This is a genomic window from Sulfitobacter sp. W002 (assembly GCF_025142135.1).
GTDB classification, from domain to species: domain Bacteria; phylum Pseudomonadota; class Alphaproteobacteria; order Rhodobacterales; family Rhodobacteraceae; genus Sulfitobacter; species Sulfitobacter profundi.
Map to the genome: position 1 here is coordinate 995968 of NZ_CP081126.1, position 54841 is coordinate 1050808.

Sequence of the window (54841 nt, forward strand, 5' to 3'; positions counted from 1 at the left end):
CCTGCCAACGCCTTTCAAACGTTAGATAAAAACGGCCGCCCGATTGTCGCCTTTACCTTGGCGTTGATTGCCGATGCCCGCAACGAAGACGAACTGGCCTTTGTGCTGGGCCATGAGGCCGCGCATCACATCGCGGGCCATATTGGCCGCCAGCAGCAAAACGCCATGGCGGGCGCGGTGATCTTTGCCGGGATCGCCACGCTCAGCGGTGGGGACGCGACCGCTGTGCGCACGGCGCAGGAACTGGGTGCGGAGGTCGGCGCGCGGCGGTACTCCAAGGACTTCGAGCTTGAGGCTGACGCCCTTGGCACGATCATCACCGCGCGGGCGGGCTATAATCCGTTGCGGGGGGCGGAATTCTTTACCCGCATTCCCGATCCGGGTGATCGTTTCCTTGGCACGCATCCGCCCAACAGTTCGCGGATCGATATCGTGCGGCGCACCATGGCGGGGCTGTGACGGTTTGCGCAAATTGGGGCAGGTACTGAACGACCGCGGGTCGAAATACGCGGTGTCAGGCTGCCCCGCGCGCAACCGCGCCGAGGTCGACGCCGCGCTGAAAGACCTCAAGCGCGAGAAATCCTACGCCAAGGCCACGCATAACACATGGGCGGTGCTGCTATCAGACGGCGGCCCGCTGAAAGGGGACGATGGCGAATCCGGTGCTGGGATGGTGATCCTACGCATGCTGGAGCGGGAAGGGCTGGAAGATCACCTCATCGTCGTCACCCGTTGGTACGGCGGCAAACATCTGGGCGGAGATCGTTTTCGCCATGTCCAAACCTGCGTGCGGACCTATCTCGACGCGGTGGCGGCCTAAAGGCTCAGCGCAATCGCGGCAAAGAAACAGGCCGTGGCGATCAACACAAAGACATGCCAGATCGCATTTTGATAGCGCATGCCGGGGTGGGCATAGATCAATGTGCCCGCCGAATAGGTTAGCCCGCCCGCAGCTACCAGCGCCAAGGCGGCACCGGGCAAATTGTGCCACATCGGGTAGATCAACAGGACCGAGAGCCAGCCCATCCCGAGGTAGAGCGCCAGTGACCCTCGCGCATCGGTGCGCCAGAACCAGAGCTTCGCCACCGCGCCGATCACCGCGAGCGCCCAGACTACGCCCAAAATGCCGTAGGCAAACCCGGAGCCGATCACCATGACCAGCGGCGTATAGGTGCCCGCGATCTTGAAGTAGATCGCCGCGTGATCGACGCGGCCCAGAAAAGCGCGGCTGCGGTCAAAGGGCAGCAGGTGGTAGACGGCGGAGGCGGTGAAGGAGGCAAGGATACACGCCGCATAGATCACCGTGGCGGTCAGCGTGCCCTCCTGACCTGCGGCATGCATCATCAGAAAGATGCTGGCCGGGATAGCGAATCCGAGGCTGAGCAGATGCACTGTGCCATCAGCCAAGGTCTCAGAAGTGGAGGTCGGATAAGCCATGCCAAAAAGGTAGCAGCGTCGTTCTGCCATGCCATAGGTGACGCCGCGTCAATCGGGTGGCCCGACGGATCAGCGCGGTTTGTTGCCGTCGATCCAGCGCGACATCAGGGTTTTGTCGCGAAAACACTCCTGCGGCACATCGCGGCGCTTCAGGCGCGCGATCCGTTCGGCAAAGGCGACCTGTTTGGCTGACGGGTAGGCGGCGAAGGGCCCCTCTAACGCTTGTGGTTTATGCGCGTCGATCCATTCTGACACCGCCGTGCGGTCACCCTCGATCCCTTCGGGCAACGTGCTGCCCGTCCTCTTGGCAAGGGACCGGGCGTATTGCATCTGCTTTTCGGTCGCGGGCATGCGGCGGTCGGCCTGTCTGGGCTGTGCACTATCGCTGCCGCGCGGCGGGCGACCCTGTTGGTCAGGATCGAAGATGCCGGGAAACTGAGGTTGAAAAGACATGCGGTCATTCCTCTGCTACTGCGTTCTACATATAGAACAGAAAGGGAACATGTTCAAGTCTCTCCGTATTCTCGCCCTTCCTTGATGGTATATCTAGTAGTGGGGTGGTTTGGTTCCACAATATCGGCGAAATGTAGGGTTAGCGAAGGGACACTGCGGCCTCGGCGATAAGCTCTGCGGTTCTGCGCATTCGGGCGGGCAAGGGCCGTCCGCGACGCGAAGCGAGCCAAAGATCATGCCAGCGTCGTTTGGACAAAGCCAGCAGCCGAAGCTGGTCCTTCGCGGCAAAAGTCTCCACCCCGCTGCGGGGCAAAAGCGTGTAGCCCAGCCCCCGCGCCACCGCCGCCGGTATCTGGCCGATTTGGTTCACATAGCCACGCAGGCGGATCCGGTCGGCCCCCGGATAGCTGCCCGGAAAATTCAACTGCAACAGATCGTCGGCATAGGCAAAGCCATCGGGATGCGCGATGAAGCCGTGCAGTTCGAGATCGGCGAAACTATCTATTGGTTCCAACATATTAACCGGCAGGATAAGACAAAGTTCCTCGCGCCCCAGATGTTGGGCTTCCAGTCTGGCATGGGCGGGATCATCGGCCAGCACGCCCAGATCGAACCGCCCATCCAGCAACCCGGCGTGGATCGTGGCTTGGGGGGCGACTTCGAGATGCAGGGTGAGGTCCGGCGCTTGGGCCATCCACTCCAGCAGCAGGGGCTGGAGCAGCATGGCGAAACTGCCGGAGCAGGCGATATGCACAACGCCGCGGTCGGGCAGGTCGATGGCGATCCGTTCGCGCAGGCGCTGCTCTTCGCGGCGGCGGGCAAGGCCGGTCTCGAAGAGCGCTTCGCCCGCCGGGGTCAGGGTGAAACTTTTCCCGTCGCGCGCGATCAACGGCTGGCCCAGTTGATCTTCAAGCTTGCGCAGATGCTGCGACACGCCGGGCTGGGTCATGTTGAGCCGCTCTGCCGTGCGGGTGAAATGACCCGTTTCGCAAAGGGTGGTGAAGGTCTCAAGCCATGTGGCGTTTAGCATGGAATGCGATTCGTTATGATTTCGATGAGTTTTGATAATTTCACATGCGGGGTGTGTCTGTCTATCTCAAGTTCAACGCAAACAGGAGAAACCCCATGACCACCCCCCGTACCTTTTCCCACATCGGCCTATCCGTGCCGGACCTCGACGCTGCGGTGAAATTCTATTCCGAAGTGTTGGGCTTTTACGTCGTGATGCAGCCCACCGAAGCGGTAGAAGAAGACACAGCCATCGGCGTCATGTGCACCGATGTTTTCGGCCCCGGCTGGGGGTCGCTGCGCATTGCCCATCTTGCCACAGCAGATGGCATCGGCATCGAAATCTTTGAATTCCCCGGCAATTACGCCCCCGAGGAGAAGCTAGAGCACAAGCGCCACGGCACGTTCCATTTCGCCATCCAAGACCCGGATGTCGAAGGCTTGTTAGAGCGGATCGTCGCGGCGGGCGGCAAGCAGCGGATGCCGGTGCGGGAGTATTTCCCGGGCGAAAAACCCTACCGCATGGTCTATGTCGAAGACCCCTTTGGCATCGTCTTCGAGCTTTACAGCCACAGCTATGAGCTGACCTATTCGGCAGGTGCCTACGCCTGATCGGCCACCGGGGGGCGTCAGGTGATCTGACGTCCCCAAAGGTCGTATTCGCCGGCCTCTTCGACTTCAACGGTTACGATATCGCCGACTTTGAGGTTCTGGAAATTCTCGTCGATGAAAAGGTTGCCGTCGATCTCAGGCGCATCGGCCTTGGTGCGGCAGGTGGCAGCGTCTGCGTCGATCTCGTCAACGATCACGTCGATACGCTTGCCAACCTTGGCGGCGAGCTTGGCCTCGGAAATGGCCTGCGCCTTTTCCATGAAGCGGTCCCAGCGGTCTTGTTTGACCTCCGGCGCGACATGGTCGGGCAGGGCGTTCGACCGCGCGCCTTCGACGTTTTCATATTGAAAGCAACCAACCCGGTCGAGTTGCGCCTCGTCCAGCCAATCGAGCAAGGTTTGGAACTCTGCTTCAGTCTCACCCGGATAGCCGACGATGAATGTCGAACGCAGGGTGATGTCGGGGCAGGTATCGCGCCATGCGGCGATCTCATCCAGCGTCTTGGAGGCCGCCGCAGGCCGGGCCATGCGCTTCAGCACATCCGGGTGGGCGTGCTGGAAGGGAATATCGAGGTAGGGCAGCACCAGACCTTCGGCCATGAGCGGGATCAGTTTGCGCACATGGGGGTAGGGGTAGACGTAGTGTAGCCGCACCCATGCGCCCAAGCTGCCGAGGTCGCGCGCCAGATCGGTGATATGTGCACGGTGCCCACGGTCTTCGGCGTGTTTGATGTCAACGCCGTAGGCCGAGGTGTCTTGGCTGATGACCAGAAGCTCCTTCACGCCATTGTCGACCAGCCGCTCGGCCTCGCGCATCACCGCATGGGCGGGGCGGCTTTGCAGGCGGCCGCGCATGTCGGGGATGATGCAGAACTTGCACTTGTGGTTACAGCCCTCGGAAATCTTGAGATAGCTGTAGTGGCGCGGGGTGAGCGAGACTTGTTGCGCGGGTAGCAGATCAATGAAGGGATCGGGGCTGGGCGGCACCGCGCCATGCACCGCGTCGAGCACCTGTTCGTATTGATGCGGGCCGGTGACGGCGAGGATCTTGGGGTGGTGTTCGCGGATGTAGTCCGGCTCGGCCCCCAGACAGCCGGTGACGATCACCTTGCCGTTTTCGGTCAGCGCTTCGCCAATGGCGTCGAGGCTCTCGGCCTTGGCGCTGTCCAAGAACCCGCAGGTGTTCACGATCACCGCATCGGCGCCTGCATAATCGGGCGAAACGCCATAGCCTTCGGCGCGAAGCCGCGTCAGGATGCGTTCAGAATCCACCAGCGCCTTGGGGCAGCCAAGGCTGACCATGCCGATTGTGGGCTGGCCGGGGCGGGCGGGGTTGCTGATCTTCGCCTGTGGGGCGAGGTCGGGGCGCAGATTGGGTGGGTTTGTGCTCATGGCTTGCGCTATAAGGCAAGCGGATGAGCGGGGAAAGAGCCGCCGGGCAGGAGGAGAGAGCCATGAGATGGATTATACGGGTCATCGGCGCGCTGTTGCTGATCGTCGTGATCATGCTGGGGGCGCTGTTCCTGCTGCCCGGCGAACGGATCGCGCGGATCGCCAGTGACCAACTCAGCCGGATGACCGGGCGGGAGGTGTCGATCACCGGCGATGTGGGCGTGACGCTCTGGCCGGTGCTGGGGGTGACTGCGGGCGGGCTTGAGGTCGGCAATGCCGATTGGACCGACAAGGGCGCGCTGCTGACGGCGGCCAATGCGGCGATTGGGGTGGATGCGGGCGCGCTGCTGCGCGGTGAGATACGCATCACCAATATCGCGGCGCAAAGTCCGGTGATCCGGCTGGAACAACGCCGCGACGGGCGGGCGAGTTGGCAGTTCACCGACAGCAGCAGCGGTGCGCGGATTGAGACGCAGAGCGAACCGACCGCCAGCCGCCGCCCCCTGAGCATTCAGAAGCTGACGGTGACCGATGCCACGCTGATCTATGACGCCGAAGGGGCCGATGTGCTGCGCTATGAAGGTGTCGATCTGGCGCTCGATTGGCCCGAGCGTGACGGGGCCGCGGATATCACCGCCAGCATGGCCCCGGCGGGGGAAGCGGTTCGGCTTGCCGCGCGGATCGAAGGCTTTGCGGATTTTCTGGAGGGCGGCGTGCAGCCCTTGCGCGCCGATGTCACGACGCGGGGCGGCGAAATCTCTTTTGACGGGCGCGGATCGCTCAACGGTGCGCTGGCGGGGGATCTGCGGATCGACAGCGCGGATACGGCGCGGTTTTTGGCGTCCTTCGGCGCGGGCGGTGTCACGCTGCCGCAGAGCTTGGGCCAGTCGGTCGACCTGCGCAGTGGGCTGACACTGACGGCGGATCGGCGCTTGGCGCTGCGCAATATTGCGGTGGATTTGGGCGGCAACAGCCTGACCGGGCAAGCCGATCTTGCGCTGAACGGCACGCCGCGCATCACCGCCAATCTGCGCACCGGGGCGCTGGACTTATCCGCACTGTCGGAAGGCGGGGCCGACACGAATGGCACCAGCAGCCAAACGCAGGGTGACGCGTTGGAGGGCTGGTCCCGACAAGAAATCAACGCGGACTGGCTTGCCGCTTTTGACGGCGACATCGCGCTGAGCGCGGAAAGCATCGATCTGGGGCAACTCGACCTCGGCCCCACACGGGCCGTGCTGCGCAACGACCGCGCGCGGATGGTGTTCGACCTACAGGACATGAGCGCCTATGGCGGGACGGTCGCCGGTGAGTTTGTGATGAACAACCGCAGTGGCCTGTCGGTGGGCGGCAATCTGACGGCGCAGGGCGTGCAGATGCGCGACTTGCTGGAGGATACCGCCGGGGTGACGCGGTTTAGTGGGGACGGCAATGCGGCGCTGTCTTTTCTCGGCTCCGGGCAATCGGTTGATGCGATCATGCGCTCGCTCAGCGGCGCGGGCACCCTGACCATGGGGCGGGGCACGATTGCCGGGATCGATCTGGATGCGCTCTTGGGGTCGGTAGACGCTGAGGGCGGCAGCACGGTTTTCGATTCCATGGAAGCGACATTCGACATCGCCCAAGGGGTTCTGCGCAATGATGACCTGCTAATGTTGCTGCCAAACTTTAACGCGACTGGGGCAGGGCTGGTTAATCTGGGCCGCCGCACGCTTGATTATACGGTCACGCCCAAGGCGCTGCGCATCAATGCGTCGCGCGGCGGGCTGGCGGTGCCGGTGCGGATCACCGGGCCATGGGCCGATCCGCAGATCAAGCCCGACCTGCGGGCCGCGATCGATCTGAACTTTGCCGAAGAAAAGCAGCAGGCCGAAGATAAAGTGCGCGAAAAGATACAGGAAGAGTTGAACATCTCACCGGATGACAGCCGCTCGACCGAAGATATCGTCAAGGATGAGTTGGAGAACGCCGTCAGGCGCGAATTGTTCAAACTCTTTGACTAGCCCAAGGCCGCCCCGCTCTGTGCCACCTGCGAAACTCATGGTGGCGCAGACGGGCAGGCTGCGGTAAGGCTGGCGCGACATTCTAGGAGAGGCGCAATGGCCAACGATCTTTTCAACAGCTTCATGACCGGCCCCGACGAACAGGGCCGTTTCGGCGATTTCGGCGGGCGCTTTGTCTCAGAAACGCTGATGCCGCTCATTCTTGAACTGGAAGAGCAATATGAGAAGGCCAAGACCGACGATAGTTTCTGGGCCGAGATGCATGATCTGTGGACCCACTACGTTGGTCGCCCCAGCCCGCTTTATCACGCCGAACGGCTGACCGAGCATCTGGGCGGCGCCAAGGTCTATATGAAGCGCGACGAGCTGAACCACACCGGCGCGCATAAGATCAACAACGTGCTGGGCCAGATTATTCTGGCGCGCCGTATGGGCAAGAAGCGTATCATCGCCGAGACCGGCGCGGGCCAGCACGGCGTGGCCACGGCGACGGTCTGTGCCAAGTTCGGGCTGAAATGCGTGGTCTACATGGGTGCGCATGATGTTGAGCGTCAGGCGCCCAACGTCTTCCGTATGCGCTTGCTCGGGGCCGAAGTGGTGCCGGTGACTTCGGGCCGTGGCACGCTGAAGGATGCGATGAACGACGCGCTGCGCGACTGGGTAACCAATGTGCGCGACACCTTCTATTGCATCGGCACCGTGGCCGGGCCGCACCCCTATCCGGCGATGGTCCGCGATTTCCAAAGCATCATCGGCAAGGAAGTCCGCGAGCAGATGGACGCCGCAGAGGGCCGTTTGCCCGACACGGTGATCGCCGCCATCGGGGGCGGATCTAACGCCATGGGCCTCTTCTACCCCTTCCTTGACGACAAGTCGGTGAACATCATCGGCGTTGAGGCTGGCGGCAAAGGCGTGAACGAGAAAATGGAGCATTGCGCCTCCCTTACCGGGGGCCGCCCCGGCGTGCTGCATGGCAACCGCACCTATCTGTTGCAAGACGACGATGGGCAGATTCTCGAAGGCTTCTCAATCTCAGCGGGGCTCGACTATCCGGGCATCGGGCCAGAGCATTCGTGGCTGCACGACATTGGCCGCGCCAAATACGTCTCGATCACCGACCGTGAGGCGCTGGAGGCGTTCCAGCTGTGCTGTTCGCTCGAAGGCATCATCCCGGCGCTGGAGCCCAGCCACGCGCTGGCGCATGTGATGAAGATCGCGCCGGAACTGCCGAAAGACCACCTGCTGGTGATGAACATGTGTGGCCGTGGCGACAAAGATATCTTCACCGTCGCCCGGGCATTGGACTTCGACATGGGTGAATTCGCCTAAATCCGCTTCCGAATCTGAGTAGAATTTGACGGGCCTGCGTGAAAACGCGGGCCCGTTTTTTGTGGGCCGAAGCCAATCGCCCAATTTTCGCATAAACTTTGCGCAGGGGGCGAAGTTCTTTGCCGAAAAAGAGCGAAAAAACTTTCACATTGAGGAAAGACCCGCTAGCCTTCGCCTACAGCCCGCGCGCCTGCTCGCGAAACTTGGTTTCGCCCATGCAGGCTTGACGCTAAGGCATCTGTTCCTCGTTTTTCGCTCTGTCACGGCTCCGTAAACCAAAGTTTATGGTGCTCTTACAGGGGTTTAGATCGGATGATTTAAACCCGAGGCAGATAGCCAATCCCCCCTCGAATGCCCTTTTCCCTGTCATCCCAACGACGCCGCGTCACTGATGATCGGCTCGCAACCCACCCCGGGACTGAAAAGGAACACGATATGAAAAACGCATTCGCAACCGCCGCACTGATCCTTGCCACAGCAGGCACAGCCGCCTTCGCACAGGGCATGGAAGGCCAGCAGGTCGGTTATACCGCAGATAACGCAGACGCCGCCTATTCCACACGTAACGTCACATCCGACGCGCTGAACCTTGACGATCTGCGCGCCGAGACACCTGCCGAGGCAACAGCGACCGTCTTCGTCACCACCCAAGACGCACAAAAAGATGGCCGTTTCGTCCGCTAATCGCGGCCGACGGCTCCTCCCCCCCAACTTTCCTCCCCGAAAGGCTAAGACTATGAAAAAGACACTCGCAACAACCGCCCTGATCCTCGCCACAGCAAGCACCGCTGCTTTCGCTCAAGGCATGGAAGGCCAGCGCATCGGCTACAATGACAAGACCGACAATGGCGTTTCCTACTCCAGCCGCAGCGAAGCTGTGGATGAGGCCAAACTGGAAAACTTCAAAGACGGTATCCTGCGCGCCGAAGACCTGTCCGACGTGACCATCACCGTCTTCCCGACCGCGCAGAGCGACGCTTCGGTCAACCGTTTCCCGCGCTGATCACGGCGCGACCCCAACTTTCCCCCGAAAGGACACGACATGAAAAAGACACTCGCAACAACCGCCCTGATCCTTGCAACAGCAGGTTCCGCTGCTTTCGCCCAAGGCATGGAAGGCCAGCAAATCGGCTATAACGACAAAGCGGATGCAGGCGTTTCCTACTCCAGCCGCAACGACGCGGTCGACAATGTGAAACTGGACATCTTCAACAGCGGCACCTTCCGCGCCGAAGACACATCCGACGTCACCGTCACCGTTTTCCCCGCCGCGCAAGACGCCGCGAAAGTGAACAGCTTCCCGCGCTAAATCCGGGCTGATGCGAGCTAAGGCATCGCGCTAAAACGATCTTCCGGCCAGCGAAGCCTCCCTTGAATTGGCCTCAAGACAATGCACTCGCCCTTCGGGGCGGGTGCCAAATCACTAAGGGTTGATCACGGCGCATGGCCGCCATCCCTTGCACTTCGGTGTGCCGCGGTTAAATACGGCGGATACCAAGGCAAGGCTTCACCATGAATAATAAGAAAAAGATCGCACTGTGGGTTATCGCCGCTCTACAGTTTAACGCCACTGTCTATTTCGTGCTCGTTTTTGCACTGGAGGGTCGGGGCGTAACGCTTTTTGGCACCCCTCTGGCTGACATCGGGCCGAACAAAGGGATCCAGGTTTTGGGTCTGATCCTTGGGGTCGTTCTGGGCTGGATGGCCCTGCGAATGAGCCTCCAGCGCGCCGAACGGGCAGAGACGGCGCTGCGTCATTGTACGGTGGAATTCGCTGATGTGCTCGAAGAACACTTTCGCGAATGGCACCTCACCCCGGCAGAGCGGGACGTGGCTATTTTCCTGACTAAGGGCCTGAATACACGAGACATTGCTGAGATGCGCGGCACTTCCGAAGGCACCGTGAAAGCGCAGACCAACGCGATTTATCGCAAGGCCGGCGTGACCGGACGGACCCAGCTTCTAAGCACCTTTATCGAAGACTTGATGGACGATGCGCTGATGCCGCGTCCGAAGTCGAAACTGCAGCTTTGCCACGCGGCCTAAGGGCGGCGTGGCGCATTAGCGCGTCAGTTCCAGAATATCGAAATCGCTCTCAATGGCCGGTGACGGAAACAACAGCCGCGCCCGCGTGGGGCTGACCCGCTGAAAGACCGCCACGTCGCTTTGCACCTTGCCGCCAGAGGTGAAATCTTCGGGCAGGTCGGCATAATCGGGGGGTGTTTCGCCCCGGACATAGCCCACCCCAGCATAGATCGCACGGCCCGCGCGCAGGGTGATCTCCCCCCGCGTCAGTTGCGATCCGGTAAGCTTTTCAAAGGTGAACCCGCGATCACTGGCGGTGAAGCGGCATTTGAACAGGGAATAGGCCACCAGCGGGCTGATCCCGCCAAGCTTGATCGTGCGGCAGGACCAATCGCCCTGCAAATCGGCGGAAAAGGCGACCTGCGGTTGCCCGGAGAGTGCGCGTGTCAGGGCGGCCACGTCTCCCGCTTCGCCCCCCGCCAAGCCCTGCATCATGGCATCGCCAAAGGCAGCGTCAAAGTTGTCCAGCCGGGCGCTATCGGCGGGGCGGAGCGTGGTTTCCGCCCATGCTGAGACAGGCAACAGCAGCAGAAGGGGCATGAGGCGCAGGCGCATGATTATCCCTCGCTTTCGTCGATGGCATGGTCGCGCAGCACGTCCAGCGGCACAATATCGAGCGCGCGCAGATGTGTGGCGGCCAAGTGCACCCGCGGCGCGCAGCCCTCATCCGCGGCCTGCAAGAAACGCGCGGCACAAACGCACCAAGGATCGCCCGGCTTGAGCCCGGCAAAGCCGAATTCGGGGCGCGGGGTGCTTAGATCATTGCCGACATATTTCGAATAGGCCAGGAACTCTGCCGTCATCACCGCGCAGACCGTATGACTGCCCTGATCCTGCGCGCAGGTGTTGCAATGCCCGTCGCGAAAGAAGCCCGTCACCGGGTCGGTCCCGCAGATCACGAGGGGCTGGTTCAGGACGTTGATGCTGCTGCCGGGTGTCATATCTTCCCTTTCTGCCTCAGGTCCCGCCTGAGACCGATGCCGCGATCTGGCGGAATATCTCGATGTTTTGGTCCGAAACCCCGGCTTCGCGGAATTTACGGTCGGCGGCATTGGTGGCGATGACCACATCACGCGCCGTGTCTACATAGATGTACTGCCCATAGATGCCGCGCGCCATATATTCCCCTTCTGCCGCGCCCACGGGGATCCACCATTGGTAGCCATATCCGATCTGGTCCGCCGCAGTCGGGGCGGTGGGGCTGGTCGATTCCGTTACCCAATCTTCTGGCACGACCTGCTTGCCGTTCCATTCACCGCCCTGGGCATACATTTGGCCGAAGCGGGCGTAGTCGCGGGTGGTCATGTTCAGGCCCCCCAACACGAAGGCGGTGCCTGAACCATCAACGATGTAATAGGGCGCGTGTTCCAAACCCAATGGCGCGATGACCTTTTCGCTCAGCAACTCTGGCACGCTGCGCCCGGTGGCCCCGCGCACCACCATGCCGATCACATGGGTGTCGATCGATACATATTGCCACTGGCTGCCCGGCGCGGTGAAGGTCTCGGACAATTCGGCGGTGAAATCGTCGAGCTTGCCGCCAAGCGCCACCACCCGGCCCATCCGGTTGATATCCGAATCGTAGTCCAGATAATCTTCGTCAAAGGTGACGCCGCTGGCCATATGCAGCACGTTGCGCAGGCTAGCCCCGTCATAGGCGCTGCCCTTCAGGCTGGGGGCATATTTGGTCACCGGATCGTCGAGGGATGCGATCTGGCCCTCCTCCAGAAGGATGCCAACTAGCGCCGAAAGATAGCTTTTCGCCACCGACCAGCTGATGCGGCGGTCCTCGGGGCCGGTGCCTTTGAAGTAGTTCTCATAGACGATGGCACCGTCTTTCAGCAACACCAGCGCGGTCACGTCACGGGCCGCGATCCAGTCGTCCGCCGCCTTTGGCAGTTCGGTTTCGGGGCCATAGGGAAGCTCGGTCGTCAGCCCGTCCCCGCGCGAAACGGGGGCGGAGAGGAAAGCGCCGTCCATATGGCTGAAGTTGTGCACGATCTTCTCTTCGGAGAAGAGAGAGTTCACCGCCAAGAGCCGTTCGATCTCTTCCCGCTTCCAAAGACCGATGACGATGGCCGCTAGCAAAAGCGCCAGCAAGACCCTGCCTAGCCATTTTCCGAATGTACGCATGATATCCCCCCCTGTTGGCCCGCAGTGAACCACGGCGCGGGGGCGGGGGCCAGCCCGACATTGCGTCAGCAGGGGCGTGAGGCCGAAAGCGTCAGCGGAAGCGGTCCATCAGCTTTTGTAGCGGCGATTGGGCCTCTGCTTCCGGCTCGGGCTTGCGGGGGGCGGGCTTTGGCTGGGCTTCGGCGGGTTTCTTCGGGCCCTTGCTGCCGGTGCCCGAGCGGGGCGGGGCCACGCGCAGCGCCACGGCATTCATAAACCGCCCGGTGTCGCCCCGCGCCAGATCGGCGGCCCCGTCCGAGACGCCGCGCAGCACATCGTCCAGCCAGCCTTCGTCCGCCTTGGGGAAGTCGCGCAGCACATAGCCCGCGACCGCGTCCTTGTGGCCGGGGTGGCCGATGCCCATGCGCACGCGGTCATATTCCGCCCCGATATGCGCGTGGATTGAGCGCAGACCGTTGTGGCCCGCATGGCCGCCACCGGTCTTGCATTTCACGCGGCCCGGGGCGAGGTCGAGTTCATCATGAAAGACGATCACATCCACTGGGGCGATCTTGTAAAACTTCATCGCCGCCTGCACCGATTGGCCAGAGTTGTTCATGAAGGTTTCAGGTTTGAGCAGCACCGCCCGGTCAGAGCCGAAACGCCCCTCGCTGACGCTGCCTTGAAACTTGCCCTTCCATGCGGAAAACCCGTGATCATCAGCAATGCGGTCCAGCGCCATGAAGCCGATGTTGTGGCGGTTGCGGGCGTATTTCGCACCCGGATTGCCGAGGCCGACGATCAGTTTCATGGGCGGGGGTCTCCTGTGGTTTTGCGGCAGTTTAACAAGCGGGGCAGGGGGATGGAATGGGCTGCTGTGTGTCGGAATTTTTTGGAAATTCCGTGGTGATTTCTTTTGAAGAAATCACCCCCTAAACGCAAAACGGGGCCGCGTGATGCGACCCCGTTCCAGCATTGCCTTGCGGCTGATGCTTATTCTTCACCGTCGGGCGGACCCATTTCGGTTGTCGGTACTTCATCCGCTGCAGTCTCGTCTTCGTCGTCATCCGACGCGGAAAGGCCAGCAGGAGCCGAAATCGTGGCCACAACGAAGTCGCGGTCGATTGTGGGCTTGGCACCTTCGGGCAGGTCGACACGGCTGATGGTCGCGCTGTCCCCGATTTCGAGGCCAGTGATGTCCACGGTCACGTACTCAGGGATGTCCGCAGCAGTCACAACCAGTTCAACTTCCGGACGCACCAGAGTGAGCACGCCACCCTTTTTCAGGCCGGGGCATTCTTCTTCGCCTTTGACTTCGACGTTGATGAACAGGTTGATCTTGGTGGTCCGCTTCAGGCGCATCAGGTCGATGTGCGTGGGCAGGTCTTTGACAACATGGCGCTGAACGTCGCGGCAGATCACACGAACGTCGTCGTGGCCTTCAACCTTGAGGTTGAACAGGGTCGCTTTGAAGCGGCCTGCGCGCAGCTTGGTCAGCAGCTTGTTGAACGGGATATTGATCGGCAGCGGGTCGTTGTCGCCACCAAATACGATACCAGGAACCATGCCGTCACGACGTGCTTGACGAGCGGCGCCCTTGCCTGTCCCCGTACGTACCTGGGCTTCAAGATCAGGAATCTCTCCGGCCATTTTAGTCTCCAATTGATTAGGGCGGGAATCCTCCAAGGCTGTATTCCCGCGTGAAGCCGCGCGTATAGACCGGTTTTGCCCGGCTGGAAAGGGCAAAAGGGCAGCGGGGGCGCTATTCCTGCGGGGTCTGCAGGTAGCCGTCTGCCGCTATGAGCCGATCATAAAGAGCGAACTCCTTGGCGCGCGCGCTGCGGAGCCGGGATTCGACCTCGCCTGACAGGGGTGCGGGCAGATCGGGGGAGACGTTCTTGGGCTTCAGCTTGACCTCGCGCCCCAGCCTGTCGGCCAGAAAGTCGCGAAAGGTCGGTTGGCGTTCATAGGCAAAGAGGTGTTGCACCAAAAGGTCATCTTGGTTCGAGGTCAGAAAGGAAAACTGGCTGCCGATCTGCGCACGCGGCGGCGGCGCGTCAGAGATCACTTCCAACGCGAACGCCTCGAAGGTCAGCCCCTTGGTGCTGAGCTTCTTGCCATCCAGCCGGGGTTGGCTGCGGTAGCGATACCAGCTTCGGATCTGCTCTACGGGATCGCGCATCACGGCCAAGGGTTCGGGCGAGGCTGAAAAGGTCTCTTGCAAAAAGGGCAGCACGCGGCGCCGATAGCGCAGCGCGGTCAGATGCTTGCGACTGCGCGAAAAGACGATCTCGGCCTCGGGTTTCAGCGCCATTTCAACGGCGGTGGTCCCGGTTTTCGGCGTGGCGAGAAAGGTGAGGTTGCGGTTGAGAAAGATCAGCATTTGCCCGGATCGCGCGGCCATTCCTGCCAGTCGCCGCCGAAATTACGCGGGATCAGCAGATTGTGCCGCCCGAGGTTGGCGATTTGGGTTTCCCCGCAAAGCGCCATGGTCAGATCCAACTCGCGGTGGATCACCTCAAGCGCACGGGTGACACCCGGCTGGCCCATCGCGCCCAGCCCATAGATAAAGGCGCGACCGATATAGGTGCCTTTAGCGCCCATCGCCATGGCTTTGAGCACGTCCTGACCCGACCGGATGCCGCCATCAAGGTGGACTTCGATCTGGTCGCCCACAGCGTCGAGGATTTCGGGCAGCATGCGGATCGAACTCAGCGCCCCATCCAACTGTCGCCCGCCGTGGTTGGAGACGATGATCGCATCGGCCCCAACCTTGAGCGCCATCCGCGCGTCCTCGGCATCCAAGATGCCTTTGAGGATCACCTTGCCGCCCCATTGCTCTTTGATCTTGGCGATCTTGTCCCAATCAAGCGAGGGGTCGAACTGTTCTGCCGTCCATGCGCCAAGGTCGGCATTGTCGGTCACGCCATGCACATGGCCGACGATATTGCCGAAATGCCGCCGCTTGGCGCCCAGCATCTCGCGGCCCCAGCCCCATTTGGTGGCAAGGTTGGCAAGGGTTTTCACCGTCAGTTTGGGCGGGGCGGAAAGTCCGTTTTTCAGGTCTTTATGCCGCTGTCCGAGGATTTGCAGGTCGAGTGTAATCACCAGCGCGGCGCATTTCGCATCCTTAGCCCGCTGGATCAGGCGGCTGACATAGTCCTGATCGCGCATTGTATAGAGTTGAAACCAAAAGGGTTTCGTCGTCGCCTCGGCCACGTCTTCGATTGAATTGATCGACATGGTCGACAGGGTGAAGGGCACGCCAAAGGCCTCTGCCGCGCGGGCAGCTTTGATCTCTCCGTCTGCGCATTGCATGCCGGTCAGCCCAACCGGAGCAAGTGCCACCGGCATGGCCACATCTTCGCCGATCATCTGGGTTGCGGTGCTGCGGCCCGACATATCCACCGCGACCCGTTGGCGGAGGCGAATTTGGTCAAAGTCGCTGCAATTTTCGCGAAATGTCTGTTCTGTCCAGCTGCCCGATTCCGCATAGTCGTAAAACATCTGCGGGACACGGCGTTTGTAGATGCGTTTGAGATCGTCGATGCTGGTGATGACGGGCATGGGCCACCTGTGCTGAATGGGTTAACTTTTGGTAGCAACTGGCGCGGGGCTTGGCAATTGGGAAGGCCGCAGCAATGAAAAAGCCCGCGCGGCCAGTGGGGCAGCGCGGGCTTTGGGTCATTGCTTGAGGCGAAGGGGTTACGCCGAATGCGCCCCGTCGGCGAGGGTTTTGACGAAGGCCAAAACATCCTCAGGGCTGTCACCGTTAGCAATGCGGTTCACGATGGCCGAGCCGATCACCACGCCGTCTGCCACTTCGGCGATGGCGCAGGCTTTTTCGGGGGTGTTCACGCCAAAGCCCACGATCACGGGCAGGCCGCTGGCCTTTTGGATGCGCTTAACCTCGGGCGAAACATCCGCGGCATTCGCCTCGGCCGAGCCGGTGATGCCGGTGATTGAGACGTAGTAGACAAAGCCAGAGGTGTTTTGCACCACGCGCGGCAGGCGTTTGTCATCCGTGGTCGGCGTGGCAAGGCGGATGAAGTTCAGACCGGCATCCTGCGCGGGCAAGCACAGTTCGATGTCTTCTTCGGGCGGCAGGTCGACCACGATCAACCCGTCGATCCCGGCGTTTTTGGCTTCGGTTAGGAATTTCTCAACACCCATGGAATAGATCGGGTTGTAATAGCCCATCAGCACGATCGGGGTCGTGTCGTCATTCTCGCGGAAGGCGCGGACCATTTCCAGTGTGCGGTTCAGCGTCATACCCGCTTCGAGGGCGCGTTGACCGGCAAGCTGGATCGTGGGGCCGTCGGCCATTGGATCGGTGAAAGGCAGGCCAAGTTCGATGATATCCACCCCGGCGGCAGGTAGGCCGCGCACGATCTCAAGGGAGCGGTCGAAATCAGGATCGCCGGCCATCACATAGGACACAAACGCCTTTTTGCCGCGGGCGCGGAGGTCTTCGAATTTGGCGTCGATACGGGTCATGTGGCTTGCCTCATTTGGTGCTTTCCTCGGCAATGCCGAATGTCGCGGTGAAAATCAATCCACCGCGGGGCTGGGGGCGGCAAAATTCCCCTATCAGGGGCGCGTGGCAGGCCGCGCCCTTCCATTTTGCGCAAAGCCTCCTATCTCATGGCGCATGAACTATGTACTCGCCCTTTTCCTACCGCCGCTGTCGATCCTGTTGATCGGTCGGCCGATCCTGTCCATCGTGGTCTTCCTGATCTGGCTGCCCGCGATCATCTTTTCAGGTGGGCTGACACATCCGATGTTTATCCTGCTGGCTTGGATCTTGATCTATCAGGCGCATCAAGACCGCCGCGCGCGCTGAGCCTTGCGCTTTGCGCCCGCTACCCCTAACACACGCGCAGCTTTTATAGGGGTATCGTCATGGGTTTCAAAATGGGCATCGTCGGTCTGCCGAACGTCGGCAAATCGACCCTTTTCAACGCGCTGACCCGCACCGCAGCGGCACAGGCGGCGAATTTTCCGTTCTGCACGATCGAGCCCAATGTCGGCGAAGTGGCCGTGCCCGACGCGCGGCTCGACACGCTGGCCGAAATCGCCAAGTCGAAAAGCATCATTCCCACGCGCATGACCTTTGTCGATATCGCTGGTCTGGTAAAGGGCGCGTCGAAAGGCGAAGGCTTGGGCAACCAGTTCCTCGCCAATATCCGCGAAGTCGACGCCATCGCCCATGTGCTGCGCTGCTTTGAAGACGGCGATGTGACCCATGTCGAAGGCCGCGTGGACCCGGTGGCGGATGCCGAAACCATCGACACCGAACTGATGCTGGCCGACATTGAAAGCATCGAGAAACGCTTGCAAAACATCGTGCGCAAAGTGCGCGGCGGTGACAAAGAAGCGGTGCAGCAGGAACGTCTGATGCGCATGGCGCTTGAAGCATTGGAAGCTGGCAACCCCGCGCGTGTGGTCGAGGTCGACGAAGACGACGCCAAAGCCTGGCGTATGCTGCAATTGCTGACCACAAAACCGGTGCTCTACGTCTGTAACGTGGGCGAATCCGAGGCCGCCGAGGGCAACGCCCATTCCACCAAAGTGGCCGAGATGGCCGCAGCGCAGGGCAATTCGCATGTGGTGATCTCTGCCCAGATCGAAGAAGAGATCAGCCAGCTTGAGGCCGAAGAGGCCGAGATGTTCCTCGAAGAAATGGGCTTGAAAGAGGCTGGCCTCGACCGTCTGATCCGCGCGGGCTATGAGCTTTTGCATCTTGAGACCTATTTCACCGTTGGTCCCAAGGAAGCACGGGCTTGGACAATCAAAACCGGCACCTCGGCGCCCAAAGCAGCGGGCGTTATTCATGGCGATTTCGAGAAAGGTTTCATTCGCGCCGAAACCATCGCCTATGATGATTTCGTAGGGCTCGGCGGGGAAGGCCCCGCGAAAGAGGCGGGCAAGATGCGTGCCGAAGGCAAAGGCTATATCGTCAAAGACGGTGACGTGCTGCACTTCCTGTTCAACACCTGATTGATTTTGCAGGGGTCTTTGACCTCGCCAACAAAAAAGCCCGACAGCTTGCGCTGCCGGGCTTTTTTTGTGGGTGGTGACAGCTTATTTGCTGTCGTTGCCCGGGCCAAAGCCACCGTAGACGTAGCCTTCACCGGGGCTGCGCAGGGCGTTGCGCGTGCTCATCACGGTGTCGCGGTTCTTGTCGGCGTCGGCAGTGTTCAGCATAATGTCATTCGCTTTGGTCGAAGCGTTCGGGTTCCGCATGCGGTCGTTGTTGCCATAGACATCGCTTGTCTCAGCGGTCACCGAGGTGTCGAGAAAAATGTCGTTGTAGCGGGTGGAGTTATCGGCAACGGCAGCGGTGGAAATCAAAGCGGCGGCGGCGGTGGTCAGAATGAGTTTCATAATGTGTTCCTTCAGGTTTATCTTAAATCGCGTCATTGCGATGTCATCGTTTGTGGTGAAGTAACGGGTGTCCGATCATGAAAGTTTCGCCCCTGCAGCAAGATTGGGTGCGATCCGGGGCGTTTGAGCAGCGCAGGGGCTGGTTTGCGCGTTAATATGCGATGTATATCAAATGATTATCGTGATTATTGCGGCGTTTCACAAGTCGTTCACGCTCCTGTGTTAGTTGCTACAGCCGCCCCGCATGTTCGGGAAACGGCCTCATACAGAGCAGCGCAACAGCCATGTTTCTGCAAAGCAGCACGATCAAGCGCGCTTCACGGCGGCTCGCCGCCCGCGGTCCAGCCAGCCGAACTAAAACCAACTTAGAAAAATGCAGAAATTCCCGTGAATTTCGCCTTGTCACCCGGGCGCGACCTCTCTAAACGGGTCGACGGAGACGTGGCCGAGTGGTCGAAGGCGCTCCCCTGCTAAGGGAGTAGGCCCGGAAGGGTCTCGAGGGTTCGAATCCCTTCGTCTCCGCCACAACCCCCTAAATACATTGATTAATTTGAATGACCCGGGGTTGTAGGGCGTCCATTGGGGGAGTCGGCCAGCGTTCATTTGTACGTGATCGTATGATTTCAGTCGGAGTTCAGCAGGTTTCATACAGGGTTTCAGTTGGAGCTTGAGGGAATCAAAAACCCCGGCGCGATGGCCGGGGTCTGTGATGGTCAGAGGGTCGCTGGCATGACCTGACGATCCGCACCTTTAATGCCGTCCATTGGATCCCTGCCGCGGCAACCGTTCGACCAAAAGCGCGCCCAGCGTTTCGCGTGCTCATCAGTCTTCACCTCGGCATACGCGCGGCGGACATAGTCAGCCATAAGCGCCTCGATCTTGTCGATCTCTTCGCCGGTGCTCGCATCATGAAGCATGGGCTCAAGGTCGTGATAGGTTGGACCGGTTGGTTCTGGGGGTTTCTTCTTACTCACGCTGCTGCTCCCATCTTGATGTTGTCGATCGCGATCTGCGCCTCATATGGATCAAGGTCGCAGAGGTGATGGAGTTGGGCTGGCACACCGAAGAAGGAGGGGGTAGCAAAGACGCCGGTTTTGTCCCACATGTGGTCCGCGTTCTGCCTCATTGCCCAAGTCCATTCCGTCTTTTTGGTGTTGAGGTAGACCTCATACATCCGCCATACGGGGTTCCAGATACCGCCCTGATTGCCTGAAGATGTCCAGGTTCCGCCTGTGCTGGTCAGCGGGGTGCAGCCGCAACCATAGCCATTCGAGTGGTCTGGGGTGTTCCCTGGCGTCCTCTCCGCCCAGGGTTTGTAGTTGCCGACAATCTCGTCGAGGAGCCACTGCGGGTGCTTGATCCTATAGATACCCATCTCAACTCACCCTCAACTCAGCGCGGAAGCCACCGAACATGCATGAGAGGCAGTCTTCGTGATCACCCTCACAGAAGCATGTGAATCTCGTCTTATCGTAGGTCTCGCAGCAGCATGGGCATGTGAAGAATTTCTCGGAGAGGTTTTCGTGCGACCCATTACAGATCGCTTCGTGACCGCTCAGCTCCTTGTGCAAATCATCAAGTTTGCGCGCGAGACGCGCACGATCCTCTGTGTTCCTGCCCACCTTGCACAGCATCAAGGATGCCACGCAGGCCTGAGCCTTGGCGCCCCGGATGGTGTCTTCATGCTCCGGCAGGGTTGTGCTGCGTTGGCCTTTATGGACGCCGAGGCTGGCGATGTAGACCCGCTCCGCGCTAAAGTGGAGAGCGCCGTTCATGTTGACCATCACCTCATCGATAAGGCCCTCAGCGTTAGCTGGCGCGAGCTGGTTGTCGAAATAGATATCCACACCAGCCCTGCGGAGATGTCGCGCGCTCTTACGCGTGTTCATCATCATTGGGCCGAAGCCCGGCATGATCGTCTGCATGGGGATGTTCGCTGCTGTCTTCGTCATCTTCTTCTTGCTTGTTGGTTCTTGGCTCTCGCCCTCTTGGGCCTCGCCTTTTCTTTCTTTCACTCACCCTCTTTGGGTGCTGACCCCGGCAATCGCCGGGTCTCTCTCTTGGCCTTATGAGGTGAACTTGAAGTTCTGCAGGGCCTCCATCAGATCGCGGACGATTGGCGGGGTGGTCAGGTATGCGCCGGAGCGATAGAGGCGCATGTGGCGACACATCCGGGCGATGGAGCGCCGGTCGCTGCCATGACGGCGAAGGTCACTCTCATGGACCTCAGCGTGCATCATCTGCGGTGTGTGTGCGCGCAGGATAGGAGAGGCGATGACCTTGCCGTCGATCCATAGCTGAGTGTGGATCTCCAGGGGTGCATCGATCATCTCAGACACATCGCGCGCCAGATCTTGCAGTCCCTCCATGGCGAACTCGAGGTGATCAAAGTCATCCGGATGCAGAGCCATGAAAGGCGCCAGGGTGCCATCAGAGTTCGGCACGCTGACCGAGATCGTCATGCGGTGGCCCTCATGACGCAGGTGGCCCAGCTCGAAACTGTCGAAGAAATGATCGGAGAGCTCAGCCTCGGCCAGCTCGGCCGCGGTGAACTCGCTGCCGTCATCTCCGGGCAGTGGGCAGAGTTCCTGAAACTCTTCCCAGCTGATGCTGATCTTATGCACAAAGGCGCGTTTGTGGTGGTCTTCCTGGTCCCTCTTGTAGTCTTCGAACGTGAAGTTCTTGATGGTGACCTCGGCCGGGCGCGCCTGATCATAATCTGTGGTCACCTCATAGATCGGGCAGCGGGCCACAAACGCATCTGGCATCTCGCGGAACATATCAAGCAAGGCCGCGTGGATTGCCTGCATGACATCATGGCAATGCGCGAAATGGATTGCGCAGAGCTTGACTGATGGCAGATCGAAGGTGGACTCTGGTGCAACGGCGATCTCGAGCGCGCCGTCTGCATGCTTGTGGATCTGAGCGTGGATATAGGTTTTTTCGCCGGTCTTGTAGCTCTCGCAGATCGATGCTGCGGCAGCCTCGGCGGTGGCGGCGAAGTCGTAACCCTCGAACATGTCTGTAGAGGCGCGAAGTTCTGTATTCTTGAGCATGTGATAATCCTTTGTTCTGCTCTTCGTTGATGCGACCCCCCGCAATTTCTCAACTCGTATCACCTGAATATCGTATGATTGTGTATGATACAACAAAAAGAGTGTACATATGGGACATTTATCCACAAAAACGAAAAGGCCCAGCCTTTCGGCCGGGCCTTGCGCCTGCATCACATGGGCTGTTGATTGTCACTGAGAACTGACCCGGTGGGGGTGCGGACGAAAAGTTGGACTATCTTGGAGATAGTTCATGTACAGCTACGAAGAACGACTGCGCGCGGTTAAGCTTTATATCAAGCTCGGCAAGCGCGCGCAGGCCACCATCCGTGAGTTGGGGTATCCAACGAAGAACGCCCTGAAAGGATGGCATAGAGAATACCAACGTCTGCAAGACTTGCCTATACGATCGGCGCCGCGCCCGCCTAAATTCTCATTGGCGCAAAAGCAGGTGGCGTTAGAACATTATGCAACCCATGGCCGCTGTATCTCATGGACGCTGCGTGCTTTAGGCTATCCAAGCCGAACCACAATGACGGCGTGGGTGTGCGAGGCCTTTCCTGACATGAAGCCGGCCTCCAACACAGCATATGGCCCCGGCAATCACTCTGACGCCGTGAAGCAGGCTGCTGTGGCGGGGCTATATAGCCGTCAAGAAAGTGCCCAGTCCCTGGCTGAAAAGTTCGGAGTTAGTCGGCCGACGCTCTATGCTTGGAAAACACAGATCCTTGGCCCGGAGGCTCCTGCCATGATGAAACGCAAGAAGAGCGCCCTTCCCCCAGAGCTTGAGGAGTTGGAGCGTCAGCGTGAAACCCTGCAGCGTGACATTCGCGAGCTCCAGATTGAGCATGATCTGCTCAAGACTGCGAGTGAAATGATAAAAAAGGAACTTGGCGGCGATCTGAGGAGCCTGAGCAATCGGGAAAAAACCATGCTGATCGTCGCCCTAAAAAAACGGTATAAGACGCCAGCGCTGTTGGCTCGGCTGGGTCTCGCGCACAGCTCGTACTTTTACCACCGCGCTCGCATGAAACAGGGAGATAAGTATCCTCCCATTCGACAGGCCATGAAGGAGGCTTTCGAAAGCAACCATCGCTGCTACGGCTACCGTCGCCTCAAAGCATATATGACGCGGGACTCTATCTCGATCTCCGAAAAAGTAGTGCGGCGCCTGATGAAGCAGGAAGCTTTGATCGTCCCAAAGCCGAAGCGCCGACGTTACAGCTCATATCTGGGTGAGATTAGTCCTGCGCCGGAGAATATCATCAACCGAAAATTCCAGGCGGCAGCGCCAAACGAGAAGTGGCTGACCGATATCACCGAGTTCCACATCCGAGCGGGAAAAGTCTATCTTTCCCCAATCATTGATTGCTTCGACGGCCTGGTCTTAAGTTGGACCATAGGGACCAGACCGGATGCCGATCTCGTAAACACAATGCTTGATGCAGCGGTAGAGACCATCGCTGACAGCGAAGTGCGGCCCATCGTCCACAGCGATCGCGGAGGCCACTATCGCTGGCCTGGCTGGCTGGAACGTATCGACGCAGCGCAGCTCGTTCGTTCGATGTCACGAAAGGCGAGTTCGGAGGACAATGCCGCATGTGAAGGCTTCTTCGGACGCCTGAAGACTGAGTTCTTCTATCCTCGCGATTGGCGAGCCTTCACCGTGGCCCAGTTTATTGACGAGGTTGATGCCTACATCCGCTGGTACAACGAAACACGCATCAAGATGTCCCTTGGTGGCAGAAGCCCGATCGAATACCGTAAAAGCCTCGACCTTATGCCGTGAAAACAGTCCAAGTTTCTGTCCGCACCCCCGTCGCGCAGGGGACGAACACCTTTCCGAACTCTTCAGCAAGAGCGGTGATCGCGCCGATGCAGAGATCAACAGCATGGATCATCTGCTCGCCCACACCCATCTCATTGGTGTCGATCAGTTCCTGATGGGTCTCACCGGATACCATGTCGCCACCCAGGGAGCAGACGATGCCAGGGCACTTTGATCCAGATGCCATCTGACCGCGAACCAGGGTGGCTGTGCGCTCAATCGTGCGGCGCAGGCGGTCTTCGGCGATCGCGACATTATACGCATAGCCATATGATGTTTTGGGGTCGATCACTTCGCCGGGATGGAAGTCCTGAAGCATCAAGATCGGCACAGACGCGCTTTCAAGACCCGGGATCCAGTCGGTGATCCATTTCGGTGGTTGCGGGGTTACGGATGCGAACTCGCCGATAACCTCAGCAAGCTACTGATCAGTCTCAAGACGCTGCTCAGCTTCACGGGCCCGACGCTGTGCATCAGAGAGCTTGCCGCGGAGTTTCTCGATCTCGCGCTCCGAAGAGCCGACGATGGTCGGCGCATAGACATTCTCGAGCTGATCGTGAATGGATGCGATGGACTTGAAGTCGAGAAGGCTGTCAGGCGCCTGGCCAGCTTTGATCATCTTGGCGACAGAGCGGAAGAACGCATTCTTGTGCATCTTGCTCTGCTTGATCGCCGCGGTCAGGGTGATCTCACCGGTGGCGAGGTTCGATAAGATGCGGCGCGGGATGATCTGGTCTGGTGTCAGGGTGGATGTGCGCATGCTGGGCTCCTGTTCCGTTATGCTTTATTATCAACATCTTACCGTGAAACAGGTTTATGGCTCGCAGTGTCGCGCAGGGTATCGATGCGCCAGATTTGACGCATATCAAGAGCTGTGGGTCAGGTGTGGCACATTTGGTGGAATTAGCCGGGGGTGTTGCCCTGGATCACGGACCAGATCGCAAAGAGGATGGCGGTTGTGATGGAACCGACCACCGTGGTCTTGATGGTGCGGACGAGAGTATTGGAGCCTTCGCGAGACGATTGTATGAAGGCGCGATCTTCATGCCAGAGGGCAATCTCGGTAGGATCATGAGGATCCAGACCCAGGCTCGCAAAGGTTCGACGGATCGCCTCATCCGCTGTGCAGCGTGCGACAGCATCCATCATCGCGTCAAGCTCTACGGCGGACACGGGGAGATGCGGAGGTGTTGGGTTTGGCGATGTCCTGGATGCAGGATACATTAGGGAGGCGAAACCTTGCGGCGCGGGCGATGAAGAGAGGATGAGTGAGAAGAAGGAAGGCGGGATAATGAGGGATATCAGGGCGATAGGAGGTCTAGGCGTCAGGATCTTGGCCCCTTGTTTCTCGACTTTTCCTCTCATTTCCTCTACTTTCACTCTGCCTCATAGAGACAAAACAAACCGCAGACGAAGAAAGTTCGTATGATTTTGTATTTTTTCGGATTTACCCCCTTGGCAGTGTTTCAGGGGGTTGTTATACTAGGCTTAAGCCTTTTGACCTTAGCCTCTTCGAGGCCTCGGTGCCCCCAAGGCACAAGAGGTCGAAGAAGAAGGCTATAGGCCTAATAAGTAAAATCTAACAGATTTTACGATTCCTAAGAAAATCAGGCCGAGATCTATTCGATCAAGTAAAAATCCGCTGGGGCGGTTTTTCCTTATTCGATAGATCGGGGAGGGGAAGAGGCCAAACTGGAGCACCTTGAGGTGCGAGCCTTGAGGGCTCTTCCTCCAGTGTCCAGCAGGACAATGAGGGAGATGAGGCCAAGCCCCTCAGCGTGGCGCCACAGCGTGCCTCCACCCCTCCGGCACAATTCCTCCGCGCCGCCGCTCCCCGCCATTCTACAACCTCCCACGCGCGCTCCGCGGACCCGGCAACACTGCGGGAGTTTCGCCGTCATGCACTATGATGGGAGTATGACAAAGCAAGCCTCCCCATATCAGCCCATTTCCAATGAGATGCTCATCTATGTGATGCGCCTGCGTGCGAATGGCGCCAGCGTCTCTGATGTAGTGCGTGACTACAGGGAGCGGACCGGCAAAGGCCTCTCCAGGCGCACAGTCTCCCAGGCCTCCGTCATGACAGCAACGGATGGCCCTTGGTATGTCTAGGAGCCCGATCATCACCCCCGGAGCTGCATCTGCTGTGAGCGGCCATTCATGAGCACAGGCGCGGGCAATCGTTTCTGTAAGCCATGCCTGCGCGACACAGATGGAACTGTGGAGCTAGGGGTCATTGCATGAACATCGATATGCGCCGCCTCGATCGCCGTCTCAACCGTCTGGCGCGAGAGTATCCCGAAGCCGCCAAAGATGCCGTCAACGCGACGGCGTTCTCGCTGCGCAAGAAGACGCCTGACTTTCTTCAGCGCAAGCTGGACGAGCCGATCAAATTCACGACCGGCGCGGGCGTGGCCAAGGTAGACAAGGCGCGAGCGGCAACCAGCCGCGGCGTGACAGCCAACATCTAGATCCAGCGGATCCAGGCGAGCTATCTATCCAAGCTTGAGCACGGTGAGAAGACCCGGCGCGTAAATGCGCCCTCAGCAGCCAAGGCACGCGATAGGGCAGGCAACACCAAAAAGGCCTTTGCGCTCTGCCAGGATAAGATCGCCAAGCTCCTCGGCCAGCGCATCAGGGCTGGCAAGAAAGGCAAGACGGTCGGCAAGTATTTCATCGGCCGTGCTCTCGGCAGAGGCCAACTGGCGTATGCGCACGGCCGGCGTAGTGGCGCTCGATGAACTCTCCGGCATGATCGCCCCGGCAGACGGGAGCCTCGATGAGGAGAGCTGGTCCGTCTCTTACGATGTATTGATGGGTAACCCCGGCGAAGATGGCGTATGGATAGCCCTCGATGGTCTCCTCAAGCGCACATATGAGCGTGAAGTTGGAAATCCAATCCCGGTGGCTGCGGTCGCGATCGACAGCGGTGGGCACCACGCACCAATCGTGACTAACTTCTGCATGCCGCGCCAGAAGCGAAGGGTTTGGGCCATCAAGGGATCGGCCACGAAAAAAGGCAAAAGGCTGGAGTATGTTTGGCCGCGGGCGCCCAAAACGCACCGCAACGGCTGTCCGATCCATTCGATCTGCACAGGCGGCATCAAGGATCGCGTCGAGATGCATCTGGGCAAGACCGATCCAGGCCCGGGCTACATGCACATCCCAGCGAGCCGCGATAAGACATGGTATGACCAATTCATCTCAGAGCATCGCGTCTTTGTTGATTTAGGCGGCGGCCGCATGGGGTCATTCTGGACCAAGAAACGCGGCAAGCAGAGGAACGAGGCATGGGACTGCCGCGTCTATGCGCTGGCGGCCCTTTAGGGTCTGCGCGCGAAAGGCTCTATCCCGATGCGCGGCGCGCCTGGCGTCGCCGCACCTAGACCGAAGACAGACGACAGCGGATTTGATCGACCAGTTCCTGCTCAACCAGCACCCAAGAATATCCACAGGGTTGCGAAAAGTTATTACCCAAGAAAGACGGGGTGGTAGCTGCGGGACATTCTGCCGAAACAATGCGACATGGCTTCGGCCATGTTTTGCAGGGGTTTACGGCCTAGTCCTAAGAAAAATGCGCCAGGGTGCGACTTTTTTCATTCTGCTTTTTCGCAAATTGCGTCGATCTTTAATTCAGGCGGGAAAAACAGTCAGAACAAAGGATCGACGACATGGCAATGCGCACTGAAGAGCAGAACAAAGCGGAGCTGAATTATTTCAAGCAACAGGATATCAAGGTGGCCCTCACGGCTTTCGGATACAAGGAAGAGAAGGCGCACTACAACCCCGAGGATGGGAAGTCTCACTCGACCAGCTGGAAGAGCGGCGGCACAACGCTTAAGATCTATCCCTCTAAGAAAACAAGTGACTGGATGTGGGAATGCACATCTGGACCGTCTCCGAGTGAAAGCGGGAACCGCTCCGGGACTATCATCCACATCGCATCGAAGATCGAAGGCAGTCTTGGCCGTGCTAGGATGAAACTGCGTGACATCTATGGCGACCCCTTTGGGCCTCATAACTCGACCCTCTCGCCCTCATCGTCCGCCCCTTCTTCTTCTCACTCTCCCCCCTTTGAGCCGCCGGCTGACAAGAAGACCTACGGCGAAATCGGCAACGAGCTCAAGGAAGAGGCAGACCGCTGGGAAGGCGACACCGAGGTGCCGATCTATCTGCGCGAGCGTGGCCTTGAAGATCTCGATCCGATGTTTGCCCGCAGCTTTTGGTTTGCGAAAAACGCGCACAAGGGCAGCCCTAATGTCATCTTCCCCTATTACGCCAAGCACCCCGAGACTGGCAACTGGTGTGTGGGGTGTTTCGAACGCAAAAATCGCAACTTCAAAGGCGTGGCCGCGCGGGCGCCATCCTCCGGTTTCTGGCGCTGTGGCACAACCTCCGGCCGGGCGAGCTGGTATGTCGCGGAGAACCCGATCAATGCGATGAGCTGGAACAAGGTCCAGCGCGATGCAGGCATGCCTCTGGATGGCATCAACTATGTGGGACTGCGCTCCGGCGGCGACAAGATCCTGGTCGAGCATATCAAGGAGCTCTGCGCCAAAGGTCAGGCACCTCTCGAGATCGTCTTCCTGGCGGACAATGATCCGCGCGGCTGGCGCTATGCTGCTGATGTGGGTGATAGCCTCAAAGCCGAGATCGACACGCACGGCATCCTTGTTCGCATGGAGCTGGCGCCAGGAGGTCACAATGACTGGAACGATTATCTGATGGACAGCATGGGCCTGACGCGCACGCCGCCTGAGGCAACGCCGGAGCCTGAGGTAAGCTACAAGGTTGAAGACCTGGATGACATCATCCCGTTCTGATCCGCTGCGAAAGGGAGTGTCCGTAATTTTGTGCCCTGACGCCTTTAGGCAGCACACCCATTAATTCTTGTTTGATTGCATAGTTTTGTGATTCACTTCCGTTCAAACAACCTGCGGGAGGGTGCAAGTGGCGCGCGGGATTGATGAGCTACTTCCTTGAAACTTTAGCCCGTCATATCGATCAGGTGTAAGGCAGAGATATCTCTTACAGTGCAGTTGAAGGCGATCTGTGTTGCAGTTATCGTTGGTCCGCTGTTGGCATTAGGAACAAAGTTATGCGGATCTTGGACTCGGAGCAACTCGAACTCGGAGAAGGCCCGGGCTATGATCCGCGCCGCAACACTGCGTGGTGGTTCGACATTGAGCGGAGCCAGCTCTTTCTTCATGATCTGTCGAGCAATTCGACTCATAAGCACAAGCTCTCGGCCGCTGGAAGCGCGATGGCAGTTACCGAAGACGGCCGATATGTGGTTGTTGCGGCTGACGGCTTACACCAATTCGATCCTTCAACATCCACGATGCGGTTGGTGGCCAGCCTTGAAGAGGATCGGCCGTACCTCCGCTCTAACGATGCCCGCGTACATCCTTCTGGCCACCTCTGGGTCAGTACAATGGGATGGAAGGCCGAGCCGAAAGCAGGGAGCATCTACGTTTTCCGTGAGGGGCGGTTCGAAAAGATCGCGTCCGAAATCTCCATCCCGAACGCGATCTGTTTTTCGCCCGACGGTGAAGTCGGATATTTTACCGACACCCGCGACGGACGCATCATGAGGGTCGCGCTCGACCCTGCGACAGGCTGCCCGGTGGCCGGGCCCGAAGTTCACATCGCTGACCCGGGCGGCAATCCTGACGGTGCCGTCACGGATGCTGAGGGGAATATCTGGATCACGTTATTTGGGGCCGGACGGGTCGTAGGATACGATCCCTCCGGTCAGAAGGTAGGAGAGATGACAGCCCCCACTCCGAACGTGACATGCCCAGCTTTTATCGGCCGCGACGCCCGCCATATGCTGGTGACCACTGCCCTTTTCGGTATGACCGAAACAGAGCGCGCCTCAGATGCACAAGCCGGCGCAACCTTTGTTACGCCAATCAATGTCGCCGGCCGTTTCGATCCGCCGATCAAACTCTGAAATCAGATCGAAAGCGCATCATAAGCGGCGACCGCCGCTTCCGCGGCTTGCGCGACCTTCGCCAGCGATTTGCTTGGCTTATAAAGCGATGACCCAAGCCCGAACCCTGAAACGCCGGCGGCGTGCCAATCCGAGAAATCTTGCGGTTCCACGCCCCCGACCGCGTAGACTGCGGTGTTGCGCGGCAGGACCGCCTTGATTGCCTTTAGGCCGGACAGCCCGACGATGGAAGCGGGGAACAGTTTGAGCCCGGTCGCTCCGGCGCTCAGCGCGGCGAAGCATTCGGTTGGGGTCAGGACACCTGGCCATGACTGCATCCCGACCTTCACCGCGGCCCGGATGACGTCGGGATTGCAGTTTGGTGAAACGACCAGCCCAGCCCCTATCTCGGCGAGTTCGTCCACCTGCCGCACCTCCAGCACAGTTCCCGCGCCGATCAACGCCCGATCACCACAGGCACGGACCATCCTCGCGATGCTGTCGAACGGCTCCGGCGAATTCAACGGCACCTCAATGCGCGTGATGCCGGCTGCGATCAACGCCTCGGCCATGTCGACGGCTTCGTTCGGCTCAAGGCCACGAAGGATGGCGATCAGGTTGCGACTCATGACAGTTGCCCTTTCAAAGTTCTGTAGGCCCTTGCGAGGCTGCTTATGGTTGCGTCTTCTGCATTGACCTGTGTCACGTCCATGCCCGCAGCGTGCAGAACGCGGACATAAAGCCCCGAGAGGGACGATGCTCCGAGAACGACCATGGGCAGGTCAGGCCAGAGACTGCGCAGCGAACCGATCTCCGCCCCGATGAGCAAACCCGAAAGGCGCGCTGCCCCTGTGCCGGGGCAGGCATTTGTTACCAATGCGTCCGCGCGGATACTGAACAGCCCGCGAGACAGCCCCTCGGGCGCGTGCAATGCCTCCGAGGCGGCACTCTCGAAGGCCGTCATGTCGAATGACCGCGTATCGACGGTATGACGCAGGACAGAGTGGCCGGAGAGCAAAGCGAACAACTCTCCCGTCATGCAAGTCGAGAAGGCTTTCACCTGTCCCTCTGCGACGCGGGCCCATTTGCTGTGCGTTCCCGGGAGGCAAACAACCCCGTCGAAATCCGGGTCGGAGACCAGCAGACCACCAATCTGGGTTTCTTCTCCGCGCATGACATCGGGCGGTGAAAGTTGCTGAAGTCCGGGCAGGATATGAACCCGCAGATCGTTGCGGGTATCTGACACGGTCCGCGCCTGAGACGCGTTCACCGGCGCTGCTGGCACGGTTTGGTAGGCCGCTTCCGCCCACCCCTGACGTGAGCCCACCATGCCGCAGGCGATGACCTCCAACGGTTCGCCCCCTCGTTGGACCAGAACCGGGGCCAGCAGCCCGCGCAGCTCTGCTTCGAACTCATCTGCGGTCAAATGTGCCGCGCCGCGTGCGCCCTGGATCGACTGCGCCACCTTGTCTTCGGCGGTCATCAGCCACAGGCGCAGGTTCGTGGACCCCCAATCAGCGGCAACCCATGTCGTGGCGGCAAGATCAGTTTGGTACATAGCCAACCTGTTGAGTTATGTGGGGTGCGCGGCTCCGCACAGATAGGGTCAGACCCATTTCGGTTTCCTGTCCGGGCGCAAGAACTCGCAATCCGCCGGAGTCGGTGTGGGTTTCTCCGCTAATGTGAGTCTGCGGTTCGAGGGCGAAGCATTCGAGAGCGGGATCGGCATAAAACATAAGAACATCAGCGCCGCTCGCGCTCATTTCCAGGTCGTATTGCAAGTTTGGCTGAAGGATACGCGCTTGCCCAGTCCACCCGGAATAACACTCATTGCGCCAGTCCGCTGGAAGGGTTTGAGCCTTTGAATAGTCATCTCGATCAGAAATTGGGCGGGAACCACTGGGTAGGTGACCCGGTCCATCTGGCCAAACCTTGGCGGCTGCAAAAGAGATTTTGGTATTCGGGCTGCGAGGAAAATAAGGGTGCAAACCCAGACCTACGGGCGCCGGCGCGGTGCTTTCATTTATCGCACCGAGGGTGAGATTCAGAGCAGTCTCAGAAAGGTGCATCTCGTAGTTCAGGGTCAGGTCGTAGCCATGGGCGCGCAGTCGCAAACGTAGTTTGCAGAGTTCGGGCGCATACTGCTCTACCTGCCATTCGCGCTGCCATGCCCAACCGTGCAGGCAAAGGGGATCATCCGTATTGGGCCGGAGCCGGATTTCCCGTCCTGCAATCTTCAGCCGGTTGTTTCTGACGCGGTTGGCAAAAGGCGCCATCGGAAACAAAGCCGATTGCCCGACGTCCGACGATGCAGAACATGGTGCCGCCAATACTGGCCGGATGCCTGCCGGAGTTTCGAGTTCGAACGTCCGAATCGCCGCGCCCATTCCGACATCGACCAAGGCGCGAAGGTTCCCCACTTTGAGTGCCAAACAGCACGATGTGGTCACGGCTGCCGGTCCTCAGACGAGGTAATATGGGTGGCAATGCTGTCCAGCTCACGTGCGGCAAGGTCGATCAGGACGGTCATCAATTCGCGCGACCTGGCGGCATCCCGCATACGGATCGCTTCGAGCACGGCACCATGGGTTGCGAGGGAGGCCGAAAAATTCTGGGCCGCACGGGTGGTCAGACGGAAGCTCATGCGCAACGCGGATCCGATGACAGCGCCGAAACTGGCAAAAATCTCGTTCTTGCTCGCCCTTAGAATTGAAAGGTGAAAATCCTCGTCCGCCGAGACCGTGCCCTCAATATCGTCGGTCTGGCCACCACACATGCGGTTGTATGCGGTCTGAATCCTCCCAAGGTCGGTTCCGTCAGCCCGTAATGCAGCCATTTCCGCGGCTGCCGGTTCGATGACCTGGCGCGCCTCGGTCAGTGCGCGGATAAAGTGGATATCTGGTGGCAGGCGTTCGCGCCAGGCAAGAATGTCGCTATCCAGGTGGTTCCATTGCTCGGAAGGCAGGACCACCGTGCCGATGCGGGGACGGCTTTCGATCAGGCCCTTTCCGGCCAGCATCCGCACGCTTTCACGCAGGGCCGTTCGGCTAACACCCATCTCCTTGCTCATCTCGACTTCCGTTGGCAACTGAATGCCAGGCGAAAACTCGCCCGACAAGATCTTTTGCGCCAGCGTGCTGGTCACCATCTCGCGCGGGCGCAGTTGCGCACTTCTTCGCGGCGAGGTTGCGTCTTTGATATCCATGCGTCCTCAATTCCTGTTCAAGCGGTATTCTGCCAAGAAAACGGCAAGAATAAGAAGAGATCCTTTGGCCAGCATCTGGTAGAACGTGGGGACTGCGGTCAGGATCATGCCATTGTTCAGTACGCCGATGATCGCCACCCCAAGCAAAGCGCCGACCACCGTGCCCCGACCGCCCTGCATCGCGCAGCCGCCAAGGAAAGCCGCGGTGATGGCTTCGAGTTCCAGGCCGTCAGAGCCCGAAATCGGCTGGCCTGAGCCGGTGCGCGCCGCCAACAGGATACCGCCCACACCCGCCATGACGCCCGATACGACGTAGATGGCAACCCGGTAATTCGGGATTTTCAGACCAGACAGGCGTGCCACGATGGGATTGCCGCCAATGGCGTAGTAGTTTCGACCGACAATGCTTTTATGCATGAAGATATAGAAGCCGATTGCCACCGCGATCAAAATCCAGATCGGCGCGGGAAGACCAAGAACGCGGCCAGTGCCGATCCAGCGAAAGCTATCGTTGAAGATCGAAATCGACTGGCCGTTGGACAGGATGAAAGCTACGCCACGAAAGATTGCCATGGTTCCGAGCGTTACGATGACCGCGTTGATCCGCCCGTAGGTGATGAGTAGCCCGTTCACCAGTCCGGCCAGCCCGCCAACCGCGATGCCCGCCAACAAACCCAGCCCCGCCATGTCAGTTGCCTGGATTGTCATGGCGGTGGCAACGGTCGTCAGCCCAACAATGGAACCGACCGAAATATCGAGCCCCCCGGACACAATTACCCCGGTCTGCGAGATTGCAAGAACGCCGAGAATAGCCACACCCATGCCGATGTTAAGCAAGTTGCGCGCCGAGAAGAAGACGTCACCGCGCAATACGCCGAAGATGATCAACAGCCCCAAAAGAGCCGCAAGGAGGCTGATGTTGTGAATTCCGATGCGCTCAATTAGACGGTGCATGCTGAAACCCTCATTGTGGGGGTTGGTGGTGTGATCGGTCATTGGTCCGCTCCTTCAAGTTGTGCCCCGACAGGGCGCCCATGGGGGATGGCCGCGGCCATGATGTTTTGTTCATTTGCTTCGCTGCGGTCGAATGCCGCCTGGATGCGGCCGTCGCCCATGACGAGCACTCGGTCGGATAGACCCAGCAGTTCGGGGAGTTCTGACGAGATCACGATGACGCCCAGTCCCTGAGTGTCGGTGAGGCTGCGGATCAGGTCGTAAATCTCGGACCGCGCGCCCACGTCGATTCCCCGAGTCGGCTCGTCAAGTATCAACACCTTTAGATCGCTGGCCAGCCAGCGAGTCAGCACCACCTTTTGCTGGTTGCCGCCGGAAAGGGAGGTGACCGGCGCATCCAAGGACGAGGCTTTGAGCCGCATCTGTTTCGAGATGCCGGAAATCAACTCCAACGCCTTGGCCCGGTTGAAGAAGCCGCCGCTCGACACCTTCTGCGGCACGCAAAGAACCGCGTTTTCAAGGATGGTCTGCATCAGCAACAACGCTTCTTCCTTGCGGTCCTCGGGGGCAAAGCCGATGCCGGCAGCAATCGCCGCAGCCGTATCGCCCGACGGCAGTTCGGTGCGGCCGACCCGGACCGTACCGGCGGTGCGGCGGTGAAATCCAAACATGCCCTTGGCCAGTTCGGACCGGCCCGCCCCGATCAACCCGCCGATGCCCAGAACCTCGCCCGCACGCAGTTGCAGCGAAATGTCGGTGACGTGTTCGGTGCTCAGGTTGGCGACATCCAAAATGACCTCGCCGGTTGAGGGTGCGCGGTTGGGAAACATATCGGACAGCGGTCGACCAACCATCAGCCGGGTAATCGTTTCTTCGGTGATGCCCTTGGCAGGCAGATCGTCGACCAGCCTGCCGTCACGGAGCACCGCGACACGGTCGGCCAGTTCGGTGATCTCGACCAAACGGTGCGAAATATAGATCACAGCCACGCCGTCCGCGCGCAATCGGCGGATAATCGAAAACAGCCGACCGGTCTCTTCGTCGGTCAGAGACGAAGTTGGTTCGTCAAAGGCGATCAGTTTACCGCCGGCCTGCACCGCGCGCATGATCTCGATCATCTGGCGCTGAGCTGGACCGAGGCCAGCGCAGAGCTGGCGCGGATGGAGGTCGTGCGTCATGCCGAAGGTCTGGAGAAGCGCTTGAGTATCGGCGAAAAGTCGTGCCCAGTCGAGAAAATGCCGCCCCTTGCGCGGCAGGTCGCCGGTGAAAATGTTCTCGGCAACGGTGAGGTCCGGCACGATCTCCGGCTCCTGATGGATTACCCTTATGCCCGCGGCATGGGCCTCTCGGGGCTGCGCGAAACTGACCTCACGGCCGTCGATATGTATGCTGCCGCTGGTCGGAGGGAACACGCCCTCGAGCAACCGCATCATGGTAGACTTTCCGGCGCCATTCTCTCCAACGAGAGCAAGGATTTCGCCGGGGTAGAATTCGAGCGTGATGTCGGAGAGGGCCTGCACCGGGCCAAAATGCCGGGTAAGCCCTTCGATACGTAGAAAAGGGGTGGTCATAGGGCTCTCCTTCGTGGACAGGTCAGGTCGGGGCGGGCACCTCAGTGGGGTGTCCGCCCCTGCCGGTCAGTTGCAGAGCCGGTCAGTGTAGTCATCGAAATTAGACATGGTAACGAATTCCGGGTCGGAATAGGTCGCCGCGGGAAGCGGTGTGCCGTCCTTGATCGACGCGAGCAGCAGGTTCACGGCGTCGCGGCCATGGTTTGCCGAATTTAGCCACATGGTCCCCTTGAAGGCCGAGCTGCGCCCGTTGCCGAAGGCATCGCAGGCGCGGCTGCCGTCGATGCCGATGCCAATGCCGAACTCTGCCGGGTAGCCCGAGTTCTCCATCGCCCGGGCCGCGCCAAGCACACCGTCATCATTGCAAGCATAGAAAATCCAGTGATCGTACTGCGGGTTGGCCGTCAGCGTGGTCGTCATCACGTCGATAGCGTTGACCATAGTATTGTCATAGGCTGCTCGCACGATCTGATCTTTGGTAAGATTGGAGTTCGCCAGAAGTGCCTTTTCGGCCCCGCCATTGCGCTGCATGCACGTGTCAGCCTTGCGATCCTCGATCGAGACGATGCCGACAGTGTCCCTGTCCCAGCCGCTTTGTTCGTAGAACTTGGCAAGATTCTCGCCCACGCGCTCGCCGATGGCGAAGGCGTTAAGACCGACATAGGGCACCGAATTGCCATCTTGGTCCTGAATGTCGTCATCCACCGCGACCAGCGGCACACCGGCTTCTGCGGCGCGCGCCGCGACCACCGGCCCAAGCGCCCGGTCGGGAACCACGATGGCAATCCCGTCGACGCCATCGCCGATCATCGTGTCAAGTGTAGTGATGGCGAGGTCGGCGTTGAACTGCACGTCCTGGCTGACAAACTCGGCGCCGGCGGCTTCGGCGGCTTCGGATGCGCCGGCAACCTCGGCCACGAACCAAGGGTGATCGCCCATCTTGTTAATATAGCCGATCTTGATGTCATCGTCTTGCGCAGCAGCGCCAAACGGAACGGCCAGACCGGCAAGGCAGGCAGCTGTAAATTTTAATTGTTTCATGGTTTCTCCTCCCAAAGAAATTGTGGTGTCAATCGTGGAACAAAGCCGAGCGGCCTCCGTCGATGGTGATCGTCTCGGCGTTAATGAAAGAGGCTTCGTCTGAGGCCAGGAAGACCGCCGTCATGGCAACCTCTTCGGGCTGGCCGATCCGGCCCGGTGGGTGCAGGTTCTCGGCGCGCTGCCGCTCTGCTGCGGGGTCGTCGAACCCCGCCCAGTAGTCACGGGCGATCTCGGTGTCGATATAGCCCGGGGCGATCGCGTTCACGCGGATGCTCTCGGCCGCATATTCGATACCCAGAGATCGGGTCAGTCCGATTAGCCCGTGCTTGGCCACGGGATAGGGAAACGTGTGAGGTATGATCTTGAAGCCATGCGTGCTCGCGATATTAAGGATTACACCGGCGCGACGGCTGCGCATATCGGGTAGCACCGCCTCAGACATGGCCCAGCAAGCTTCGAGATCCAGTGCCATACAGCGTGCCCATTCGGAGCGCGGCATCTCATGCGGGCGGTGAAACACGTTGACGCCTGCGTTGTTCACAAGGATATCGATCCGGCCGAACCGATCGAGTGTCTCGTGGATCGTCCTGTCGACATCAAGTTGCACCGTGACGTCGCAGCGGCAGAAAAGACCACCGATCTCCGAGGCCACCGCTGTTCCGGTTACCTCATCCATTTCGGCAACCACCACGTTAGCCCCTTCGGCGGCAAAAGCACGCGCGATTGCAGCGCCGATGCCCCGACCCGCGCCGGTGATAATCGCGATCTTGTTTTGCAAGCGTCCTGACATAGCGATCACCAATCCACGATGGTGCCATCGGGCAGCACTGCATTACGGGTGTGAAGGACTTCTTGCTGAAACGGATGGGCTGCTACCTCTTCCTCATCGACCTCCAATCCCAAGCCCGGCTTATTTGGCAGGTCCCAGCGTCCTGCCACCTTGTCGATGGGCCATTCGACCACGCTGTCATACCACGGCACTGCGCCGACCATCTCTTCTTGAATGATATGGTTCGGGGTCGAGACCCCAAAGTGCAGCGCGGCGATGCCGGCGATCGGGCCCAATGGATTGTGCGGCGCCACACCGACTCCGGCCGTCTCACACATTGCTGCAATCTTTTTTGCTTCCCATAGCCCGCCGACATGGACGATATCCGGCTGCGCAATATGAAAGGTGCCTGCCTTGAGCGCCGCGTCAAAGCCTGCTCGGCCAACAAGCCGCTCTCCTCCAGCGATGGTCACCGGGGAAGACCGCGTCAACTCGGCCATCCCCTCTACATTTTCCGGCGGCACGGGCTCTTCGGCAAAAAGTATCCGAGAGGGCTCGAGAACCTTAAGGAACTCCCGCGCGAGCGCGGCTGATGCCGGGCGCCCATGGAAATCCACCATGATGTCGATATCTGGCCCGACCTCGGAACGCAGCGCAGCGACCGATTCGCCGACGCGGTCGATCGCCCGGCCCGACGCGATGTAGTGCGAATAGGGAACCGCGACGACCTTGACGGCACTGTAGCCCGCATCGACTACGGCGCGACCGCGTTCTGCCAACTCCTGGATACCATCGGTCTCGTAAACTGAGGTCATGCTGCCCATGCCAAGATGCGTGTAGGTCCTCAGGTGATCGCGTACCTGCCCGCCCAAGAGCCGCCAAACCGGTGTATCCAGCGATTTCCCGAGAATGTCCCACAAAGCGATTTCGATGCCGCTTATGGCCGACATGCCGATCACGCCCATCCGCCAGAACCCGTGGCGCGTCATAATCTGGTAGCAATGTTCGATATTGCGGGGATCCTGTCCAATGAGAAGCGGTTCGATATCTGCGATGGCCCCGGTCACCGCGCGTGTTTTCCATTCGAGCGTTGACTCGCCCCAGCCCACCAGCCCCGGTACATCTGTTTCGACCCGAACGAAGACCCAGTTACGCATTTCGGCATTGCAAACAATTGCTGAAATCCTAGTGATACGCACGACAAATACCTCTCATTTGTAGTACAAATAACTTTAATTGTAGTGCTTGTCAAGATGGATATGCCCGGCATGCGTGTGCATCGATTGAGCGCCATGGTGAGTTGATTGTCACAGAGAACTGACCCGGCGCGGGTGCGGACGAAAAGTTGAACTATCTTGGAGATAGTCCATGTACGCCTACGAAGAGCGACTGCGCGCGGTTAAGCTTTTATATCAAGCTCGTTAAGCGCATGCAGGCCACCATCCGTGAATTGGGGTATCCAATGAAGAACGCGCTGAAAGGGTGGCATAGTGAAGACGAACGTCTGCAGGACTTGCCGATACGATCGGCGCCGCGCCCGCCTAGGTTGTCGACGGAACAGGAGCAGGGCGCGTTAAAACATTATGCCACCCATGGCGGCTGTGGTCGAGCTATATAGTCGTCAAGAAAGTGCCTAGGCCTTGGCCAAAAAGTTCAGAGTTAGTCGGTCAACGCTCTATGCTTGGAAAAACCAGCTCCTTGGCCCGGAGGCTCCTGCCATGATTAAACGGGAGAAGAGAGCCCTTTATTCAGAGCTCGAAGAATTGGAGCGTCAGCGTGAAGCCCTGCAGCGCGACATCCGCAAGCTCCAGATCGAGCATTGAGGTGCCCCCATTGCTTGGACAGGATCTGGCGCCTTTTAAGCTCTGATCTGCTCCTGCTGATCGGGTTGCGTTGCTTTGACTTTCAGCGAGTAGACCACTGCTGGTGGTCGGCCGCCAAGTGCTTTGTGCGGGCGGCGGTTATTGTACAACAGCACGCCAGAGCACCCACGTTATCGAGTGCCGGGAGGTTCTCTATCGCTGGCATCCTTGGTTTGGCCAGTCGGTCTATACCCATCACGAGATCGATAAGCCTGGTGATGCAGTGTTACGATGCAATCTTACTGGCGGCCGGTCGGACCGATTTCTGGAAGTCCCCGTACTGATATTTGATCGGGTCGCTTGTGCCTCTTGTCACGAGGCCGATACGGCAAATGTGGGCCTGTATACGCTGGCCCTTGTAGACCTAATCCGCGATGCGGACCGTATCTCGTTCAATAAATCCGACTCCTCCTCACCTACTGAAGCAGCATTGGACTCCGAGCCCACGATTCGGAGGTCGGCCAATGCCCTGCAAAATGATGACGACGCAACTCGAGCTATTCCATGGGACCCGATCCAAAACTGCGACACCGATCCCGTCTTGGCAGAGCCTGCCCGACGAGAGGTGGCAGGCGATCGGAAAAGCTGAGTGAAGACGAGCGGCAGCTGGCCTTTGAGGACCCGCAGATCGCGGTTGCCGAGACCGAGGAGCAAAAGCAGGATCAATCATTCGGCGAGGCCCCGCCCAAGCGCAAACGGGTGGCCAAAAGCAATTGCGGCAACCTGCCCGAGGACCTGCCGCGGATCGAGCAGGTCGACGAATCCGACAGCCTTGTTTGCCCTTGCGGCTGCGGGCCGATGCACAAGATCGGCGAGGCCGCACCGACCGGCTGGCCTTCGTGCCCGCGCAATTGCGTGTGATAGTTACCGTCCGCCCCAATTACGCCTGCCGCACCTGCACCAATGGTGTTACGCAGGCACCGGCCCCCGCCGCTCTGGTCGAAGGTGGTCTGCCGACCGAAGGGGCTATCGCGCATGTGCTGGTCAGCAAATACGCCGACTATCTTCCGCTATATCGACAGAGCCAGATCCTTGGACGTTCCGGAGTTAACATCCATCGCGGCACGCTGGTCGACTGGGTCGGTGTCGCCGCGTTCCACCTCAGGCCCGTGGTCGACCGACTGGCCGAGCATCTGAAGGCGTCCACCAAGCTCTTCATGGACGAGACCACGGCGCCAGTGCTCGATCCCGGGCGCGGCCGGACCAAGACCGGCTACCTCTGGGCACTGGCCCGTGATGATCGGCGGTGGGGCGGCGCCGATCCGCCCGGCGTAGTCTTCACCTACGCTCCCGACCGCGCTGGTAAGAACACAGAACAGATACTGCAAGGTTTGATGGCACTCTGCAGATCGATGGCTATCAGGGCTACAACCGCCTGACGCGCCCCTCCCGCAAGAGCGGCGAACCAATCCGCGTGGCGTATTGCTGTGCGCACATACGTCGCAAGCTGAAGGAGGTGTTCGATCGCGATGGATCCGAAATCGCGGCTGAAGGCCTGCGCCGTGTAGCTGAGATTTACGCCGTTGAAGCCGATATCCGCGGGTTACCTTCCGGCCCGCGTCTCTCTCCCCGTCAGACGCGGGCCGCTCCGCTGGTCTCTGCCTTCGGTGACTGGCTGCAGAAGCAACAACTGCGCGTCTCGGCTAAATCCCGGCTTGACGAAAAGCTTGCCTAGATCCACCGTCATTGGGATGGCCTGCAGACTTTCCTTCATGGCGGCCGCGTCGAAATCGCCTCCAACAGCGTCGAGAACATGATCCGCCCGATCGCGCTGAACAGGAAAAACGCCTTATTTGCGGGTCATGACGAGGGCGGAAAAGCTTGGGGCCGCATCGCTTTGCAGATTGAAACCGCCAAGATTAACGGCGTCGAACCCTCTGCCTACCTCAAGGCCATCGCATGCGGGCATCCCCAAAACCGTATCGACGAATTACTGCCTTGGAACTTCAATCCGTCAACGTGAAATCGACGTGCGGCTCAGCTGACGCTTACATTGATTACACGCCTGATGATGGAACCCAAAGCTACATCGAATTGCATAGCGCTTGGCCAGCGGTCAAAACCGCACAAACAGACCGGGACACAGGACTGCTTCTGGGAAATCTACACATCCACTTAAAAACGCCTTTCTTGGCAGTAGCCATCCACACATGTAATGACAAACTGACCGTTCACCAAACTTTCTGCACCTGCTCAAAGAGCGCTGCGACGACGGGGTCTTTCATCCGGTCCTCTAAGGCAATGATCAATAGGCAGGCGGGCACGCGCAAGCCCTCGCACACTGTCAGGCCAAAACTCTGACGCTCATGCAACGCGATGGATTCGCGGCACAGGCTTAGCCCCACACCAGAGCGAACCATTTCTAGCATAGAGGCTTCATGGTCGACCAAAGCGACTGTCTTTTGCTGACAGCCATGGCGCGCAAAGATGTTTGCTAAAAGGCGATGATGGGCCGAGGCGTGCGAGGTGCCGATCCAAGGAAGGGCTGCAAGCTGCGCCCAATCGTCGGAGGCGAGCTGCGCCTCCCATCCTGCGGGCGCAATGACGCGATAAAAGAATTCAGCTAGCGTTTTGGTATGCAAAGGCCGTGTCGAAGAAATTGCGTCCACTTCATTCGGATCGGTGAGGTAAAAGCCAGCATCAAGCTGGCGTCCCTTGAGCATGCGCAGGATGTCCCCGCTGATGCCGTGTACCAACTCTGTAGTCACTTTGGGATGAGCCTTGCCCAACTGGCTTAACAACCGTCCAAGGCGGATGAACTCGGGATCAACAATAGTGCCAATTTTTAGTTTGCCTGACAGCTCACCAAACTGCGTGCTCGCGCGGCGATGGAAATCGGACATGGCGGCGAGAACCTGCTCTGCCAGCGGCAACAGTGTCGTGCCATCAGCCGTGAGCACCAGGCCGCGCGGCGAGCGTGTGAACAGGGTGACACCTAGGTCCGTACTCAGGCGTTTGATCTGATGGCTGAGCGCGGGTTGGGTGAGGTTGAGCACCTCGGCTGCGCGCGAGACGCTGCCCTCACGCGCAACGGTTGCGAAAGCCAAAATTCCATTCACGTTCGTCAGTCTGTCCATATTAAAATCTTTAATATCAGGCGAAGGAATTTGTCATTAGGAAAGCTGCGCTTGGCTAACTAAACCTAGGCGGATGTTGCAGCGGCCTGGGGCCTTTGGAGTAGTGAGTTGCGCGGTTCGATCGCAGCGAGCCCCTCGCACGAATGCTGCAGCAATGACAAAGGGGAGGCCGGGCGGTGTCGCAAGCCGAGAGTGAATTCGACTTTATCGTCATTGGGGGCGGTTCCGCAGGGTGTCTTCTGGCCAATCGGCTGAGCGCGGATCCGAGCAACCGGGTTCTGCTGCTCGAAGCTGGGCGGCGGGACAACTATCACTGGATCCATATTCCTGTCGGGTACCTCTATTGCATCGGCAATCCACGTACCGATTGGATGTACAATACCGAGGCTGATCCCGGGCTGAACGGCCGGGTCTTACGCTATCCGCGCGGCAAGGCTTTAGGAGGCTGCTCTTCGATCAACGGCATGATCTATATGCGCGGGCAGGCCAGAGACTACGACAATTGGGCGTCCCTTAGCGGAGACGAGGACTGGGGCTGGGTAAGCTCGCTGCGCGACTTCATGGCACATGAGGATCATCAAAAGCTTGACGATAGCGCCGACCCGACCACGGGCGACAACAGCCGATTTTCCGACATGCATGGGCATGGCGGGGAATGGAGAGTTGAAAAGCAGCGGCTGCGCTGGGACGTCTTGGATAGCTTTGCCGATGCGGCAGAACAGGCAGGAATCGAGAAGACAGAAGATTTCAATTCTGGTGACAACGCAGGTGTTGGCTATTTTGACGTGAACCAGCGCTCTGGTTGGCGGTGGAATACGTCTAAAGCTTTTTTGCGGCCCGCCAAGGATCGGCAGAACCTGACTGTCTGGACTGAAGCTCAGGTGGAGAAGCTGGTATTTGAAACTAATCCGCAAGGGCAGCTACGCTGCAACGGCGCGCGGGTTCAACGTAAAGGGCGGACGGTTGAGGTGACCGCGCGGCGTGAGACAGTTCTATCAGCTGGCGCGATCAACTCCCCACAGATATTGCAACTGTCGGGTATTGGCCCGGCAAACTTGTTAAAGACGCATGGCATCGAGGTGGTGCGAGACGCGCCTGTGGGGGAAAACCTTCAGGATCACCTGCAGATCCGTGCGGTCTATAAAGTGGCGGGGACACGAACACTGAACACATTGGCGGGAAACCTTTTGGGTAAGGCCGCCATTGGGGCAGAATATCTCTTCAAGCGTTCTGGCCCGATGAGCATGTCCCCCAGTCAGCTCGGGGCGTTCACGCGCTCGGACCCGAAACGGACCTATGCAAATCTCGAATATCACGTGCAACCTCTGAGCCTCGAAGCCTTTGGTGACGACCTTCATAAGTTTCCGGCAATTACGGTCAGCGTTTGTAACCTCAACCCCTCCAGTCGCGGGCATGTCCGGATTCGGTCTGCCAATTTCCGCGATGCGCCGATGATCTCGCCAAATTATTTGGCGACAGAAGACGACCGCAAAGTTGCCGCCGACAGCCTGCGCCAAGTGCGCGAGATTATGGCGAAGCCTGCGATGCGACCTTATGAGCCGGAGGAATACAAGCCCGGGCCCCAATATCAAAGCGACGCAGATCTCGCCAAACTCGCGGGAGATATCGCCAATACGATCTTTCACCCTGCCGGTACGGTCAGAATGGGGAGGCTTGACGATGATAGCGCCGTTCTCGACCCGCACCTGCGGCTGAAAGGCGTAGTAGGGCTGCGGGTGGTCGATGCCAGTGTCATGCCGGAAATAGTCAGCGGAAACACCAATTCGCCCACCTTGATGATCGCGGAAAAAGCAGCACGCTGGATTCTTGCCGGCCAGTAGACCCCCCATTTCCCGAGGAGGAAATATGCGAAACACTAAATCCAACCTTCCTTTGACCGGGGTAAAAGTTATAGACTTCGGCCAATATATCGCTGGTCCTGCTGTGGCGATGTTGCTGGGGGATCTGGGCGCAACTGTCGTACATATTGATCCCCCGGACGGACCGATGTGGGACAGCCCCGCCAATGCTGCGCTGATGCGCAATAAGATGATTGTGACGCTTGACCTGAAATCAGAAGAAGGGCTGGCGCAGGCACGGGCGCTTTGCGCCGAGGCTGACATCATTGTTGAAAACTTCCGCCCCGGCAAACTGGCCGCACTCGGAATCGACTTTACCGAGATGCGAACCGCGCGGCCTGAGTTGATCACTGTGTCTATCCCCGGGTTTGCCTCCAACGATGCCGAACGACGCGAACAACGCGCGTTTGAAAGCGTCGTCGCGGCTAATTCCGGCGTCTTTACGGACATGGGTCTAAACCGCGTCCTTATGGGGTTGAACCCGTCCTTCTCTCCCTTGCCGCTGTCGTCGGCCTATGCCTCGCAAATTGCAGCCTCGGCCACCGTGCTGGCGCTTCAGTCGCGGCAATTGTCCGGTTTGGGAGATCATATCGAAGTGCCGCTGGCCGCCGCGGTGATGGAAGGACTGTGCTATAATTCAATCAAGGTCGCAGATATGCCGCAGCGCTATCTGACGCAGCGCGAGATCGAAATTGAACGCCGCCGCGTCGAAGGTCTGCCAATGAACGTTTCATATGAGGATTTGCAGGAACTGCTGGATCCGTTTTTTCGCAGCTACATGTGCAAGGACGGGCGTATGTTCTACGTCGTTTGCCCCAGCCATAAACACCATGCCCGGCGCTGTCTTGAGGTGTTGGGCCTCTATGACGAAATGGTTGAAGAGGGGCTTCAGGAAGAAGACGACACCTACAAGCCGCAAGCAGAGTGGGAGACGGATACCTCACTCGGTGTCTATCCGATGCCGAAGCCTTGGGCAGATAAGATCGCTGCACGGATGAAAGAGGTCTTTATGACCCGGACCTCTCACGAGTGGAAACGCATGTTTGGGCGGGCTGGAATTCCGGGCGCACCGCAACGTTGGTTGCAAGAGTGGATTAATGACGAATACGCCGAAGCTTCCGGCCTGATGATCGACGTCGATGATCCGATTTACGGAGAGATGACCCAACCCGGTCCTGTAGTGTGGATGGAGGAAAGCGGCGAAGAGGCGCTGGCCCCCGCACCGCGCCAATGGGTCGAATTCGATGTGGCCCTGAAGGCTTTGCGCAAACTTCGAACTGATATCCCCGAACCGGAAGAGGGCATTGATCAGGAGGGCTGGCTCTCGGGCGTTCGAGTATTAGACATGTGTAACGTGATCGCAGGGCCGCATGCCGCAAGCTATCTGGCGCGGTTCGGTGCTGAAGTGATCAAATTGGACCCGGCCACGCCGCTTTACGACAGCTGGAACACCGTGATTTACGGGATGAGCCAGGGGCGAGGAAAGAAATCCATTCTGGCGGACATCAAATCTGAGCACGGCCGCAAGGTTTTTGAAGACCTTGTGAAATCGGTTGATGTGATCTTTTGGAATGCGCCCGACAGTCAGATCCGTCGGATGGGCCTTGATGCTGAAAGCCTGCGTAAGCTGAATCCCGAAGCGATCTTTTGTAAACTTGACTGCTTCAGCGGCGTTCAGCGCGGTGTGCGGACCGATTACATCGGCTATGACGACCTCGTACAGGCTACAACGGGGATCATGCTGCGCTTTGGCGGTGCGATGGACCGGCCCGAAGAGCACGCCCATGTGGGTACCATTGACGTAATGTGCGGCTTTGGCGGCGCTTTGGCTGTGGCGGCGTCGCTTTACCAGAAACATCGTTTCGGTCGGATCGGGCGGGGGCGCACTTCGCTTAGTTCAAACAGCGGCCTGCTGCAAATCCCCTTCGCCTATGATTTCCGGGGACGGGGTCTTTTCGATGAGCCCTCAGGGCCGGAAGTGAATGGTTATGACCCGCTAAGCCGTTTTTACAGTACCGCTTCGGGGGTTTATATCCTGCTCAGCGCTTATGAAGCAGACGTCCCTCGTTTTCGCGCTGTGGAAGGACTCGAAGAACTGCCCAATGTGCCTGCGGATGAGCGTGCCGCTTTTCTGGCGGGAGCTTTCCAGTCCCACTCCGCAACCGAATGGATCGCCCGGTTGCGCAGTGCCGATATCGGCTGTGCGTTGTGCAATAACATCGACGAACTGCGCTCCGAAAATATGCGCGAGCCGGACGGCTCGCCGGGCACCGAACGGGGCAGTTACTCATTCTCGCAGTATGCTGACCATCCCAGCGGCCATGAGGTCATTCAACTTGACCCCTATGCCGTGCGACCGGCGCGGGGGCGGGTCTTTGCGTTGTCACCAACCGAGAAGTTCGGAGCCTCCACGCGCAGGGTTCTGGCCGAGCTAGGCTATTCCGATGGCGCGATCGAGCGGATGTTGAAATCGGGGCAGATCAGCGAAAGCTGGAGCGGAGAATACCTGCCTAGCTAGCAAAAAATGAGGGCGGCGCCGAACGGGCTGCCCTTCTATTGCGGCGCATTCGGACAACCGAGGTGCTGCGTTACCCGAAGGGTTCGGACCAGTCATGTCGTGCATCAGTGTACGGCAAGTGGAGGAGGCTGTCTGGATCTTATTGCCATGATGGAGGATATATGGCCTACAAACCACCCTTAATGGATTTGCATATCGCAACCACACGCCGGGGATTCTACTCCGGCTTTACCCGCAGTGTCGCTATTCCATCGAAAATTCTGGTGAGCGCCCTTATCGTCTGGGCGATAACCGTCCCAGAGAATGCTGCTTCTGTACTGAACGCGCTCAATGGCGCAATGCTGAGCAGTTTCGCCAGTTGGTACATTTGGGTGGTCGCGCTCTTTTTACTGCTTTGCATCGGTTTGGCGCTTGTGCCCTCAACCGGCCGCCTGGTGCTCGGACTGCCTGATGACAAGCCTGAATTCTCGCGGTTTTCGTGGTTCTCAATGATGTTTGGCGCGGGAATTGGCATTGGCATGCTGACCTTCGCCACCGCTGAGCCAATGTACCACTTCGCAAACAATCCCAATGTCATTACGGGCGAGACGACTGGTTCGGCAAGCAGCAATGTGACGTCGGCCTACGTCTGGTCTTTCCTGCATTGGGGTTTTTCGGCTTGGGCCTGCTATGCGCTGGTTGGGCTGTCGTTGGCCTATTTCTCCTATCGCCGCGGCTTGCCGCTTACAGTCCGTTCCGGCCTCACGCCCCTTTTCGGAAAGCACCTGTCAGGCATTGGCGGGCACGTCGTCGATATTGTCGCTGTGGTTGCCACGATCCTCGGCGTAGCCCAGACCTTGGGCTTTGGCGTTGAGCAGTTTGTCGCGGGGCTTAGCCGTATCGGATTTGGCGATTGGATAATATCTGAGAATGGCAAACCGTCGGCCATGGGGATCGTGGTAGCACTGATTGTTATCCTCGGGGCCTCCACGCTCTCGGCCCTTTCAGGGGTCGGGAAGGGGATCAAGTGGCTGTCTAACTTAAATATGGGGCTGAGCTTTTTCCTATTGGCATTCTTTATTCTCTTCGGGTCCACCTTCTTTGGTCTCGGATCATTGGTATCTGGGCTTTCTGCTTATCTGGTAGAGCTGCCCAGAATGCTGTTCACCGTTTGGCATGCGGATGGAACTGAGACGGGTGACGCGTTGGCCGCATGGCAGGGGGGGTGGTCTGTTTTCTATTGGGCATGGTGGATCGCCTTCGCCCCCTTCGTCGGTGTGTTCTTAGCGCGTATTTCACGGGGGCGGAGCATTCGTGAGTACGTTTTGGGGGCAATCGTTATCCCTTCGTTGATGTGTTTCGTTTGGTTCACAATTGTCGGCGGCACAGCGATCGATCTTACCCTAAATGCCACAGCAGGAGATGCGATTTCAGGTGCTGGTCAGGAAAGCCAACTCTTCGTAATGCTCGACCTCATCCTGGCAGATGGATTGGCATGGGGGATGGCCGCGATTGTTGTGGTTTTGTTGCTGACCTATTTAGTTACAACAGCAGACTCGGCGATCTTGATCGTGAACACGATCAACGCGGCGGGGGAGGAAAACCCAAAGGGTCGTGCCCACATCGTCTTTTGGGGCGTGGCGCTCAGCCTTGTCGTAGGCGGCTTGCTGCTGGTTGGAGGGCTCAATGCCATCAAGACAGCGATGGTGATCGGGGCGTTGCCCTTCAGCTTTGTTATGTTCTTGATGTGCATCGCGCTGATTAAGGCGGTCATTCGTGACGCCATTCGCGACAAGAACGGTATTCAAAGTTTCTACGTCGCAGAATAGTGGTTTTGCGGGGGTGCATGCTCTGCGCCCCCGCTTATTGTACTTAGGTTCGAGAAAGATGCGATCGGAGCACTGCTCGATAGCAACATCAGGTTTGCGTCGGGAACCGCCGCTGTAAATCCGCAACCTGTTCAGCTGTGAGAGGCCGCGTTTCCATCGCTTGGAGTGCAAGAAACAGTTTTGCGGTCTCCTCCAACTCCTCGGTCGCATAGACCGCGTCGGACAGCGATTTCGCCGATACAACCGGCCCATGGTTCGCCAACAGAACCGCATGGTGGTTCGAGGCCATTTCGCCGACTGCCTTTGCCAATTCCATATCCCCCGGAGCGAAATAGGGCACGAGGGGGAGTTTGCCGACACGCATAACGTAGTAAGCCGTTAAAGGCGGGAGGACATCTTTGTGGTTAATGCATTTCAGGCAGCTTACGGCGACGGAATGGGTGGAGTGCAGATGCACGATGGCCGACGCGCCGGACCGTTTGGCATACATCGCCATATGTAAGAATGCTTCTTTGGTGGGGGCATCACCTGAAATGTGGCGGCCTTCGGGGTCCAGCAATGACAGGCGCGCTGGATCGAGGTCTCCCATGGAGGAACCGGTTGGGGTCATCAACCAACCGTCGTCGACCCGCACGCTGATGTTCCCAGAGGAACCGAAACTGAGCCCCCGGTTATAAAGCGACGCTGCACGGCGCACGATGTCTTCTCGGATTTTCGCATCACTCATGGTAGCACCTTTAGGGCATCTTCGAAAAAGCTGGGTTGACCAAAGTTTCCAGACTTCAGCGCCAATGTTAAGGGGCGGTCCAATGCTTGGGTCCACGGCACGCCTGGCGCGATCTCGGGGCCAATTTCGAGCGTTCTGATTTGAAGGGCCGAGACAACCGCGCCGGAAGTTTCTCCTCCTGCGACCACCACCCGATGAAAGCCCGCCTCGGTAAGGCGCAAAGCAAGGGCGCTTAGGGTGTCTTCCATCATTTGCCCAGAGGCGGCCACGCCGTAGCGTTTCTGGATGCCTGCGACTTCTTCTGGCTCTGCCGACCCGTAGATGATCACTGGACTATCGCTAGGCTGAGCTTTTGCCCATTCTGCCAATTCAGTCACCATATCCTCACCCGCTGCGACCCTATCGATATCCACCTTTGCGTGAGGCCACATTGCCTTGGCCTGTGCGAGCTGTGCGCGCGTGGCGGCCGAGCAACTGCCCGCCAAAATCAGCGCACGGCCGTTGGTGGCCGAGAAATTGAAGTCTTGCCTAAGGGTCATTTTGCCGCGCACCCGGAAATTGTCCGGCAAGCCGAGCGCGATACCTGAGCCGCCGGTGATCAGCTTGTGATCTGCCGCAGCTTGGCCGATGGTCCTCAGTTCGGCATCGTCTAGCGCGTCGATAACGGCGTATGAATGGCCTCCGGCTATCAGCGCTTCCATTCTTGCGCGGATTGCTGGCACACCTCGTTGAACGATTGGTGCGGGAATGAGTCCTACCTTGCCGGTGGATTGCGCCTCCATCAGACGCATAAGATTTGAATCGCGCATTGGCGTTAGCGGGTGATCCTTCATCGAGCTTTCCGCCAAGGGCAACTCTCCGACGAAGAGCACGCCGTTGTAGATCGTGCGGCCATTCTTAGGAAAAGCAGGGCAGATCAGTGTGAGTTCGCAACTCAGAGCTTCGCGCAGCGCATCAGCGACTGGCCCGATGTTTCCTTTCGGTGTTGAATCGAATGTTGAGCAGTATTTGAATAGGATTTGTTCAGCGCCTTCTGACTGGAGCCACTTCAACGCGGCCAAGGACTCGGCAATTGCATCCTCTACCGGCGCCGTTCGTGATTTCAGCGCCACAACAACCGCATCCGTATCGCCATAGGTCGCTTCAGGGCTGGGGACTCCGATGACCTGAACGACCCGCATCCCTTCACCGACCAACGTATTGGCAAGATCTGTGGCGCCGGTGAAATCATCGGCGATAGCGCCAAGAACGATGGGCATTTCAGTATCCTTTCAGATCGATATCGCGTTCGAGAGCCGCGATAAGTAGATTTGCGGTTGCACGGTTGGTTGCGACAATTGCCTGATACAGCGCTGAGACGCGCAGCAGGGCTTTGACGTCCACATCGTGGGGTACCGCTGAAAGCGGATCGAAGAAAAAGACCAAGGCATCAATTCGGCCTTCTGCGATCATCGCGCCAAGCTGTTGGTCGCCCCCAAGCGGTCCGCTTAGCAGCCGGGTGACCTTGAGCTTCGTTTCCAGAGCGATACGTTTGCCCGTCGTTCCGGTGGCATAGAGTGTTTGCTGCGCCAATACCGCCTTATGGCGGGTAGACCACGCAATTAAAGCGTCCTTGCAGCAATCATGAGCAACCAGCGCGATCCGCATCGGTTACCCCTTAAGGCCGGCCACGACTTCGCGTGTTGTTGCGATGGTACCCATATCACCGCCAAATTCCATCGGGCGCAGCGCATTGGCGGAAAAGCCCTTATCGACGGAAGCTTCGATCAAAGCGGCCGCGTCGGTATACCGACTGTCCCCAGAGCGTTCGCCAAGGTAGTCCAGCATCAGTGCTCCGCTCAGGATTGCGGCAAGGGGGTTCGCCTTGTCCTGTCCCATGATATCAGGGGCGCTGCCATGGGCGGGCTGAAAAAGACCGTTTTCATCTCCAATTTCGGCACAGGCAGCCATGCCCATGCCGCCGACCAGACCACCGCCCAGATCAGACAGGATATCGCCGAACATGTTCTCCATTACCATGACATCGAAATCCCAAGGACGCCGCACCAGATCAAGCGCTTGGGCGTCGACGTAGTTATAATTTGCCTCGATGTCGGGGTAGTTCGGTCTGATCTCGTCAAAGATCTTGCGGAAGAAAGCCATCGACGTGAAAACATTGGCCTTATCGACACAAGTCACGCGACCGGGCTTGCCGCGCTCTTTGCGTTTCTGGGCCAGTTTGAACGCGAAGTTGTGAAGCTTTTCTGTAGTTGCGCGGGTGATGCGCAGGGTGTCGCGCACCTCTGTATCGCCGATCACTTCGCTGCGTTTATGGGCCGCGGCGGAATAGAACAGCCCTTCGGTGGACTCGCGCAGGATCACCATATCGATCTGCGCCGCACGAGGATCGGCTAGCCGTTGGGGCGCGTTGGGGTAGGCCTTGATGGGGCGAATGCCAGCGTAAAGGCCAAAGCGGTCGCGCAGGCGCAGGTGAGGTGAGATTTCTGTGCCATCATCATGGCGGATCGAGGGCAGGCCGATCGCGCCTAGGAAGATGGCATCTGCCTCGCCTGCGCGTTCTTCGCCACCGGGCTCGATGTCATGGCCGGTTTCAGCATAGTAGCCCGCGCCTGCGTTGATCTCGTCATAGGAAAGGGCAGGGGCGCGGCTTATTTCGCAGGCTGCATTGACGACTTCGATGGTCGCATCTGCGACATCAATACCGATCCCATCCCCACGGATAAGGGCGATTTTCAAACCAGAAGCCATGTCATTTTCCTTGGACTTAAAATTTCACTTTGGTCGAAGGCAGCCCACACGAACCTGCGTGCACCTCTGACGAACGCCACAGCTGAGGGACAAACCATGCACTTTCGTTGTGCCGCTCTGGTTCGACAAAACACGCTGTAATGCTCCCACTCAGTCTGCAATTCGCACGGCATCACTTCGCCACGTATTTATCTGCGTATGCGTTGATGCATTGATAGTCAATGGGTTTCGGGTTATCTTCTCGTGGCGCTGAACGAGAGGGAGCGGTTGGAATGAATTCGAGCAAGGTCAAGTCGGCAGAGGCCGAGAAACCGGTCTCGCAGGCTGCTCGTGTTGCGGCCATTCTTCAGGGGATGATCACGAAAAACGAGCTGCCGCCCGGCTCCAATTACCTAGAAGCCGAACTTGGGGAGATGTTGAGCGTTTCGCGCACCCCGATCCGCGAAGCTGCGGTAATTTTGGCCTCCCGTGGTTTGGTCGAAATCCGGCCTCGGCATGGTATCCGCGTTCTGCCTCTGACCATCGCTGACATGGTAGAAATCTATGACATCTTGATTGAGCTTGAGCCGTTGGCCGCCTTTAAGGCCGCTGAGATGGCTTATCCAGAAAAGGACCTGCGTGGGTTGGATGAGAGCCTAACGCAAATGGAAAGCGCTCTGCTGCAAGAAGACCGCAAAGAATGGGCGGCGGCGGATGATCGTTTCCATCAGGGGTTGGTGTCCCTGTCGGGGAGTCGACGTCTGGAGGAGGTGATTGCGATGTACAGCACGCAGGTGCATCGCGTGCGGTTGCTGACCCTCTATATGCGCCCGCTGCCCCACGCCTCGAACGAAAACCACCGCGCGCTTTATGATGCGATCCGCAACGCGGAGCCTGAGCGTGCCCGCGACCTGCACCATGAGCATCGGGTGAAGGCGAAAGCATTGTTGATCTCATTGCTAGAACAGAACAACCTGTCGCGGTTTTGAGCAAAGCGATACGCTGGGCAGGCGTATCGCCTGAGATGCGGCAAGCCTAGACCTCCAATTTGCGGCCTTCGTCGGCAGAGCGATAGATTGCATGCTCAATCTCGATCACACGCAGATAATCGCGGGCCTCATTTTCTAGTGCGGTGCCGTTCAGCAGCGCCGATACAACATGTTCTTGCAGGGCTTTTGTGCAATCCCCGCCGAATCCCTCATGCTGGTCGGGGGGCGAAATTTCTTCAGCCTCTAGCGCGCCGAAAGGGCGGACCCAGATTGATCCGTCACCATAGAGCGTAAGCGCCCCTTCGGTTCCTTCAATCAACGCCTCGCCCATGGTGCGGCGGGTGTTATCGGCAGCGTGATCCAGACTGCGGTTGGCGTCAAAGAGGGCTCTTACCCCACCGGGATGGTCAAAAGTAACGTAACCCGCATCCTCGCCCGCAATTACCGGGTTCACACGGCGCAGATCAGCGTAGACATGGCTTGGTTCACCAAAGAGATACCGGAAAGTATCGACCCAATGAACGCCTGTCTCATGGATCAAAAAGCACTCCATCTTTTGGAAATACGGCTGGCGGGCAAGATAGGCGTCTGCGCCCTGGCCATCACCCGGGCGTAACCGAAAGCTGGCCTGTAGCGTGGTGCCGATCCGGCCTGCCTGAAGAGCAGTCTTGATCTTGCGGTACCACGGCTGGAAGCGGAAGTTCTCATGCACGACAAGTGGCACGCCTGCATCTTCCGCCAGTTGGGTGATTTCGCGGGCTTCTTGCAATGATGTGCAGAAGGGCTTTTGGCAAATGATCGCTTGCGGGCTTCGGGCGAGCGCCTTGCGAATGGCTTCTGCGTGCCCCACGGGGGGGAGGATGATGTCGACGATATCGGGGTTTGTTGCCAAAAGGGCGTCGATATTGTTAAAGGCTGGGACGCCAAAGGCTTTTGCTTTTTCGGGCGAACGATCTGCGACCCCAACAAGGGTCACGCCCTCCATGCGTTGCCATCCGCTGATGTGGAACTGGCTGAAATAGCCAGCCCCCAGACAAGCGATCCGTAAAGTCATGTCATTCTTCCCTTTTTTTTCTCAGCGCGGCCTTTGGGTGTTGCTTAACCCATTGCGTCGGTTACGCCCAATCTTGTTAGCACCGCAGATTTCAGGTGCGTCTCGCGACCAAGTCCGGGCTGGGCAAAAGTGTAAAAACGCCCCTTTAGTCTGACGTGTGAGTTGACAACACATTTGTTAATGCATACGCAGATAAATGCAATAGGCACCGTATCCATTGGGAGGATGAGATGAAAACCAAATTTGCACTGGTCGCGCTTGCCGCGACGCTAAGCACCGGGCTGACCGCTTCGGCGCAGGCGCAAGAATACCCATTCCGCGATATTACCGACGTTGTCGTTTGGGGCGCGGGTGGCGGCACCGACAGCATCAACCGGATGATCATGGCCGAGATGGAGAAACATCTGCCGGTTTCGATCAACGTGACCAACCAGACAGGTGGCGTGGCTGGATCCAACGGTATGGTCTTTGTCCAGAACCAACCCGACGACGGCTATACACTTGCGGGCATCTCTGAATCCAATGTGACAGCTGCCGTTCAGGGCGGCTGGGATCAGAAGTTTGATTTTTGGTATCCCTTCATCATCGGTGGCTCGCCCGATCTGATCTCGGTCCCCGCAGACAGCCCTTATAGCACGCTACAAGAGCTTATGGATGCCGCGATGGCAGAGCCGGGTTCTATTCCCGCCGCCGCTTCGGGCGCAGGGTCGATCCACCACTTGAACCTGCTGGCCATCGAAAAAGGCGCGGAAGTATCGTTCAAGTTCATCCCCTATGAAGGCTCCGCTGCGGGCCAAGAAGCCGCGATGGCGGGTGAAGTGGAACTGGTCGTGACTTCCTTGGCCGAGCAGGCGCCCTTGATTGAAGGTGGCAAGCTGCGTCCGCTGGCAATGCTGACACCCGAAGAAGGCAAGCTGGGCGAGACCACAATCCCATCCGCATTTGACATGTATGACGGGCTAGAAGCCTATCTTCCGCTCAAGCAATCTATCGGGTTTGGCGTTGCGAACTCTGCATCCGACGACGTGAAGACCACGCTGACCGACG

The 54841-nt window shown here is 58.8% G+C and carries 58 protein-coding genes, 1 tRNA gene and 1 pseudogene (2 of these 60 running past the window's edge); 25 read left to right on the plus strand and 35 right to left on the minus strand.

The annotated features are described in order from the left end of the window. Together K3758_RS04900 and K3758_RS04905 are read left to right on the plus strand one after the other, a co-directional pair. Positions 1-459, plus strand: the 3' portion of a protein-coding gene (locus K3758_RS04900) for a M48 family metallopeptidase (RefSeq protein WP_409202624.1). The gene continues 276 nt to the left of window position 1, outside the view; the window shows 459 of its 735 coding nt (coding positions 277-735); its start codon lies beyond the left edge, outside the window; the stop codon is at positions 457-459. A gap of 4 nt (positions 460-463) precedes the next feature. After that, positions 464-820, plus strand: coding sequence for a YigZ family protein (locus tag K3758_RS04905; RefSeq protein ID WP_259948110.1), 357 nt, complete (start codon positions 464-466; stop codon positions 818-820). Here the strand turns inward: K3758_RS04905 and trhA are convergent. From trhA to K3758_RS04920, 3 genes are all read right to left on the minus strand, one after another. After that, positions 817-1437 (minus strand): PAQR family membrane homeostasis protein TrhA, encoded by a 621-nt coding sequence (gene trhA, locus K3758_RS04910; RefSeq protein ID WP_259949973.1) that lies wholly within the window; start codon positions 1435-1437, stop codon positions 817-819. The genes K3758_RS04905 and trhA overlap by 4 nt on opposite strands. Positions 1438-1506: 69 nt before the next feature. After that, positions 1507-1890, minus strand: coding sequence for a hypothetical protein (locus K3758_RS04915; protein ID WP_259948122.1), 384 nt, complete (start codon positions 1888-1890; stop codon positions 1507-1509). A 139-nt stretch (positions 1891-2029) separates the two neighbouring features. Next, entirely contained in the window at positions 2030-2920 is an 891-nt protein-coding gene (locus K3758_RS04920) for a LysR family transcriptional regulator (RefSeq protein ID WP_259948125.1), read from the minus strand. A 95-nt stretch (positions 2921-3015) separates the two neighbouring features. Between K3758_RS04920 and K3758_RS04925 the strand changes: the two genes are divergently transcribed. After that, the gene (locus K3758_RS04925) at positions 3016-3510 is read left to right on the plus strand and encodes a lactoylglutathione lyase family protein (protein WP_067625967.1); all 495 of its coding nucleotides are present in this window, start codon (positions 3016-3018) and stop codon (positions 3508-3510) included. 17 nt (positions 3511-3527) lie between these two features. On the opposite strand, the gene rimO is transcribed toward K3758_RS04925, so the two are convergent. Further along, positions 3528-4901 carry a 30S ribosomal protein S12 methylthiotransferase RimO gene (gene rimO / locus K3758_RS04930; RefSeq protein WP_259948127.1) on the minus strand — a complete coding sequence of 458 codons (1374 nt, stop codon included), beginning with the start codon at positions 4899-4901 and terminating at the stop codon, positions 3528-3530. Between the two features lie 62 nt (positions 4902-4963). Between rimO and K3758_RS04935 the strand changes: the two genes are divergently transcribed. The 6 genes from K3758_RS04935 (at position 4964) to K3758_RS04960 (ending at position 10279) form a co-directional block, all read left to right on the plus strand. Then, positions 4964-6904, plus strand: coding sequence for an AsmA family protein (locus tag K3758_RS04935; protein ID WP_259948130.1), 1941 nt, complete (start codon positions 4964-4966; stop codon positions 6902-6904). Positions 6905-7000: 96 nt separating this feature from the next. Next, a complete protein-coding gene (trpB, locus tag K3758_RS04940) occupies positions 7001-8233 on the plus strand; it encodes a tryptophan synthase subunit beta (RefSeq protein WP_259948132.1) in 1233 nt (410 codons plus the stop codon). A 435-nt stretch (positions 8234-8668) separates the two neighbouring features. Then, positions 8669-8917: a tryptophan synthase subunit beta gene (locus K3758_RS04945; protein ID WP_259948133.1), complete on the plus strand. Its 249-nt coding sequence runs from the start codon at positions 8669-8671 to the stop codon at positions 8915-8917. A gap of 52 nt (positions 8918-8969) precedes the next feature. Then, positions 8970-9236, plus strand: a complete 267-nt coding sequence (locus tag K3758_RS04950) for a tryptophan synthase subunit beta (RefSeq protein ID WP_259948136.1) — start codon at positions 8970-8972, stop codon at positions 9234-9236. 39 nt (positions 9237-9275) lie between these two features. Next, positions 9276-9542, plus strand: coding sequence for a hypothetical protein (locus K3758_RS04955; RefSeq protein ID WP_067625952.1), 267 nt, complete (start codon positions 9276-9278; stop codon positions 9540-9542). A gap of 203 nt (positions 9543-9745) precedes the next feature. Further along, positions 9746-10279, plus strand: a complete 534-nt coding sequence (locus tag K3758_RS04960; protein ID WP_067625949.1) for a LuxR C-terminal-related transcriptional regulator — start codon at positions 9746-9748, stop codon at positions 10277-10279. Between the two features lie 15 nt (positions 10280-10294). Here K3758_RS04960 and K3758_RS04965 read toward each other — a convergent pair whose 3' ends face one another. The 8 genes from K3758_RS04965 to trpA form a co-directional block, all read right to left on the minus strand. Beyond that, positions 10295-10873: a DUF4893 domain-containing protein gene (locus tag K3758_RS04965; RefSeq protein ID WP_259948145.1), complete on the minus strand. Its 579-nt coding sequence runs from the start codon at positions 10871-10873 to the stop codon at positions 10295-10297. Positions 10874-10875: 2 nt separating this feature from the next. After that, a complete protein-coding gene (locus K3758_RS04970; protein WP_259948146.1) occupies positions 10876-11259 on the minus strand; it encodes a DUF2237 family protein in 384 nt (127 codons plus the stop codon). A 16-nt stretch (positions 11260-11275) separates the two neighbouring features. Then, the gene (locus tag K3758_RS04975) at positions 11276-12451 is read right to left on the minus strand and encodes a serine hydrolase (RefSeq protein WP_259948148.1); all 1176 of its coding nucleotides are present in this window, start codon (positions 12449-12451) and stop codon (positions 11276-11278) included. Positions 12452-12542: 91 nt separating this feature from the next. Next, positions 12543-13241: an aminoacyl-tRNA hydrolase gene (gene pth, locus K3758_RS04980; RefSeq protein WP_259948151.1), complete on the minus strand. Its 699-nt coding sequence runs from the start codon at positions 13239-13241 to the stop codon at positions 12543-12545. Between the two features lie 182 nt (positions 13242-13423). Further along, the gene (locus tag K3758_RS04985; protein WP_243265260.1) at positions 13424-14080 is read right to left on the minus strand and encodes a 50S ribosomal protein L25/general stress protein Ctc; all 657 of its coding nucleotides are present in this window, start codon (positions 14078-14080) and stop codon (positions 13424-13426) included. A gap of 112 nt (positions 14081-14192) precedes the next feature. Beyond that, positions 14193-14813 (minus strand): hypothetical protein, encoded by a 621-nt coding sequence (locus tag K3758_RS04990; RefSeq protein WP_259948155.1) that lies wholly within the window; start codon positions 14811-14813, stop codon positions 14193-14195. Continuing rightward, a complete protein-coding gene (locus tag K3758_RS04995) occupies positions 14807-15997 on the minus strand; it encodes an alpha-hydroxy acid oxidase (RefSeq protein WP_259948158.1) in 1191 nt (396 codons plus the stop codon). Before K3758_RS04995 ends, K3758_RS04990 begins: the two co-directional genes overlap by 7 nt. Before the next feature lie 138 nt (positions 15998-16135). Continuing rightward, on the minus strand, positions 16136-16927 hold the full coding sequence (gene trpA / locus K3758_RS05000) for a tryptophan synthase subunit alpha (protein WP_067623023.1): 792 nt from the start codon (positions 16925-16927) through the stop codon (positions 16136-16138). 154 nt (positions 16928-17081) lie between these two features. Between trpA and K3758_RS05005 the strand changes: the two genes are divergently transcribed. Next, on the plus strand, positions 17082-17273 hold the full coding sequence (locus K3758_RS05005) for a hypothetical protein (RefSeq protein WP_067261693.1): 192 nt from the start codon (positions 17082-17084) through the stop codon (positions 17271-17273). 59 nt (positions 17274-17332) lie between these two features. Continuing rightward, a complete protein-coding gene (gene ychF / locus K3758_RS05010; protein ID WP_259948162.1) occupies positions 17333-18430 on the plus strand; it encodes a redox-regulated ATPase YchF in 1098 nt (365 codons plus the stop codon). 84 nt (positions 18431-18514) lie between these two features. Here the strand turns inward: ychF and K3758_RS05015 are convergent, their stop codons facing one another. Further along, positions 18515-18817 carry a hypothetical protein gene (locus K3758_RS05015; protein WP_259948164.1) on the minus strand — a complete coding sequence of 101 codons (303 nt, stop codon included), beginning with the start codon at positions 18815-18817 and terminating at the stop codon, positions 18515-18517. Between the two features lie 435 nt (positions 18818-19252). On the opposite strand from K3758_RS05015, the gene K3758_RS05020 reads away from it, so the two are divergent. Continuing rightward, positions 19253-19342, plus strand: a tRNA-Ser gene (locus K3758_RS05020). Positions 19343-19530: 188 nt separating this feature from the next. On the opposite strand, the gene K3758_RS05025 is transcribed toward K3758_RS05020, so the two are convergent. The 4 genes from K3758_RS05025 to K3758_RS05040 are packed head-to-tail and all read right to left on the minus strand — an operon-like array spanning position 19531 to position 21873. Further along, positions 19531-19791: a hypothetical protein gene (locus K3758_RS05025; RefSeq protein ID WP_259948166.1), complete on the minus strand. Its 261-nt coding sequence runs from the start codon at positions 19789-19791 to the stop codon at positions 19531-19533. After that, positions 19788-20192 (minus strand): hypothetical protein, encoded by a 405-nt coding sequence (locus K3758_RS05030; RefSeq protein ID WP_259948168.1) that lies wholly within the window; start codon positions 20190-20192, stop codon positions 19788-19790. The genes K3758_RS05025 and K3758_RS05030 overlap by 4 nt, the downstream gene beginning before the upstream one ends. A gap of 1 nt (position 20193) precedes the next feature. Continuing rightward, the gene (locus K3758_RS05035; RefSeq protein WP_259948170.1) at positions 20194-20832 is read right to left on the minus strand and encodes a hypothetical protein; all 639 of its coding nucleotides are present in this window, start codon (positions 20830-20832) and stop codon (positions 20194-20196) included. 51 nt (positions 20833-20883) lie between these two features. Then, a complete protein-coding gene (locus K3758_RS05040) occupies positions 20884-21873 on the minus strand; it encodes a hypothetical protein (RefSeq protein ID WP_259948173.1) in 990 nt (329 codons plus the stop codon). Between the two features lie 250 nt (positions 21874-22123). Here K3758_RS05040 and K3758_RS05045 point away from each other — a divergent pair, with 250 nt between their 5' ends. Beyond that, a complete protein-coding gene (locus K3758_RS05045; RefSeq protein WP_259948175.1) occupies positions 22124-23659 on the plus strand; it encodes an IS3 family transposase in 1536 nt (511 codons plus the stop codon). Here K3758_RS05045 and K3758_RS05050 read toward each other — a convergent pair. From K3758_RS05050 to K3758_RS05060, 3 genes are all read right to left on the minus strand, one after another. Then, positions 23649-24029, minus strand: a complete 381-nt coding sequence (locus tag K3758_RS05050) for a hypothetical protein (protein ID WP_259948177.1) — start codon at positions 24027-24029, stop codon at positions 23649-23651. The two genes, K3758_RS05045 and K3758_RS05050, sit on opposite strands and share 11 nt — an antisense overlap. A gap of 90 nt (positions 24030-24119) precedes the next feature. Further along, on the minus strand, positions 24120-24458 hold the full coding sequence (locus K3758_RS05055) for a hypothetical protein (RefSeq protein ID WP_259948187.1): 339 nt from the start codon (positions 24456-24458) through the stop codon (positions 24120-24122). 143 nt (positions 24459-24601) lie between these two features. Then, positions 24602-24847, minus strand: coding sequence for a hypothetical protein (locus K3758_RS05060; RefSeq protein WP_259948189.1), 246 nt, complete (start codon positions 24845-24847; stop codon positions 24602-24604). 1091 nt (positions 24848-25938) lie between these two features. Between K3758_RS05060 and K3758_RS05065 the strand changes: the two genes are divergently transcribed. From K3758_RS05065 to K3758_RS05080, 4 genes are all read left to right on the plus strand, one after another. After that, positions 25939-26169 (plus strand): hypothetical protein, encoded by a 231-nt coding sequence (locus tag K3758_RS05065; RefSeq protein WP_259948191.1) that lies wholly within the window; start codon positions 25939-25941, stop codon positions 26167-26169. Positions 26170-26425: 256 nt separating this feature from the next. Then, positions 26426-27025: a phage terminase large subunit family protein gene (locus K3758_RS05070; protein ID WP_259948193.1), complete on the plus strand. Its 600-nt coding sequence runs from the start codon at positions 26426-26428 to the stop codon at positions 27023-27025. 344 nt (positions 27026-27369) lie between these two features. Beyond that, positions 27370-28521: a toprim domain-containing protein gene (locus K3758_RS05075; protein ID WP_259948195.1), complete on the plus strand. Its 1152-nt coding sequence runs from the start codon at positions 27370-27372 to the stop codon at positions 28519-28521. A 275-nt stretch (positions 28522-28796) separates the two neighbouring features. Then, on the plus strand, positions 28797-29654 hold the full coding sequence (locus tag K3758_RS05080; RefSeq protein ID WP_259948198.1) for an SMP-30/gluconolactonase/LRE family protein: 858 nt from the start codon (positions 28797-28799) through the stop codon (positions 29652-29654). A 2-nt stretch (positions 29655-29656) separates the two neighbouring features. Here K3758_RS05080 and K3758_RS05085 read toward each other — a convergent pair whose 3' ends face one another. From K3758_RS05085 to dgoD, 9 genes are all read right to left on the minus strand, one after another. Continuing rightward, the gene (locus K3758_RS05085) at positions 29657-30262 is read right to left on the minus strand and encodes a 2-dehydro-3-deoxy-6-phosphogalactonate aldolase (RefSeq protein WP_259948201.1); all 606 of its coding nucleotides are present in this window, start codon (positions 30260-30262) and stop codon (positions 29657-29659) included. Continuing rightward, a complete protein-coding gene (locus K3758_RS05090) occupies positions 30259-31191 on the minus strand; it encodes a 2-dehydro-3-deoxygalactonokinase (protein ID WP_259948202.1) in 933 nt (310 codons plus the stop codon). The genes K3758_RS05085 and K3758_RS05090 overlap by 4 nt, the downstream gene beginning before the upstream one ends. Next, positions 31178-32083 (minus strand): aldose 1-epimerase, encoded by a 906-nt coding sequence (locus K3758_RS05095; protein WP_259948203.1) that lies wholly within the window; start codon positions 32081-32083, stop codon positions 31178-31180. The genes K3758_RS05090 and K3758_RS05095 overlap by 14 nt, the downstream gene beginning before the upstream one ends. Next, on the minus strand, positions 32080-32838 hold the full coding sequence (locus tag K3758_RS05100) for a FadR/GntR family transcriptional regulator (protein WP_259948204.1): 759 nt from the start codon (positions 32836-32838) through the stop codon (positions 32080-32082). The genes K3758_RS05095 and K3758_RS05100 overlap by 4 nt, the downstream gene beginning before the upstream one ends. Positions 32839-32844: 6 nt before the next feature. Then, a complete protein-coding gene (locus K3758_RS05105; RefSeq protein ID WP_259948205.1) occupies positions 32845-33834 on the minus strand; it encodes an ABC transporter permease in 990 nt (329 codons plus the stop codon). Continuing rightward, positions 33831-35363, minus strand: a complete 1533-nt coding sequence (locus K3758_RS05110; RefSeq protein WP_259948206.1) for a sugar ABC transporter ATP-binding protein — start codon at positions 35361-35363, stop codon at positions 33831-33833. Before K3758_RS05110 ends, K3758_RS05105 begins: the two co-directional genes overlap by 4 nt. Positions 35364-35429: 66 nt before the next feature. After that, positions 35430-36404 (minus strand): substrate-binding domain-containing protein, encoded by a 975-nt coding sequence (locus K3758_RS05115; protein ID WP_259948207.1) that lies wholly within the window; start codon positions 36402-36404, stop codon positions 35430-35432. Positions 36405-36432: 28 nt separating this feature from the next. Further along, entirely contained in the window at positions 36433-37194 is a 762-nt protein-coding gene (locus K3758_RS05120) for an SDR family oxidoreductase (protein WP_259948215.1), read from the minus strand. A gap of 5 nt (positions 37195-37199) precedes the next feature. Further along, positions 37200-38330 (minus strand): galactonate dehydratase, encoded by a 1131-nt coding sequence (dgoD, locus tag K3758_RS05125; RefSeq protein ID WP_259948217.1) that lies wholly within the window; start codon positions 38328-38330, stop codon positions 37200-37202. Positions 38331-38813: 483 nt separating this feature from the next. Between dgoD and K3758_RS05130 the strand changes: the two genes are divergently transcribed. The 3 genes and pseudogenes from K3758_RS05130 to tnpC all read left to right on the plus strand — a co-directional run bounded on the left by K3758_RS05130 (position 38814) and on the right by tnpC (position 40998). Further along, entirely contained in the window at positions 38814-38996 is a 183-nt protein-coding gene (locus tag K3758_RS05130; RefSeq protein ID WP_259948220.1) for a hypothetical protein, read from the plus strand. Between the two features lie 543 nt (positions 38997-39539). Next, on the plus strand, positions 39540-39896 hold the full coding sequence (locus K3758_RS05135; RefSeq protein WP_259948221.1) for a transposase: 357 nt from the start codon (positions 39540-39542) through the stop codon (positions 39894-39896). Beyond that, positions 39893-40998: pseudogene (gene tnpC, locus K3758_RS05140) on the plus strand (IS66 family transposase). Before K3758_RS05135 ends, tnpC begins: the two are co-directional and overlap by 4 nt. A 208-nt stretch (positions 40999-41206) precedes the next feature. Here the strand turns inward: tnpC and K3758_RS05150 are convergent. Continuing rightward, the gene (locus K3758_RS05150) at positions 41207-42112 is read right to left on the minus strand and encodes a LysR family transcriptional regulator (protein ID WP_259948222.1); all 906 of its coding nucleotides are present in this window, start codon (positions 42110-42112) and stop codon (positions 41207-41209) included. A 176-nt stretch (positions 42113-42288) separates the two neighbouring features. Here K3758_RS05150 and K3758_RS05155 point away from each other — a divergent pair, with 176 nt between their 5' ends. From K3758_RS05155 to K3758_RS05165, 3 genes are all read left to right on the plus strand, one after another. Continuing rightward, on the plus strand, positions 42289-43953 hold the full coding sequence (locus K3758_RS05155) for a GMC family oxidoreductase (protein WP_259948228.1): 1665 nt from the start codon (positions 42289-42291) through the stop codon (positions 43951-43953). Positions 43954-43978: 25 nt separating this feature from the next. Then, complete coding sequence (locus K3758_RS05160) at positions 43979-46489, plus strand: CoA transferase (RefSeq protein WP_259948231.1); 2511 nt, start codon at positions 43979-43981, stop codon at positions 46487-46489. A gap of 161 nt (positions 46490-46650) precedes the next feature. Then, positions 46651-48297, plus strand: coding sequence for a BCCT family transporter (locus K3758_RS05165; RefSeq protein WP_259948233.1), 1647 nt, complete (start codon positions 46651-46653; stop codon positions 48295-48297). 88 nt (positions 48298-48385) lie between these two features. Here K3758_RS05165 and otnC read toward each other — a convergent pair whose 3' ends face one another. Genes otnC through K3758_RS05185 form a run of 4 tightly spaced genes read right to left on the minus strand, consistent with a single transcriptional unit; the run spans position 48386 to position 51772 of the window. Next, entirely contained in the window at positions 48386-49024 is a 639-nt protein-coding gene (gene otnC, locus K3758_RS05170; RefSeq protein WP_259948236.1) for a 3-oxo-tetronate 4-phosphate decarboxylase, read from the minus strand. After that, positions 49021-50283, minus strand: coding sequence for a 3-oxo-tetronate kinase (gene otnK, locus K3758_RS05175; RefSeq protein ID WP_311201533.1), 1263 nt, complete (start codon positions 50281-50283; stop codon positions 49021-49023). Before otnK ends, otnC begins: the two co-directional genes overlap by 4 nt. 1 nt (position 50284) lies before the next feature. Next, a complete protein-coding gene (locus K3758_RS05180) occupies positions 50285-50671 on the minus strand; it encodes a methylglyoxal synthase (protein ID WP_259948239.1) in 387 nt (128 codons plus the stop codon). A 3-nt stretch (positions 50672-50674) separates the two neighbouring features. Beyond that, complete coding sequence (locus K3758_RS05185; RefSeq protein WP_259948247.1) at positions 50675-51772, minus strand: isocitrate/isopropylmalate dehydrogenase family protein; 1098 nt, start codon at positions 51770-51772, stop codon at positions 50675-50677. 272 nt (positions 51773-52044) lie between these two features. Here K3758_RS05185 and K3758_RS05190 point away from each other — a divergent pair, with 272 nt between their 5' ends. Continuing rightward, positions 52045-52740: a GntR family transcriptional regulator gene (locus tag K3758_RS05190; protein ID WP_259948249.1), complete on the plus strand. Its 696-nt coding sequence runs from the start codon at positions 52045-52047 to the stop codon at positions 52738-52740. Positions 52741-52786: 46 nt separating this feature from the next. Here the strand turns inward: K3758_RS05190 and K3758_RS05195 are convergent, their stop codons facing one another. Next, on the minus strand, positions 52787-53794 hold the full coding sequence (locus K3758_RS05195) for a Gfo/Idh/MocA family protein (RefSeq protein WP_259948250.1): 1008 nt from the start codon (positions 53792-53794) through the stop codon (positions 52787-52789). Between the two features lie 230 nt (positions 53795-54024). On the opposite strand from K3758_RS05195, the gene K3758_RS05200 reads away from it, so the two are divergent. Then, positions 54025-54841, plus strand: the 5' portion of a protein-coding gene (locus K3758_RS05200) for a tripartite tricarboxylate transporter substrate binding protein (RefSeq protein ID WP_093926270.1). Its footprint extends 191 nt past the window's final position; 817 of the gene's 1008 nt are visible here — the first part of the coding sequence; it begins with the start codon at positions 54025-54027; its stop codon lies off the right edge, out of view.

Excerpts from the sequence above, each read along its gene's own strand:
- trhA (WP_259949973.1), bottom strand. The coding sequence starts at position 1,437 with ATGGCTTATCCGACCTCCACTTCTGAGACCTTGGCTGATGGCACAGTG.
- K3758_RS04915 (WP_259948122.1), bottom strand. The coding sequence starts at position 1,890 with ATGTCTTTTCAACCTCAGTTTCCCGGCATCTTCGATCCTGACCAACAG.
- K3758_RS04920 (WP_259948125.1), bottom strand. The coding sequence starts at position 2,920 with ATGCTAAACGCCACATGGCTTGAGACCTTCACCACCCTTTGCGAAACG.
- K3758_RS04925 (WP_067625967.1), top strand. The coding sequence starts at position 3,016 with ATGACCACCCCCCGTACCTTTTCCCACATCGGCCTATCCGTGCCGGAC.
- rimO (WP_259948127.1), bottom strand. The coding sequence starts at position 4,901 with ATGAGCACAAACCCACCCAATCTGCGCCCCGACCTCGCCCCACAGGCG.
- K3758_RS04935 (WP_259948130.1), top strand. The coding sequence starts at position 4,964 with ATGAGATGGATTATACGGGTCATCGGCGCGCTGTTGCTGATCGTCGTG.
- trpB (WP_259948132.1), top strand. The coding sequence starts at position 7,001 with ATGGCCAACGATCTTTTCAACAGCTTCATGACCGGCCCCGACGAACAG.
- K3758_RS04945 (WP_259948133.1), top strand. The coding sequence starts at position 8,669 with ATGAAAAACGCATTCGCAACCGCCGCACTGATCCTTGCCACAGCAGGC.
- K3758_RS04950 (WP_259948136.1), top strand. The coding sequence starts at position 8,970 with ATGAAAAAGACACTCGCAACAACCGCCCTGATCCTCGCCACAGCAAGC.
- K3758_RS04955 (WP_067625952.1), top strand. The coding sequence starts at position 9,276 with ATGAAAAAGACACTCGCAACAACCGCCCTGATCCTTGCAACAGCAGGT.
- K3758_RS04960 (WP_067625949.1), top strand. The coding sequence starts at position 9,746 with ATGAATAATAAGAAAAAGATCGCACTGTGGGTTATCGCCGCTCTACAG.
- K3758_RS04965 (WP_259948145.1), bottom strand. The coding sequence starts at position 10,873 with ATGCGCCTGCGCCTCATGCCCCTTCTGCTGCTGTTGCCTGTCTCAGCA.
- K3758_RS04970 (WP_259948146.1), bottom strand. The coding sequence starts at position 11,259 with ATGACACCCGGCAGCAGCATCAACGTCCTGAACCAGCCCCTCGTGATC.
- K3758_RS04975 (WP_259948148.1), bottom strand. The coding sequence starts at position 12,451 with ATGCGTACATTCGGAAAATGGCTAGGCAGGGTCTTGCTGGCGCTTTTG.
- pth (WP_259948151.1), bottom strand. The coding sequence starts at position 13,241 with ATGAAACTGATCGTCGGCCTCGGCAATCCGGGTGCGAAATACGCCCGC.
- K3758_RS04985 (WP_243265260.1), bottom strand. The coding sequence starts at position 14,080 with ATGGCCGGAGAGATTCCTGATCTTGAAGCCCAGGTACGTACGGGGACA.
- K3758_RS04990 (WP_259948155.1), bottom strand. The coding sequence starts at position 14,813 with ATGCTGATCTTTCTCAACCGCAACCTCACCTTTCTCGCCACGCCGAAA.
- K3758_RS04995 (WP_259948158.1), bottom strand. The coding sequence starts at position 15,997 with ATGCCCGTCATCACCAGCATCGACGATCTCAAACGCATCTACAAACGC.
- trpA (WP_067623023.1), bottom strand. The coding sequence starts at position 16,927 with ATGACCCGTATCGACGCCAAATTCGAAGACCTCCGCGCCCGCGGCAAA.
- K3758_RS05005 (WP_067261693.1), top strand. The coding sequence starts at position 17,082 with ATGAACTATGTACTCGCCCTTTTCCTACCGCCGCTGTCGATCCTGTTG.
- ychF (WP_259948162.1), top strand. The coding sequence starts at position 17,333 with ATGGGTTTCAAAATGGGCATCGTCGGTCTGCCGAACGTCGGCAAATCG.
- K3758_RS05015 (WP_259948164.1), bottom strand. The coding sequence starts at position 18,817 with ATGAAACTCATTCTGACCACCGCCGCCGCCGCTTTGATTTCCACCGCT.
- K3758_RS05030 (WP_259948168.1), bottom strand. The coding sequence starts at position 20,192 with ATGGGTATCTATAGGATCAAGCACCCGCAGTGGCTCCTCGACGAGATT.
- K3758_RS05040 (WP_259948173.1), bottom strand. The coding sequence starts at position 21,873 with ATGCTCAAGAATACAGAACTTCGCGCCTCTACAGACATGTTCGAGGGT.
- K3758_RS05045 (WP_259948175.1), top strand. The coding sequence starts at position 22,124 with ATGTACAGCTACGAAGAACGACTGCGCGCGGTTAAGCTTTATATCAAG.
- K3758_RS05055 (WP_259948187.1), bottom strand. The coding sequence starts at position 24,458 with ATGCGCACATCCACCCTGACACCAGACCAGATCATCCCGCGCCGCATC.
- K3758_RS05060 (WP_259948189.1), bottom strand. The coding sequence starts at position 24,847 with ATGATGGATGCTGTCGCACGCTGCACAGCGGATGAGGCGATCCGTCGA.
- K3758_RS05065 (WP_259948191.1), top strand. The coding sequence starts at position 25,939 with ATGAACATCGATATGCGCCGCCTCGATCGCCGTCTCAACCGTCTGGCG.
- K3758_RS05075 (WP_259948195.1), top strand. The coding sequence starts at position 27,370 with ATGGCAATGCGCACTGAAGAGCAGAACAAAGCGGAGCTGAATTATTTC.
- K3758_RS05080 (WP_259948198.1), top strand. The coding sequence starts at position 28,797 with ATGCGGATCTTGGACTCGGAGCAACTCGAACTCGGAGAAGGCCCGGGC.
- K3758_RS05085 (WP_259948201.1), bottom strand. The coding sequence starts at position 30,262 with ATGAGTCGCAACCTGATCGCCATCCTTCGTGGCCTTGAGCCGAACGAA.
- K3758_RS05090 (WP_259948202.1), bottom strand. The coding sequence starts at position 31,191 with ATGTACCAAACTGATCTTGCCGCCACGACATGGGTTGCCGCTGATTGG.
- K3758_RS05100 (WP_259948204.1), bottom strand. The coding sequence starts at position 32,838 with ATGGATATCAAAGACGCAACCTCGCCGCGAAGAAGTGCGCAACTGCGC.
- K3758_RS05105 (WP_259948205.1), bottom strand. The coding sequence starts at position 33,834 with ATGACCGATCACACCACCAACCCCCACAATGAGGGTTTCAGCATGCAC.
- K3758_RS05110 (WP_259948206.1), bottom strand. The coding sequence starts at position 35,363 with ATGACCACCCCTTTTCTACGTATCGAAGGGCTTACCCGGCATTTTGGC.
- K3758_RS05115 (WP_259948207.1), bottom strand. The coding sequence starts at position 36,404 with ATGAAACAATTAAAATTTACAGCTGCCTGCCTTGCCGGTCTGGCCGTT.
- K3758_RS05120 (WP_259948215.1), bottom strand. The coding sequence starts at position 37,194 with ATGTCAGGACGCTTGCAAAACAAGATCGCGATTATCACCGGCGCGGGT.
- dgoD (WP_259948217.1), bottom strand. The coding sequence starts at position 38,330 with ATGCGTAACTGGGTCTTCGTTCGGGTCGAAACAGATGTACCGGGGCTG.
- K3758_RS05135 (WP_259948221.1), top strand. The coding sequence starts at position 39,540 with ATGGGACCCGATCCAAAACTGCGACACCGATCCCGTCTTGGCAGAGCC.
- K3758_RS05150 (WP_259948222.1), bottom strand. The coding sequence starts at position 42,112 with ATGGACAGACTGACGAACGTGAATGGAATTTTGGCTTTCGCAACCGTT.
- K3758_RS05160 (WP_259948231.1), top strand. The coding sequence starts at position 43,979 with ATGCGAAACACTAAATCCAACCTTCCTTTGACCGGGGTAAAAGTTATA.
- K3758_RS05165 (WP_259948233.1), top strand. The coding sequence starts at position 46,651 with ATGGCCTACAAACCACCCTTAATGGATTTGCATATCGCAACCACACGC.
- otnC (WP_259948236.1), bottom strand. The coding sequence starts at position 49,024 with ATGAGTGATGCGAAAATCCGAGAAGACATCGTGCGCCGTGCAGCGTCG.
- otnK (WP_311201533.1), bottom strand. The coding sequence starts at position 50,283 with ATGCCCATCGTTCTTGGCGCTATCGCCGATGATTTCACCGGCGCCACA.
- K3758_RS05180 (WP_259948239.1), bottom strand. The coding sequence starts at position 50,671 with ATGCGGATCGCGCTGGTTGCTCATGATTGCTGCAAGGACGCTTTAATT.
- K3758_RS05185 (WP_259948247.1), bottom strand. The coding sequence starts at position 51,772 with ATGGCTTCTGGTTTGAAAATCGCCCTTATCCGTGGGGATGGGATCGGT.
- K3758_RS05190 (WP_259948249.1), top strand. The coding sequence starts at position 52,045 with ATGAATTCGAGCAAGGTCAAGTCGGCAGAGGCCGAGAAACCGGTCTCG.
- K3758_RS05195 (WP_259948250.1), bottom strand. The coding sequence starts at position 53,794 with ATGACTTTACGGATCGCTTGTCTGGGGGCTGGCTATTTCAGCCAGTTC.